At 72.2% G+C, this 57,671-nt stretch carries 41 protein-coding genes, 3 tRNA genes and 2 pseudogenes (1 of these 46 running past the window's edge); 28 read left to right on the forward strand and 18 right to left on the reverse strand.

The genetic code is table 11. The features are described from left to right. Positions 1-455 precede the first annotated feature (455 nt). Complete coding sequence (locus ABH937_RS29785; protein ID WP_370220054.1) at positions 456-1,145, reverse strand: nucleoside/nucleotide kinase family protein; 690 nt, start codon at positions 1,143-1,145, stop codon at positions 456-458. A 63-nt stretch (positions 1,146-1,208) separates the two neighbouring features. Then, positions 1,209-2,195 carry an LD-carboxypeptidase gene (locus tag ABH937_RS29790; protein ID WP_370220055.1) on the reverse strand — a complete coding sequence of 329 codons (987 nt, stop codon included), beginning with the start codon at positions 2,193-2,195 and terminating at the stop codon, positions 1,209-1,211. A gap of 319 nt (positions 2,196-2,514) precedes the next feature. Between ABH937_RS29790 and ABH937_RS29795 the strand changes: the two genes are divergently transcribed. After that, entirely contained in the window at positions 2,515-3,558 is a 1,044-nt protein-coding gene (locus tag ABH937_RS29795) for a hypothetical protein (protein ID WP_370220056.1), read from the forward strand. A 198-nt stretch (positions 3,559-3,756) separates the two neighbouring features. Then, the gene (locus tag ABH937_RS29800; protein ID WP_280692697.1) at positions 3,757-4,737 is read left to right on the forward strand and encodes an ATP-grasp domain-containing protein; all 981 of its coding nucleotides are present in this window, start codon (positions 3,757-3,759) and stop codon (positions 4,735-4,737) included. 51 nt (positions 4,738-4,788) lie between these two features. Here the strand turns inward: ABH937_RS29800 and ABH937_RS29805 are convergent, their stop codons facing one another. The 3 genes from ABH937_RS29805 to ABH937_RS29815 all read right to left on the reverse strand — a co-directional run bounded on the left by ABH937_RS29805 (position 4,789) and on the right by ABH937_RS29815 (position 11,477). Continuing rightward, entirely contained in the window at positions 4,789-6,294 is a 1,506-nt protein-coding gene (locus tag ABH937_RS29805; protein ID WP_370220057.1) for an MFS transporter, read from the reverse strand. A gap of 222 nt (positions 6,295-6,516) precedes the next feature. Beyond that, positions 6,517-10,485 carry an ABC transporter transmembrane domain-containing protein gene (locus ABH937_RS29810; RefSeq protein ID WP_370220058.1) on the reverse strand — a complete coding sequence of 1,323 codons (3,969 nt, stop codon included), beginning with the start codon at positions 10,483-10,485 and terminating at the stop codon, positions 6,517-6,519. Between the two features lie 329 nt (positions 10,486-10,814). Continuing rightward, complete coding sequence (locus ABH937_RS29815; RefSeq protein ID WP_280692691.1) at positions 10,815-11,477, reverse strand: TetR/AcrR family transcriptional regulator; 663 nt, start codon at positions 11,475-11,477, stop codon at positions 10,815-10,817. A 128-nt stretch (positions 11,478-11,605) separates the two neighbouring features. Between ABH937_RS29815 and ABH937_RS29820 the strand changes: the two genes are divergently transcribed. The 3 genes from ABH937_RS29820 (at position 11,606) to ABH937_RS29830 (ending at position 17,145) form a co-directional block, all read left to right on the forward strand. Beyond that, positions 11,606-13,405 carry a carboxyl transferase domain-containing protein gene (locus ABH937_RS29820; protein WP_370220059.1) on the forward strand — a complete coding sequence of 600 codons (1,800 nt, stop codon included), beginning with the start codon at positions 11,606-11,608 and terminating at the stop codon, positions 13,403-13,405. A gap of 192 nt (positions 13,406-13,597) precedes the next feature. Further along, positions 13,598-15,997 (forward strand): biotin carboxylase N-terminal domain-containing protein, encoded by a 2,400-nt coding sequence (locus ABH937_RS29825; RefSeq protein WP_370220060.1) that lies wholly within the window; start codon positions 13,598-13,600, stop codon positions 15,995-15,997. Further along, positions 15,994-17,145 carry a hydroxymethylglutaryl-CoA lyase gene (locus ABH937_RS29830; RefSeq protein WP_370220061.1) on the forward strand — a complete coding sequence of 384 codons (1,152 nt, stop codon included), beginning with the start codon at positions 15,994-15,996 and terminating at the stop codon, positions 17,143-17,145. Before ABH937_RS29825 ends, ABH937_RS29830 begins: the two co-directional genes overlap by 4 nt. Positions 17,146-17,160: 15 nt before the next feature. On the opposite strand, the gene ABH937_RS29835 is transcribed toward ABH937_RS29830, so the two are convergent. Next, the gene (locus ABH937_RS29835) at positions 17,161-17,361 is read right to left on the reverse strand and encodes a hypothetical protein (protein ID WP_370220062.1); all 201 of its coding nucleotides are present in this window, start codon (positions 17,359-17,361) and stop codon (positions 17,161-17,163) included. Here ABH937_RS29835 and ABH937_RS29840 point away from each other — a divergent pair. After that, positions 17,350-18,540 carry an acyl-CoA dehydrogenase family protein gene (locus ABH937_RS29840; protein ID WP_370220063.1) on the forward strand — a complete coding sequence of 397 codons (1,191 nt, stop codon included), beginning with the start codon at positions 17,350-17,352 and terminating at the stop codon, positions 18,538-18,540. The two genes, ABH937_RS29835 and ABH937_RS29840, sit on opposite strands and share 12 nt — an antisense overlap. 1,581 nt (positions 18,541-20,121) lie before the next feature. Here ABH937_RS29840 and ABH937_RS29845 read toward each other — a convergent pair. Further along, positions 20,122-20,562, reverse strand: a pseudogene (locus ABH937_RS29845) (universal stress protein); the annotation flags it as partial. An 852-nt stretch (positions 20,563-21,414) separates the two neighbouring features. Here ABH937_RS29845 and ABH937_RS29850 point away from each other — a divergent pair. From ABH937_RS29850 to ABH937_RS29875, 6 genes and pseudogenes are all read left to right on the forward strand, one after another. Further along, on the forward strand, positions 21,415-22,215 hold the full coding sequence (locus ABH937_RS29850; RefSeq protein WP_370220064.1) for an HAD family hydrolase: 801 nt from the start codon (positions 21,415-21,417) through the stop codon (positions 22,213-22,215). A gap of 1,149 nt (positions 22,216-23,364) precedes the next feature. After that, positions 23,365-24,391: pseudogene (locus ABH937_RS29855) on the forward strand (helix-turn-helix domain-containing protein); the annotation flags it as partial. 1,028 nt (positions 24,392-25,419) lie between these two features. After that, positions 25,420-26,022, forward strand: a complete 603-nt coding sequence (gene orn, locus ABH937_RS29860; protein WP_280692682.1) for an oligoribonuclease — start codon at positions 25,420-25,422, stop codon at positions 26,020-26,022. 141 nt (positions 26,023-26,163) lie between these two features. Then, positions 26,164-26,239: transfer RNA gene (locus tag ABH937_RS29865), tRNA-His, on the forward strand. 155 nt (positions 26,240-26,394) lie between these two features. Then, entirely contained in the window at positions 26,395-26,841 is a 447-nt protein-coding gene (locus tag ABH937_RS29870; protein ID WP_370146591.1) for a DUF4442 domain-containing protein, read from the forward strand. 568 nt (positions 26,842-27,409) lie between these two features. Then, positions 27,410-28,108, forward strand: coding sequence for a hypothetical protein (locus ABH937_RS29875; protein WP_370220065.1), 699 nt, complete (start codon positions 27,410-27,412; stop codon positions 28,106-28,108). A gap of 88 nt (positions 28,109-28,196) precedes the next feature. Here the strand turns inward: ABH937_RS29875 and ABH937_RS29880 are convergent, their stop codons facing one another. Together ABH937_RS29880 and ABH937_RS29885 are read right to left on the reverse strand one after the other, a co-directional pair. Next, positions 28,197-29,099: a spermidine synthase gene (locus ABH937_RS29880; RefSeq protein WP_370220066.1), complete on the reverse strand. Its 903-nt coding sequence runs from the start codon at positions 29,097-29,099 to the stop codon at positions 28,197-28,199. 70 nt (positions 29,100-29,169) lie between these two features. Then, on the reverse strand, positions 29,170-29,631 hold the full coding sequence (locus ABH937_RS29885; protein WP_370220067.1) for a hypothetical protein: 462 nt from the start codon (positions 29,629-29,631) through the stop codon (positions 29,170-29,172). A gap of 478 nt (positions 29,632-30,109) precedes the next feature. On the opposite strand from ABH937_RS29885, the gene ABH937_RS29890 reads away from it, so the two are divergent. Continuing rightward, positions 30,110-31,459, forward strand: a complete 1,350-nt coding sequence (locus tag ABH937_RS29890) for a tetratricopeptide repeat protein (RefSeq protein ID WP_370220068.1) — start codon at positions 30,110-30,112, stop codon at positions 31,457-31,459. A 36-nt stretch (positions 31,460-31,495) separates the two neighbouring features. Here ABH937_RS29890 and ABH937_RS29895 read toward each other — a convergent pair whose 3' ends face one another. Together ABH937_RS29895 and ABH937_RS29900 are read right to left on the reverse strand one after the other, a co-directional pair. Further along, entirely contained in the window at positions 31,496-32,149 is a 654-nt protein-coding gene (locus ABH937_RS29895) for a histidine phosphatase family protein (protein WP_280692671.1), read from the reverse strand. A 200-nt stretch (positions 32,150-32,349) separates the two neighbouring features. Continuing rightward, entirely contained in the window at positions 32,350-33,015 is a 666-nt protein-coding gene (locus tag ABH937_RS29900; protein ID WP_280692669.1) for a maleylpyruvate isomerase family mycothiol-dependent enzyme, read from the reverse strand. A 142-nt stretch (positions 33,016-33,157) separates the two neighbouring features. On the opposite strand from ABH937_RS29900, the gene ABH937_RS29905 reads away from it, so the two are divergent. The 7 genes from ABH937_RS29905 to ABH937_RS29935 all read left to right on the forward strand — a co-directional run bounded on the left by ABH937_RS29905 (position 33,158) and on the right by ABH937_RS29935 (position 42,629). Then, the gene (locus ABH937_RS29905; protein ID WP_280692667.1) at positions 33,158-34,399 is read left to right on the forward strand and encodes a hypothetical protein; all 1,242 of its coding nucleotides are present in this window, start codon (positions 33,158-33,160) and stop codon (positions 34,397-34,399) included. Continuing rightward, the gene (locus ABH937_RS29910; protein ID WP_280692665.1) at positions 34,396-35,967 is read left to right on the forward strand and encodes a hypothetical protein; all 1,572 of its coding nucleotides are present in this window, start codon (positions 34,396-34,398) and stop codon (positions 35,965-35,967) included. Before ABH937_RS29905 ends, ABH937_RS29910 begins: the two co-directional genes overlap by 4 nt. A 16-nt stretch (positions 35,968-35,983) precedes the next feature. Next, positions 35,984-37,411, forward strand: coding sequence for an AAA family ATPase (locus ABH937_RS29915; protein ID WP_280692706.1), 1,428 nt, complete (start codon positions 35,984-35,986; stop codon positions 37,409-37,411). A gap of 175 nt (positions 37,412-37,586) precedes the next feature. After that, complete coding sequence (locus tag ABH937_RS29920; RefSeq protein ID WP_280692664.1) at positions 37,587-37,934, forward strand: hypothetical protein; 348 nt, start codon at positions 37,587-37,589, stop codon at positions 37,932-37,934. A 141-nt stretch (positions 37,935-38,075) separates the two neighbouring features. Continuing rightward, positions 38,076-38,645 (forward strand): bifunctional DNA primase/polymerase, encoded by a 570-nt coding sequence (locus tag ABH937_RS29925; protein WP_280692662.1) that lies wholly within the window; start codon positions 38,076-38,078, stop codon positions 38,643-38,645. A 30-nt stretch (positions 38,646-38,675) separates the two neighbouring features. Then, positions 38,676-38,749: transfer RNA gene (locus ABH937_RS29930), tRNA-Lys, on the forward strand. 199 nt (positions 38,750-38,948) lie between these two features. Next, a complete protein-coding gene (locus ABH937_RS29935) occupies positions 38,949-42,629 on the forward strand; it encodes a sugar-binding domain-containing protein (RefSeq protein ID WP_370220069.1) in 3,681 nt (1,226 codons plus the stop codon). 71 nt (positions 42,630-42,700) lie between these two features. Here ABH937_RS29935 and pgi read toward each other — a convergent pair whose 3' ends face one another. Further along, positions 42,701-44,356, reverse strand: coding sequence for a glucose-6-phosphate isomerase (pgi, locus tag ABH937_RS29940; RefSeq protein WP_280692660.1), 1,656 nt, complete (start codon positions 44,354-44,356; stop codon positions 42,701-42,703). Positions 44,357-44,495: 139 nt separating this feature from the next. Then, positions 44,496-46,076 (reverse strand): Na+/H+ antiporter, encoded by a 1,581-nt coding sequence (locus ABH937_RS29945; protein WP_370220070.1) that lies wholly within the window; start codon positions 46,074-46,076, stop codon positions 44,496-44,498. A 128-nt stretch (positions 46,077-46,204) separates the two neighbouring features. On the opposite strand from ABH937_RS29945, the gene ABH937_RS29950 reads away from it, so the two are divergent. From ABH937_RS29950 to ABH937_RS29975, 6 genes are all read left to right on the forward strand, one after another. Then, a tRNA-Lys gene (locus ABH937_RS29950) sits at positions 46,205-46,278 on the forward strand. Positions 46,279-46,504: 226 nt separating this feature from the next. Beyond that, entirely contained in the window at positions 46,505-48,001 is a 1,497-nt protein-coding gene (locus ABH937_RS29955) for a DHA2 family efflux MFS transporter permease subunit (RefSeq protein WP_370220071.1), read from the forward strand. 123 nt (positions 48,002-48,124) lie between these two features. Next, a complete protein-coding gene (locus ABH937_RS29960) occupies positions 48,125-48,487 on the forward strand; it encodes a DoxX family protein (protein WP_280692654.1) in 363 nt (120 codons plus the stop codon). A gap of 193 nt (positions 48,488-48,680) precedes the next feature. Next, positions 48,681-49,226 (forward strand): hypothetical protein, encoded by a 546-nt coding sequence (locus ABH937_RS29965; RefSeq protein WP_280692653.1) that lies wholly within the window; start codon positions 48,681-48,683, stop codon positions 49,224-49,226. Positions 49,227-49,327: 101 nt separating this feature from the next. Further along, the gene (locus ABH937_RS29970) at positions 49,328-50,164 is read left to right on the forward strand and encodes a DUF4097 family beta strand repeat-containing protein (RefSeq protein ID WP_280692651.1); all 837 of its coding nucleotides are present in this window, start codon (positions 49,328-49,330) and stop codon (positions 50,162-50,164) included. 349 nt (positions 50,165-50,513) lie between these two features. Then, on the forward strand, positions 50,514-52,736 hold the full coding sequence (locus ABH937_RS29975; RefSeq protein ID WP_370146611.1) for an MMPL family transporter: 2,223 nt from the start codon (positions 50,514-50,516) through the stop codon (positions 52,734-52,736). 141 nt (positions 52,737-52,877) lie between these two features. Here ABH937_RS29975 and ABH937_RS29980 read toward each other — a convergent pair whose 3' ends face one another. Further along, on the reverse strand, positions 52,878-53,741 hold the full coding sequence (locus ABH937_RS29980; RefSeq protein WP_280692647.1) for a MerR family transcriptional regulator: 864 nt from the start codon (positions 53,739-53,741) through the stop codon (positions 52,878-52,880). Positions 53,742-53,915: 174 nt separating this feature from the next. Here ABH937_RS29980 and ABH937_RS29985 point away from each other — a divergent pair, with 174 nt between their 5' ends. After that, on the forward strand, positions 53,916-54,320 hold the full coding sequence (locus ABH937_RS29985) for a nuclear transport factor 2 family protein (RefSeq protein ID WP_280692645.1): 405 nt from the start codon (positions 53,916-53,918) through the stop codon (positions 54,318-54,320). Positions 54,321-54,383: 63 nt separating this feature from the next. Here ABH937_RS29985 and ABH937_RS29990 read toward each other — a convergent pair whose 3' ends face one another. Genes ABH937_RS29990 through ABH937_RS30000 form a run of 3 tightly spaced genes read right to left on the reverse strand, consistent with a single transcriptional unit; the run spans position 54,384 to position 56,628 of the window. After that, a complete protein-coding gene (locus tag ABH937_RS29990; RefSeq protein WP_280692643.1) occupies positions 54,384-54,593 on the reverse strand; it encodes an acyl-CoA carboxylase epsilon subunit in 210 nt (69 codons plus the stop codon). Positions 54,594-54,601: 8 nt separating this feature from the next. Further along, positions 54,602-56,170, reverse strand: coding sequence for an acyl-CoA carboxylase subunit beta (locus ABH937_RS29995; RefSeq protein ID WP_370220093.1), 1,569 nt, complete (start codon positions 56,168-56,170; stop codon positions 54,602-54,604). A gap of 5 nt (positions 56,171-56,175) precedes the next feature. Continuing rightward, on the reverse strand, positions 56,176-56,628 hold the full coding sequence (locus ABH937_RS30000; protein ID WP_370220072.1) for a nuclear transport factor 2 family protein: 453 nt from the start codon (positions 56,626-56,628) through the stop codon (positions 56,176-56,178). Between the two features lie 146 nt (positions 56,629-56,774). Between ABH937_RS30000 and ABH937_RS30005 the strand changes: the two genes are divergently transcribed. Then, entirely contained in the window at positions 56,775-57,563 is a 789-nt protein-coding gene (locus tag ABH937_RS30005) for a cyclase family protein (protein WP_370220073.1), read from the forward strand. Between the two features lie 73 nt (positions 57,564-57,636). On the opposite strand, the gene ABH937_RS30010 is transcribed toward ABH937_RS30005, so the two are convergent. After that, positions 57,637-57,671: the end of an AMP-binding protein gene (locus ABH937_RS30010; protein WP_370220074.1), read on the reverse strand. Its footprint extends 1,954 nt past the window's final position; only the last 35 of its 1,989 coding nucleotides appear in the window; its start codon lies off the right edge, out of view; the stop codon is at positions 57,637-57,639.

Raw genomic sequence — 57,671 nt, forward strand, 5'->3', positions numbered from 1 at the left:
TCTGGCGTTGACTTTTGGCACGCTGTTGAGTTCTCAAGGAACGGACACTTCCTTCGCAGCCACTTCCGTGACCCCTCCGGGCGCTTCGTTCTTTCTTCTCTTCGAGCTTATCAGACCCGCCTTCCGGCGTTTCCCGACTCGCTCTCGGTGTTTCCAACCTTACCAGGTCTTCCGCACCGCTTCGGCCTCAGGAGGCCTTCGCCGTACTGGACCTGACGGCCCGTCCGACGTGTTGAACTTTAGCCCAGCCCCGCTCCGAAAAGCGAATCCGGCCGCACTCACCGAATTACCGGCACGGCAAAACAAGCCCATCGCTGTAAGGCGCAAAAAGCGACACGTCAGCGATCGACGATCTTGCCGAGGGTGGTGTTTCAAGGAGTGGCCGCTCCGGGACCGTCCGCGCAGACGCGTGTCCGGTGCTCCCAGCCGAGCGACTAGAAAACCTTACTCCCGGCTCAGAGCTGCGGCAAATCGGCGAGCCGGACGGTCCGAGTGCAGCGAGCGCGGCTCAGCTTCACGTACTCACCATTGGGCTGGTCGTTGGCGGCGACCCGCGCCTCGGCAGCGCGGCGGGCCTGGCCGCCGTCCTCGTGCCGGCTGATCAGCCGGTCGGCGCGGACCTCGTCCTCGGCGTCCAGGAACCAGAGCTCGCCGAGCAGCGAGCGGGCTTGGGACCAGTCGGGTGCGTCGGCGGCGAGGTAGTTGCCCTCGGTGACGACAAGGCGGGTGCCGGGAGTGACCAGGTGGCGAGCGGCGACGGGCTCGTCAAGGGTGCGGTCGAAGTCGGGCACATAGATGTCGTGGAAGCGATCGGTGGCGAGCCGCTCCAGCAGGGCCAGGTAGCCGCGCACGTCGAAGGTCGGCGGCGCTCCCTTGCGGTGGCGCAGGCCTAGGCGGTCGAGCTGGGCATTGGAGAGGTGGAAGCCGTCCATCGGGACGTAGGCGGCGGTACCCGGGCCCTGGGCGCGGTTCACCTCGGTGACCAGGTGGCGCGCCAAGGTCGACTTGCCGGCGGCGGGGGCACCGGTGACGCCGAGGAGCATCCGCCCGCCGAAGCGGGCGGTGCGCAGGGTGGCGAGCAGTTGGGCGACCAGGTCGGCGGGCTGGTCGATCGGGCTGAGGCCGGGCTGGTGCACGTTCGTCATTCGTTGCTCGACTTCTTGCTTCATCTGTCTGTTCTTCGTTGCTTCGATGTCCTGCGTCGCTCGTCATTCGGTTCGGTCGGCCAGCGCCGGAACTTCCAGGGTGAGCGTGCCGGCATCGGCGTCCAGGACGGCGGGCACGCCGAGCGGGACGGTCAGGGTGGACGGGCTGTGGCCGAAACCCAGCTCCCAGAGGATCGGAACGCCGAGCGGGCCCAGGCGCTCCAGGATGACATCGCGGATCCGGTCCGCGGGACCGCACGCCTCCCAGGAGCCGAGCGCCACCCCGCTCACGCCGTCCAGAGCACCGGAGCGCAACAGCTGGCTCAGGATGCGGTCGATCCGGTAGGGCTGCTCGCTGACGTCCTCCAGCAGCAGGATCGTGCCGGCGAAGGAGGGGCGGGCAGCCGGAGTGCCGCATTCGGTGGCCAGAACGGAGGCACAGCCGCCGGCCGTGATCCCGTGCGCGCGGCCGGGAACCAGCGGACCGGCCTGCGGGCCGGTCAGCGTGGTGACGCCGGCCGGGTCGAAGAGGGTGCGGCGCAGGTGCTCGCTGGTGGCGGGGTCACCCACGAAGGAACTGCCCGCACCCATCGGTCCGTAGAGCGAGGCCAGGCCGAGGCGGATGGCCAGCTGTTCGTGCAGCGCCGTCACATCGCTGAATCCGATCAGCAGCTTGGGCGGGGCGGCACGCAGCTCATCCCAGTCGAGCAGGTCACAGAGGAGTTGGGCGCCGTAGCCGCCGCGGGCGCAGATGACGGCCGCGATCGTGGGGTCGAGCCAGGCCTGCCGGAAGTCGCCGGCGCGGTCCTCGTCGGAACCCGCGAGGTAGCCCAGGCGGGGGTGGACGTCCAGCACGTGCGGCGCGACCACCGGTTCCAGGCCCCAGGAGCGCAGGATGGCACAGCCTGCCTCGAGTCGGGTCGCGTCGATCGGGCCGCTGGGGGCGATCACGGCCACCCGATCGCCGGGGGCGAGCCTTCGGGGGCGGGTCAGGGTCTGCGGGGCGGATGGCACGGTCGCGGCGGGCGCCGGCGGGGTGGGCGTGGTCATCTGTCCGTCCTCCAGGTGAGCAGGGGCCGGCCACGTGGGCCGGGCGCCGGGCGGTCGCGCCTTCTGATCACATTGTCGTCCTACCGACACTCTTCACTGGTCAAAGAGTCACGCACAGATGAGAGTTCTATGAGCCATATCATCAACTGATTGTCAGTTTTCGTCATTGGAAAGGTACTTGGCGAACATCTGCCTGTCTGCAGCGGGTTCCACCCGCTGGAGGTCCGCAGGACACCTGTGGTTCGTTGCGCGATCCCATGGACGTTCCCCCTCCGGTACGGCAGGATTCGGGCGGACTGTACACCGGAGGACCTCACCGATGAGCTCGTCGTTCATACCGATGGACACACCGAACCAACGCCCGGCCGGTGAGACGACGGCCGAGTTGCCGCAGGTCTGCCCGCCGAGGGCCGGCGAGCCGGCGAACGCGGCGGATCCGGTGCCCCGTGACCCTGGCGCCGCGACGACCGCCAACCTCCGCGCAGGGTTGGCCTCGCGGCTGCGGACCGCCTACGAGCAGGGCGCCGAGCTCCTGGACTTGGCGACGGCCAGCCACCAGTCGGTGGCCGAGGTCGAGCAACTGCTGGCGCTGGCCGGGGCCGACCCGACGGCCGAGCGGCCGGCCCGGTCGACCACCATCGGACCCGCGGGGGACGTGCCGGCGCCGCGGGACGGCCTGGTGGAGGCACTGACTGACGGTCAGCCGGCACCGGAGTACGGCGACCGGACAAGTCCGGACTCGGGCGAGGGCGCGACCGGGATCGATGACACCTGGCGGCCGTCGCCGGCCCGCCCACGCCCGAGGATCCGCCGGCCGGCACCGGCACGGCGGACAGTGCTCCGGCCCGGGTCAGCGGACACCGTCGAGTCCCGTGCGGCGAGCCCGGAGGCCGTCGCGGCGGCAGGCCCCGCCGCAGCGGTCGGCAGTGCGGCGGTCGACAGTGGAGCGGTCGGCAGTGCGGCGGTCGACAGTGGAGCGGTCGGCAACGAGACAGCCGGCAGCGAGGCGGTCGGGGTGTCCACGGCACCCGAGCCACCGCTGGGCATCCTGATCGGCGGTCGCCGGGCGGTGCCGGGATCGGTCGGGCGGGCGGCAGAGCAGCGCTTTCGCCGGGTCACCGCGCAGCTGATCCGGGTCGGCCGGGGCACCACGCTGGCCGTGCTGCCATCCTGGCGTCCGTCGATCGCGATCTCGGTGCCGACCGAGTTACTTCTTGCCGCCACCGGGTTGAGCTATGAGGAGCTCGGCCGAGCCGAGTTGACCGTGCTGATCAACTTCGATGCGCTGCACGACCGCGAACTGCGCCCCCGGGAGTGGCAGGTGACCCCTGATCACGGGGGCGGTCGGCGCCGGCGCGGCTGAGCCGTCGGCGGGCCCGGGCACTGCTAGGGCTCGGGGCGCGGAACAGCGCGAGCGGCGCAGTCACCGCCGCTCGCTCGCGCTGCCGCGCCCTTCCGTGCTCCCGACGCACTCCTCAGCGCGCCGGTGACCGCGCGCGCCCGACGCGCGGAGCGGTCAAAGCCACGGACCGGAGCGTGGTCCGCCGCTACCCTGTGGCCCATGCCAGCCCCGACCATCCTGTTGCCGCAGGATCCGCTGAATCCCCGGCGCGTCGACCCGCACTACTCCTACGAGGCCCAGCTGGTCCGCGGGCTGGGCGGCGAGACCGCGTTGGTCGACCACGACGCGCTGCTCGCCGGGGACCCCGCCGAGGCCGTTCGCCGGGTCCCCGCCAGGATCGGTCCGGCCTGGTATCGCGGTTGGATGCTGCCGGTCGCGGCGTACGCGGCCTTCGTGGACGCCCTCGCGGATCGCGGCTGCAACCTGCTGACCAGCGCGGCTGCCTACGCCGTCGCCCATGAACTGCCCGGCTGGTACAGCACCTTCGAGGGCGCCACGCCGGACAGCGTCTGGCTGGCCGCCGAACACGGCCCGGCCGAACTGGCCGAGGCGGTGGCCCGGTTGGGCGGGCACGGACCTGCCATCGTCAAGGACTATGTGAAGTCCCGCAAGGACGAGTGGCACGAGGCCTGCTTCGTCCCCGACCTCGCCGACCTGCCGGCGGTGGCCCGGGTGGTGGACCGCTTCGTCGAGTTGCAGGGCGAGTTCCTGGCCGGCGGTGTGGTGCTGCGGCGGTTCCACGCCTTCGCCGCGCCGGCGGCGACCGGTGGAGGGCGGGTCCGGGACGCGGTCGGCAGCAGAACCGGCGTCGGCGCCCGCGCCAGAGGCGGGGCCGGGGCCAAGATGACGACGGCCGCCGCCATCCCCGGGCGGGCGGCCGAGGCGCGGGTCTGGTGGGTGGACGGCGAGCCCGTGCTGACCGGGCCGCACCCCGACACCCCCGAGGTGTTCCCGGCCCCCGACCTGACCCAGGTGCGTTCGCTGGTCCGCGCTCTGGGCTGCCGGTTCGTCACCACCGACCTCGCGCTGCTCGCCGATGGCAGCGGGTGGATGGTGGTCGAGGTCGGGGACGGGCAGGTGAGCGACCTGCCGCGCGGCACGGAGGTGTCCGGGCTGCTCTCCTCGTTGATCTCCACCTGAGCCGCCCGCCGGCGGACCGGCGACGCTCGCGCCACCTTGGCCGACCGTCCGTCACGCGGCACTGGCCGCCACCGGATCGGGCGGGCGCGGCTCGGGAGTGCTCGGATCCGTCGTGCACGGGTCCGGCGTGCACGGATCGGGGCTGCGCGGGGTGGGAAGCGGGACCGCCGCGGCCGGTGGGCCCGGCGGCGTCCCGAAGGCGCGAGCCAGCAGCACCAGCGGCCCGGCGGTGAGCAGCAGCGTGCCACCGAGCACCGCCGCCAGCCGTGGGCAGCCGAGGTCGACGAGCAGCGTCGCACCGGTCAGCGGCCCGCACGCGACGCCGAAGGCGGAGGCCGAGCCGACCAGGACGGTCCACCGCCCGGCCGGGTCCAGCTCGGCCGCCAGCCCGATCAGGTACGTCAACACGAGCGGGTACAGCGCGTTCCAGAGCACCTCGCCGCCGGCGAATCCCGTCGCCGAGCGGGCGGCGGCGCTCACCGCGACGCAGCCCGCGATCGCCGCGGTGCCGAGGCCGAGCGGCAGCGCCCGGCCGATCCGGTTGCCGAGCGCCGCAGAGGCCAGGACACCGAACAACCCACCGGCCAGGGCCACCGCGAAGACCAGACCGAGCTCGCGCTCCGAGAAACCGACCTGGTGCAACCCGATCTGCCCGCTGACGCCCCAGAGCGCGTTCTGCGCGACCGCCCAGAACACCGTGGTCGCGGCCAGCAGCAGACCGGCGGCGCGGTGCGGCAGCCCGCAGGCGGCAGTGGGTGGGGGTGCGGGTACCGATGCGGGTGCGGAGGTCGGTCCGGGTTGGAGCGCGGGGCCGGTCGTCGTGCTGCCGGGCAGCGAGGCCAGCAGTGGTCGGGCCAGCGGCCCGAGCGCCGCGAGCGCCAGGAACGGCATGGCGTGCGAATCGCCCAGCCGGGGCAGCAGCAGGTAGAGGCCGGCCGCGACGGCCGAGGTGACCAGCAGGGCGAGCACCGAGGCGCGGTGCGGATCGGCTGCGGCCGCCACGCCCGTTCCCGCCACGGCGGAAGCCGTTCCGGCGCCGAGGCCGCCGAGCAGGCAGCCGGCCACCAGCAGCGGCACCGCCCCGTCGGGCGCGACGGCGGCGAGGGTGAATCCACAGGTGAGCAAGGTCAGTCCGGCGCGGGCCAGGCGGGCCGGGCCGATCGCGGCGACGCGGCCGGCCAGGGCGATACCGGCGGCGGCCGAGGCGAGCAGCAACGCGCTGCCGACCGAGCCGGCCTGAGTGGCCGTCAGGCCGAAGTCGCCGATCAGGCGGGTGGCGATGGTGGGGACCAGGCAGGCCGGCAGGTAGCCGACCGTGAACAGGGCGGCCAGCGGCACCAGTGGCACGTGCGGCGTCATGGCGAGGGTGCGGCCAGCACCGATGGCGGCAGCGGCGGTGACCGTGGCGACGGTGCTGACCGTGGCGGTGGCGACTTGCTCGGCAGGACCGGGGGCATCGGGGGTGCTGGCCGGGCCAGGAGTACCGGCGGGGCCGGTGAAGGAGGGTGGAGTGTGGTGCGCAGTGCTGCGCCCCGCCTCGCGGGCGCGCGAAGACATGGGCAGGGCCTCTCGACCTGAGGGTGGTACGGGGGGAGGTCGCGTTACCGCGGTCCGCGCGGTCGCCCCGCTTGTCTACCAGCTCGGGGCGCCACCCCTGTACCAGGTGGCGCCCCGATGGCCCTGAGTCAACCTAGTTGGCTCACGCTCGAAATCGGTCCGTCCTCGAACGACCCTTTACGCGAGAGCTGCACAGGAAGTCGATTAGGCCGATCGGTCGATTCAGCCCGTCACTTCCGCCGGGACCGGCTCGCGACGGTGGCCCTCGGCGACAAACGCGCGCCAGAGCCGGGCGTACGCCCCGTCAGCCTTGAGCAGCTCGGCGTGGGTACCGTCCTCCACCACCTTGCCGTGGTCCAGCACGACCACCCGGTCCGCGCGCTCCGCGGTGGTCAGCCGGTGCGCGATGACCAGGGTGGTGCGGCCACCCGGGCGGTCGGGGCGGCCGTCGCGCAGCCGGTCGGAGGCGTGGTTGACGGCCAGCTCGGTGGCCAGGTCGAGGGCCGCGGTGGCTTCGTCGAGCAGCAGGATGTCCGGGTCCACCAGTTCGGCCCGGGCGAGCGCGATCAGCTGCCGCTGACCCGCCGACAGATTGCGGCCGCGGCCGGCCACCTCGTGCTGGTAGCCACCGGACAGCGTGGTGATCATCTGGTGTGCGCCGACCGCCCGGGCGGCTGCCTCGACCTGCTCGTCACTCGCCTCGGGCCGGCCGTAGGCGATCGCGTCCCGGACCGTGCCGGCGAACAGGTAGGCCTCCTGCGGCACCACACCGAGCCGGTGACGGTAGTCCGCCAGGCGGTAGCGGGTCACGTCGGTGCCGTCGATACGCACCGTGCCGGCGGTCGCGTCGTAGAACCGGGCGACCAGCTTGACCAGGGTGGACTTGCCGGCGCCGGTCTCACCGACCAGCGCCACCGTCTGGCCGGCCGGGATCCGCAGGTCGATGCCGCTGAGCACCTCGGGGCTGTCCTCGCCGCCGCCGTTGTAGGCGAAGCCGACGCCGTCGAAGTGGATCTCGCCGCGCAGCCGCTCGGCCGGCACCGGGTCGGCGGCCTCGGGAGTGCTGGTCGGGGTCCGCAGCAGCTGACGGATCCGGCCCAGGCCCACGGCCGCCTGCTGGTAACCGTCGAAGATCTGTGACAGCTGGTTCACCGGAGCGAAGAACAGGTCGATGTACAGCAGGTAGGCGACCAGCGCACCGACCGTGAGCGTGCCGGCGTTCACCCGGGAGGCGCCGGAGATCAGCACCAGGGCAGCGGCGACGCTGGAGAGGAACTGGACGAACGGGAAGTAGAGCGATATGTACAGCTGCGCCCGGGCGCGAGCGTCGCGGTAGGCACGGCCCCGCTGGACGAAGCGCGCCCTGGTGTCGTCCTCGCGACGGAACGCCTGGACGATCCGCATCCCCGCGACGTTCTCCTGCAGGTCCGCGTTGACCGTGCTGATCAGCTCGCGCGAGGCCTCGTACTGCCGTACCGACTTCCGGCGGAACACCACGGTGGCCACGGCCAGCAGCGGGAGCACGGTGAAGACCGTCAGCCCCAGGCCGACATCGATGATCAGCAGTGCCGCGAAGATGCCGAAGAAGGTCAGCAGGCTGACCACCGAAGTGACCACGCCGGTCTGCAGGAAGCTGGACAGCGCGTCGACGTCGGTGGTCATCCGGGTCATGATCCGGCCGGACAGCTCGCGCTCGTAGTAGTCCAGGCCGAGCCGGTTGAGGTGGGCGAAGATCTTCAGCCGCAGCGTGTAGAGCACCCGCTCGCCGGTGCGGCCGCTGACCTTGGTCTCGGCACTCTGCACCAGCCAGTCGAGCAGGACCACCAGCAGCGCGAGCAGCGAGGCCACGGTGATGCCGGCCATCACGCCCTTGGAGACACCGTCGTCGATGCCGTGCCGGATCAGGATCGGGACCACCAGGCCGGCCGCCGCGTCCAGTGCGAGCAGCAGGAAGGCCAGCGCCAGGAAGCCGCGGAAGGGCTTGAGCAGGCGCCCGAGCGAGAAGTCCGGGTCGCCGGCCGCCGCTGCGGCGAGCGGGACGTCCGGAATGTCGGTGGCCGGGCCGAGCGCCGCGACCTGGGCGAGCAGCGCGGGGTCCGCGGCGCGGCCGGTGGCGGGGCGGGCGGCGGTTCGGCGGGTGGGCGCGGGGGAGGCGGCCGGGGTCGGGCTCTGCTGGGTGGTGGGGATGGCTGAGGTGGTTGGGATGGTCGGACCGCCCGGCTCGGCGGCCGCTGTGTGGCCGGCCAGCGCCTCCGGGTCGGTGATCAGCGCGCGGTACTGGCGACAGCGGGCCACCAACTCGTCGTGGGTACCGAGGTCGAGCAGCCGGCCGTGATCGAGCACGGCGATCCGGTCCGCGAGTTGCAGGGTGGAGCGGCGGTGGGCGATCAGCACGGTGGTCCGGCCGACCATCACGGTGCGCAGCGCCTCGTGGATCTCGGCCTCGATCTGCGGGTCGACCGCCGAGGTCGCGTCGTCGAGCAGCAGCACCTGCGGGTCGGCGAGGATGGCGCGGGCCAGCGCGATCCGCTGGCGCTGGCCGCCCGAGAGGGTCAGGCCCTGCTCCCCCACCTTGGTCTCGTAGCCGTGCGGCAGGTCGCGGATGAACCCGTCGGCCTGGGCCGCGCGGGCGGCCGCCTCGACCTCCTGCTCGGTGGCGGCCGGGCGCCCGTAGGCGATGTTGGAGCGCACCGTGTCGGAGAAGAGGAAGCTGTCCTCGGGCACGATGCCGACCAGGGCGCGGATCGAGTCGACGGTGACCTCGCGCAGGTCCTGGCCGTAGAGCCGGATGGTGCCGGCGGTCGGGTCGTAGAACCTGGGGATCAGCTGCGCGAGCGTGGACTTGCCCGAGCCGGACGTACCGACCAGCGCCAACGTCTCGCCCGGGGCGACCTGGAGGTCGAGGCCGTGCAGTACGGGGGCGGGGGCTTGAGCGGGATGGGCGCTGGTCCCGGCGGTGGGGGCCTCGGCGTTCGTCGAGGTCTGGGCCCGGTCCCGGTCCTGATCCGGGTAGTGGAACTCGACCTGCTCGAACTCCAGGGCCGGGGCGCCCGCGACCGGCCGCAGCGGGCCGGCGCCGGGCACCTCGGTCACCTCCGGTCGCTCGTCGATCAGCTCGAAGACCCGCTCGACACCGGCGCGGGCCTGCTGGCCGACCGTCAGCACCATGGTCAGCATGCGGACCGGGCCGGTCATCTGGGCCACGTAGGTGGAGAAGGCGACGAAGGTGCCGAGGGTGACCTGGCCGTCCACGGCCAGCCAGCCGCCGAGCGCCAGCACCGCGACCTGCCCGAGCGCGGGGATCGCCTGCAGGGCCGGGGTGAAGCGGCTGTTGAGCCGGATCGCGCGCAGCCGCGCGCCGTACAGGGTCCGCGAGGCCTCCTCCAGCTTGTCGAGCTCCTGGGCCTCCTGGCCGAAGCCCTTGACCACCCGCACGCCGCCGATCGCCGCGTCGACCACGCCGGCCACCGCCGCGGCCTCCTGCTGGGCGACCCAGGTCGCGGGGAAGAGCCGCTTGCGGCTCAGCGTCGCGATCCACCACAGCACCGGGCCCATCACCAGTGCGATCACGGTCAGCGGCAGCGAGAGCCAGAGCATCACGGCGATCGACATCGCGAAGAGCAGCAGGTTGCCGGTCATCATCGGCAGCATCGAGAGCAGGCCGTGCACCAGCTGGAGGTCGGAGGTGGCGCGGCTGACCACCTGGCCGGTGTCGAGGCGGTCCAGCTTCGCCCCGTCGAGGCGGGTGAGCGAATGGAACAGGTCGGCGCGCAGATCCTGCTGGACGTCGAGGGCGAGCTGGCCGGCGGTGTATCGGCGGATCTGGGTGAAGCCGAAGACCAGGACGGCGCCGAGGATGAGCGTGACCGCCCACGGCATGAGGGCGCGGGTGTGGGTGGTGATCACGTCGTCGATGATCAGCTTGGTGACCAGCGGAACGAGCGCGGTGACCGCCATGCCACCGAGTGAGGCGCCGAAGGAGAGCAGGAAGTTGCGCCGGTAGCGCCAGCAGTAACCGGACAGCCGGCGCAGCCAGCCGGTCTCGGCCACGGTGGCGGCAGCGTCGGCGCTGTCCGAGGTGCCCGACGCTGGGGGATTGGGTGCGGTGAGGGTCGCGGTGGACCCGGGCCTCGCGGGGGTGGCGACGTTCGCCGCGGGTATCTCCCTGGTGGAGCCGTGAGTCTCAGGCATATTTAGGGATACTAACCATTTCGTGAGGCGGTCGTCCACGACGTACCGGCACTGCCAACTGACTGACCTGGCACGAATCAACAGCCTGCGGTCGTTTTTCCTTCCCCTTCAGGCTGCAACATCGGAGGCCGGGGGCGCACCGGTCGTACGGCGGATGAGACGGGGGCGCTCGTCCTACGTCTCATCGGGTAGGCCGCGCTCGCGCACACGCCGGCACCGGGCGAGGGGCGCAGGCGATGGCGGGGAGGGAGGCGTAGGACCAGCGGCTGGGCACGGGCCGGGCCGCCGCTTCCGCCAAGGCCTGTCCGGCGGATCTTGCCGGGCAGGCCCTAGGCCTGCGCCGGCGCCCAGCCGTCCGCGGCCGCCGTGAAGGCGCCGTGGGCCAGCCGGTGCAGCAGGGCCGCCATCTCCGGGCGCGGCAGCAGGACCGCCCGGTCGCCGGTCGACTTCCCCGGGCCGGTCGAGCGCAGGCCGATGCTGTGCGGAGTGGAGTTGAGCAGCCCGAACACCGCGTGCACGGCCGCCCGCGCAGCCGACTCGGCCTCGGTCTCGGCCAGCTCGGGAAACGCGGCCCGGACGACTTCCACCCAGAGCTCGACGTAACCGCGCTGCAGCCGGCGGACCCGGCGGCGGTCCTCCTCCTTGAGGTGGAGCAGCTCGCGATCGTGCAGCGTGATCAGGTCGGGGTCGTCCAGCGCGAAGTCGACATGCCCGCTGATCAACGCGTCGAGCGCGGCCTGCGGTCCGCCCGCCGTCCCGGCCCGGCGGCGACCCTCGTCCAGCAGCCGCTCGCTGATCCCGACCAGCAGGTCGGCGAGCATGGCGTCCTTGCCGGAGAAGTGCCGGTAGAGCCCGGGGCCGCTGATGCCCACCGCCTTGCCGATCTCGTCCACTCCGACGCCCAGGAATCCGCGCGCGGCGAAGAGCCGAGCCGCTTCCCGGCGGATCTGGTCGCGGCGGGGGGTCGCGGGGGCGGCAGGAACGTTCGACATGAATCCCATCGTAGACAGGGCGGTTATCGGTGGTTAACCTGACCGCAGGAGTTAACCACCATTAACCTGCGGGCGTCGGGCCTACCGGCCGCCGCGACCGCTGGTTCCTGGAGCAAGGAGCTCTTGGAATGGCCCTGTCGACCCCCGGCTTCACCCCCCAGCACCCATGGGAGGCCGCCGGCACCACGGGAGCAGCCGCGACCGGCGCAGGTGCGGCCGGTTCCGCACCGTTCGGTCCGCCGGCCGGCTCGTGGCCCGGCCCGCTGTCGGGCGCCGCTGGCGGTCGACCCGTGTCGGCCGCCGCCACGGCGGCCCCGGCGCCCCGGCTGCGCTCTGCGGTCGACTCCGGTTCCGCCGTCTTCCGGTCGAACACCGAGGCGCACCAGGCCCTGGTCGCGGAGCTGCGCGCCAAGCTGAACACCGCCGCGCTCGGCGGTGGCGCCAAGGCCCGCGAGCGGCACACCGCGCGCGGCAAGCTGCTCCCCCGCGATCGGGTGGACACCCTGCTCGACCCGGGCTCGCCGTTCCTGGAGCTCTGCCCGCTGGCCGCCGACGGTCTCTACGACGGCGCGGCCCCGGCGGCCGGAGTGATCGCCGGGATCGGCCGGGTGGCCGGCCGCGAGGTGGTGGTGGTCGCCAACGACGCCACCGTCAAGGGCGGCACCTACTACCCGATGACGGTGAAGAAGCACCTGCGGGCGCAGGAGGTGGCCCTGGAGAACCGGCTGCCCTGCGTGTACCTGGTGGACTCGGGCGGTGCGTTCCTGCCGATGCAGGACGAGGTGTTCCCCGACCGCGACCACTTCGGCCGGATCTTCTACAACCAGGCCCGGCTCTCCGGCGCCGGGATCCCGCAGATCGCCGCCGTGCTCGGCTCGTGCACGGCGGGCGGCGCCTACGTCCCGGCGATGAGCGACCAGGCGGTGATCGTCCGCAACCAGGGCACCATCTTCCTGGGCGGTCCGCCGCTGGTGAAGGCGGCGACCGGTGAGGTGGTCACCGCCGAGGAGCTCGGTGGCGGCGAACTGCACTCCCGCACCTCCGGGGTGACGGACCATCTGGCCGAGGACGATGCGCACGCCCTCGACATCGTGCGCACCATCGTGGCCGGCCTCGGCCCGCGCTCGGCCCAGCCGTGGCCGCTCGCCCCCGTCGAGCCGCCCGCGGTCGACCCGGCCGAGCTGTACGGGGCGGTCCCGGTGGACCCGCGCACCCCGTACGACGTCCGCGAGGTGATCGCCCGGCTGGTCGACGGCAGCCGCTTCGCCGAGTTCAAGGCCGAGTACGGCGCCACGCTGGTCACCGGGTTCGCCCGGATCCACGGGCACCCGGTCGGCATCGTCGCCAACAACGGCGTGCTCTTCGCCGAGTCCGCGCTCAAGGGCGCGCACTTCATCGAGCTGTGCGACCAGCGCGGTATCCCGTTGCTCTTCCTGCAGAACATCACCGGCTTCATGGTCGGCCGGCAGTACGAGGCGGGCGGCATCGCCAAGCACGGCGCGAAGATGGTGACGGCGGTCGCCTGCACCCGGGTGCCGAAGCTGACCGTGGTGATCGGCGGCTCGTACGGAGCCGGCAACTACTCGATGTGCGGCCGGGCCTACTCACCTCGCTTCCTGTGGATGTGGCCGGGCGCCAAGATCTCGGTGATGGGCGGCGAGCAGGCCGCCTCCGTCCTCGCCACCGTCCGCCGCGACCAGTTCGAGGCGCGCGGCGAGGAGTGGGCCACCGCGGCGGAGGAGGAGTTCAAGCGCCCCGTCCGCGAGCAGTACGAGCGTCAGGGCAACGCGTACTACGCCACCGCTCGGCTCTGGGACGACGGCGTGATCGACCCCATGGACACCCGGACAGTGGTCGGCCTCGCGCTGACCGCGTGTGCCAACGCCCCGCTCGCGCCGCCGGCACCGTACGGCGTGTTCCGGATGTAGGCCGGAGGTGAGCCCGTTGTCCGCCAGTTGTGGGCCTGCGTTGTGAGCCCCCGTTGTGGGCCCGGCCGTGAGCCGGTTCGCGCGTGACACGGTCGAGGGCCGCCGGCCCTCGACCGACACCGCCTCCTGGTCCTCTTGATCCTTCAGATCGTCTCTGTCGCACCACTCCCTCGTCACGGAGGAACGCCTCCCATGTTCGACACCGTCCTGGTCGCCAACCGCGGCGAGATCGCCGTGCGGGTGATCCGCACACTGCGGCGGCTCAGCATCCGGTCGGTCGCCGTCTACAGTGACGCCGACGCCGATGCCAGGCACGTCCGCGAGGCCGACACCGCCGTACGGCTCGGACCGGCCGACCGCAGCGACAGCAGCGCCACCGAGACCTACCTCAGAGGCGATCAGATCATCGCCGCAGCGCTGCGCACCGGCGCCCAGGCCATCCACCCCGGCTACGGCTTCCTTGCCGAGAACCCCGGCTTCGCGCGTGCCTGCGCCGAAGCCGGCCTGGTCTTCATCGGCCCGCCCGCCGAGGCGGTCGAGCTGATGGGCGACAAGATCAACGCCAAGGAAGCCGTCCGCGTGGTCGGCGTCCCCGTGGTGCCCGGCAGCCGCGCCGGGGCGACGAGCGACGAGGATCTGATCCACGCGGCCGAGGAGATCGGCTACCCAGTGCTGATCAAGCCGTCGGCCGGTGGTGGCGGCAAGGGGATGCGGCTGGTCCGCGACCCCGCCGAGCTGCCCACCGAGCTGGCCGCGGCCCGCCGGGTGGCCCGCACCGCCTTCGGTGACGACACCCTGTTGCTGGAGCGCTGGGTGGACCGCCCCCGGCACATCGAGGTGCAGGTGCTCGCGGACGCCCACGGGACCACGGTGCACCTCGGCGAGCGGGAGTGCAGTCTGCAACGCCGTCATCAGAAGCTGATCGAAGAGGCTCCCTCCGTTCTGTTGGACGAGCGGACCAGGGCGGCGATGGGGGCCGCCGCCGTCCGGGCCGCCGAGGCCTGCGGCTACACCGGCGCCGGCACGGTGGAGTTCATCGTGCCCGGCGACGACCCGGACCAGGTGTCTGCAGGCACCGGGCAGGCTGCGGGCACCGGCCAGGCCGCAGGGTCCGGCGAACCTGCTGGGTTCGGTCAGGGCGCGGCCGGCGTACGCGAGTTCTTCTTCATGGAGATGAACACCCGTCTCCAGGTGGAGCACCCGGTAACCGAGTTGGCGGTCGCGGTCACCCGCTCGACCGCGGACGGGCCGTCCGCCGGCTGGGCACCGGCCGCCGAGCGGCTCGACCTGGTCGAGTGGCAACTGCGGGTCGCCGCAGGTGAGTCGTTGTCGTTCGCCCAGACGGACATCTCCTTTCTCGGTCACGCCATCGAGGCCCGGATCTGCGCGGAAGACCCCGCACGGGACTTCCTGCCGACCGGCGGTCGGATCCTGGTACTGAACGAGCCGTACGGCGAGGGCATCCGGGTGGACTCCGGCCTCACTGCGGGCACCGAGGTCACCAGCGCCTACGACCCGATGCTCGGCAAGGTCATCGCCTATGGCCCGGACCGCGAGACGGCGCTGCTGCGACTGCGCAACGCGCTCGCGGACACCAAGCTGCTGGGTGTGACCACCAACGCCGGCTTCCTGCGCCGGCTGCTCGCTCACCCTGATGTGGTGGCCGGTCGACTCGACACCGGTCTGGTCGAGCGGGCCGTCCAGCAGCACCCCGAACTGCTGGCCGACCAGGGCCGCCACAACTCCGTGCAGGACTCTGGACTCGGGAGCCCGAAGCAGTCGGTGGACTCAGCGGACTCGGTGGCTTCCGCCTCTGATGCCGCCGCCTCCGGCCACGGGCTCACGCCCGCGCCTGCGGCACCGGATGCGGTGCTGATCGCCGCGGCACTCGTGCGGCACCACTGGCTCGTTCCCGCCGCCGCCTCCGACGGCTGGACCGATCCCTTCGCGCTCCCTTCTGGTTGGCGGCTGTCCGGCGAACCGGCTTGGACGACTCACCGGCTCCGGGTCGCCGGGCAGGACCCGGTGTCGGTTCTGGTACGACCGGTCAGTGCTGACACCGTAATTGAGGCGACTGACAATCCGTCAACGGTCTCCTCTGATCTGCTGGTCCGTCTGGGTGAAGGTCCGATCCGTCGGGCCCGCGCCGCGGTCGGCGCCACCGATCTCGCCCTCACACTCGACGGCCTGCGCATCACGTTCGCACACGCCACTGACAACTCACCGGCGGCTCCCGGCGGCGGACCGGTGCTCTGGCTCGGGATCGACGGTGACAGCTGGGCGGTGCACCCCTACGACCCGGTGACCGACCGCAGTTCGGTCGGCGGTGCCCACCACGGCGCGCTCACCGCGCCGATGCCGGGCACGGTCACCGTGGTCAAGGCCGCAGTCGGCGACCTGGTCCGGCGCGGCCAGCCGCTCCTGGTGCTGGAGGCCATGAAGATGGAACACGTGATCTCCGCGCCGCATGACGGCGTGGTCAGCGAGCTGCATGCCAGCGCGGGCAGCACCGTCGCGATGGAGCAGCTCCTCGCGGTCGTCCTTCCGGAGGAAACGGCCGCCGCCGACGACACTGCGGAGGTGCCTTCATGACGACCGATCAGAGCTCGAGCAAGGTCCACGACATGCGCGACGCGAGCGGCAGCGACCGTGCGAGCGGTGCGACTACCGCGAGCGGTTCGAGCGGTTCGAGCGGTGCGACTGCCGCGAGCGCTGCGGCCGCACCGCTGACGGACAGCGGCCGGGCCCCGGCCCACGAGCCCGGGGTCCTGGAGCTGGGTCTGCCCGACGTGGTCAGGGATCCGACGTTGCCGGCGCGGGTGCGGATCCACGAGGTAGGTGCCCGCGACGGGCTGCAGAACGAGAGCGCGCTGGTCCCGGTCGAGGTGAAGGCCGAGTTCATCGCGCGGCTCGCCGCCGCCGGGTTGCGGACCGTCGAGGCGACCAGCTTCGTGCACCCCAAGTGGGTCCCCCAGTTGGCCGACGCCGAGCAGTTGATGCCCCAACTGGCCGAGCTTCGCGGGCAGTACCCCGGGCTCCGGCTCCCGGTGCTGGTCCCCAACGAGCGCGGCCTGGACCGCGCGCTCGCGCACGGCGCCGACGAGATCGCCGTCTTCGCCAGCGCCACCGAGACGTTCGCCCAGCGCAACCTCAACCGCTCGGTGGCCGAGGTGCTGGAGATGTTCCGTCCGGTGGTCGGGCGGGCGACCGAGCAGGGCCTGACCGTGCGCGGCTACCTCTCGATGTGCTTCGGCGACCCGTGGGAGGGCCCGGTCGCGCCCGAGCAGGTCGTCGAGGCCGGACTGCGGCTGATCGAGTTGGGCTGCGCGGAGTTGAGCCTCGGGGACACCATCGGCGTCGCGACGCCGGGCCAGGTGGCCGGACTGCTCGCCGCGTTCGAGCGGGCCGGGGTGCCAGTGGGACAGCTCGCCGTCCACTTCCACGACACCTACGGACAGGCACTGTCCAACACGCTCACCGCGCTGCGCCACGGGGTGACCGTCGTCGACTCCTCCGCCGGCGGACTCGGCGGCTGCCCCTACGCGAAGAGTGCCACCGGCAACCTCGCCACCGAGGACCTGGTCTGGATGCTGCACGGCCTGGGCATCGAGACCGGCGTGGATCTCGCCGCGCTGGCGGCGACCAGTGCCTGGCTGGCCGGGAAGCTCGGCCGTCCCAGCCCGTCCCGCGCGGTGCAGGCGCTGGTAGGCCCGACCGGGAGTACCGCCGCTACCCGGTGACCGGACCGATTGGCATCACTGGAATGACGATGCCACGTCGAACTGATCGATCGTCATCACAGGAGAGCGCTGACAGCACACGGTCGGCGCGCCCTGCAACCGCGAACCGGTGCGCGCCACCCGCATGCGCCGGTCGCCTCCGTACTGCCATCCGCACCACTCTGCGCCCGGATCACTCGCCCGGGCGAACCACTGGAGGATCAGATGCTCGACCACCGCCTGGATTCCGAGTACGAGGAACTGCGCCGCACGGTCGCCGAGTTCGCCAACGACGTGGTCGCCCCGACGATCGGCGAGTTCTACGAGCGGGAGGAGTTCCCGTACGAGATCGTCAAGGAGATGGGACGGATGGGCCTGTTCGGCCTGCCGTTCCCGGAGGAGTACGGCGGCATGGGCGGCGACTACTTCGCGCTCTGCCTCGCGCTGGAGGAACTCGCCCGGGTGGACTCCTCGGTGGCCATCACCCTGGAGGCCGGCGTGTCGCTCGGCGCGATGCCGATCTTCCGCTTCGGCACCGAGGAGCAGAAGCGGGAGTGGCTGCCCCGGCTCGCCTCCGGTGAGATGCTCGGGGCTTTCGGCCTGACCGAGCCCGAGGGCGGCTCGGACGCCGGTGCCACCCGGACCACCGCCCGGTTCGACGAGACCACCCGCGAGTGGGTGATCAACGGCACGAAGTGCTTCATCACCAACTCCGGCACCGACATCACCGGTCTGGTCACCGTCACCGCACTGACCGAACCGATCGCTCGTTCGAGTGAAGACGGGGGAGAAGGCTCGTCGAAGCGGGAGATCTCGTCCATCATCGTGCCTGTCGGCACCCCCGGGTTCCAGGTGTCGAAGAAGTACTCCAAGGTCGGGTGGAACGCCTCCGACACCCGCGAACTGTCCTTCACCGACTGCCGAGTTCCCGAAGCCAACCTGCTCGGCCAGCGCGGCCGCGGCTTCGCCCAGTTCCTGCGGATCCTCGACGAGGGCCGCATCGCCATCGCGGCCCTGTCCACCGGTCTGGCCCAGGGCTGCGTTGACCAGTCACTCCAGTACGCAGCCACCCGGCGCGCCTTCGGGCGCCCGATCGGGGCCAACCAGGCCATCCAGTTCAAGATCTCCGACATGGAGATGCGCGCGCACCTCTCACGCCTCGCCTGGCGGGACGCGGCCTCCCGGCTGCTGCTCGCCGAACCCTTCAAGAAGGAGGCCGCCATCGCGAAGCTCTACTCCTCCGAAGCCGCGGTCGACAACGCCCGCGAGGCCACCCAGATCCACGGCGGCTACGGCTTCATGAACGAGTACCCCGTCGCCCGTTTCTGGCGCGACAGCAAGATCCTGGAGATCGGGGAGGGCACCTCCGAGGTCCAGCGGATGCTGATCGCGCGGGAGTTGGGCATGACTTCCTGACTGTCGTCACTCAACTGCTGGCGAAGACACGAGAGATGGTGGACGGTCGCCGCCCCGAGCTGTTCTCTGCCAGAGCGCCCTGGCAGAGGGCAATTTGGGCGAGGCCTCTCCACCAGCCGCACGCTCTCCATCCGGTCAAGGCCGATCAAGGTCGGTCAAGGCCAGGGCGGACGCCGCTGGGCGGGAGCTGAGGCCGGCCAGCGCGGGTATTGATGTCACCAACGTGTGGAAGCCCGGGCGTGAGCCCACCATGCCCCGGGAGTGAGCCCAACGTGCCACGGGAGTCGGTGCGTTGCTCCTGGCGACCAGAGCCACGGATAGCGCTTCGGGTAGGGCGGCTGAGCAGCGTGCGGCGCGAGGCCCCGGGCGTACAGCTGGGCGGTGCGATGTGTGAAGAGAGACCGAGGATCGCTGCAGGGGCGAGCGCTTGCGCCGGTGGATTGGGCGCCCCCTCGTATGAGTGGGTGTATGCGAGGAGCGGGCCAGACTCCAGGGGCGTGCTGGCATCGATCGCCGGCGCATGATGCCTCCGTGCCCGTGTCCACGCTGGTGAGGCGTGACAGGGAGCCGCGTGGGCCCGCCGCAGCGGCTGCCGGGTCACCACTGACACCGCGCCGGGATCAGCGGCCGGCTTGGCACCGGTAGTGGGTTCTGCGTCTCCAGTGGCCGAGCTGCCGTTGTCCTCCGCCCGCGCTGGTCGGCGGCTGGGGCATGGGCTGGCGCGGCGTTGTCCTGACGATCCGCTGGCGAGGTGCCGTTGGTTGTGGGCTCGACTGGGCGCCAGGGGTGCAGTGACTGACTGTCCGTCAGCGTCGGGTAGTGCGGCCGAGGCCCGGTGGAGTCCTCAGGCAGGCGACTCGGAACCGGCGACTACACCCGGGAACTGACCAGGGCGAGCACCGACTCTGGCGCCTCGCGTCGTGGAACGATGCCGCGCGCAAGCGCGAGGACCGCGAGCGGGCGGAGAAGGCGATGAAGTAGGTGGCGGAAATGGGAAAGATAGAAGACGGATGCAGATTGGCTGAATATCGGCTGGTCTTTTGAGAAGTTGACTCAATGTCAGAGTCGACTTGGAGACATCGGCCCGCCGGAGAACCGAGGGGCCCGGGATGTCCCGTTGCTGGCGGGGCCCCTGAGGCTGACAGGACGGCGGGGCCGGCGGGGGCTTGGCTTGGGCTTGGGCCGGAGCCGTCGTGGTCTGCTCTCCTGCGATGGCGTACTGCGCTGGCGAGTGGGCGGAGGAACCATTGGCCGGTCCGCCGTAGTCCGGTGCGGCACCCAGGAGTTAAGGGGTCGGCCACCGTGCCCGTCGTCGGCGGATCGAGGATGCCGAGGGCGCCAGGGTGACGGCTGCGCCCAGAGAGAGCGGCGTAGCCGGAACGGCCAGGGTCGAGGACCAACAGCGCCTGGCGGCACACCCGGTGTAACGGCGGCGCCGAGGCCGCCGCATCCCATGTGCTTCGAATGACCGCCGTTCGAATGTTCTGCCCGCCGCATTCGCCCACGGCCGCGCCTACCTCGAACCTGGTCTCCACCCCAGTCGACCGTGCTCCAGTTGACCCTGCTTCAGTTGACCCTGCTTCAGGGGATCACGATCACCGGGCGGTTGGCCCGGCGGGCGAGCCGGCCGGCCACCGAGCCGAAGAGGCGCCCGAGCAGGCCGCGTGTGGTGCCGACCACGATCGCGTCGGCGGCGTACTCCTTGCCGACCTCCTCGATCTCGTGGCAGATGTCGCCCCCGCGCTCGATCAGGATCCACGGGACCCCGGCGAGGAAGTCCGCGCAGGCCAGTTCCAGGCCCATGATCTCGCTGCGGTGGTCGGGCATGTCGACGAAGACGGGGGGTTCACAGCCCGCCCAGACCGTCGCGGGCAGACGGTTGGCCACGTGCACGATGACCAGGCCGCACCGGGAGCGGCGGGCCATGCCCACCGCGTAGGCGAGCGCCCGTTCACTGGACAGCGAACCGTCGAAGCCGACCACCACGCCATGCTGGAACGCCGGGTCACACGACCGGACCGCATCGGGCTGGACGCCGGGAGCCTGGTCGCCGAGCGAGGCAGGCTGCTTGGAGTGCCGGGACTTCACGTCGCCTCCACCATCCTTGCCGGCACCTGCTGCGGTGCCGGCACCATCCGAATCGCCCGCCGCAGCGGCTGCCGACTCCTCGCGACGCTGCCGTGGCTTGGGCCAACCCCGGCGCACCTTTGCGCCGCCGGTAACTGACTGCGGTGATCGCGGCGACCGCGATTCATGCCCTGCTTGCTGGGACCGCTCGGAATCGGGCTGCGAATCCGTGGCGGAGAAATCCGCGGCGCCGGGAATGCGGAACGGGTCCGTGGATCGGGGAGACTCAAAACCGGCCATGAATCGCGACTCTTCGAGTGAGATGGGCCGACAGGAAGGACAGCGCTGCCCAGGCGGCAGGCCATTCATTGGCACGTAGTCGGTTGAGGCCGAGCAGCACCGTAAGTGACCTGTTCCTTTCAGAGTACGACGGGCGGACGCAGCCGCCCAGCCTTTGCGGCTAAGTACGACAACGATCCCGCTAATGGCGGCGGCGCGAGGTTATCGGTGCGCGCCCCGTAACGGCGAGATCACGCCCCGCCTGCTCGCGGTTCCCTGGAGCTTGCCTGACGGAGTCTGTCGATGCAACAGGTCGGCCACACACCGGACTCGCGAAGTTCAGATACCCGTGGGGCTCCATAGGACTCCTGTGACACCAGAGGCAGCCGTGGGACGACAGCTGGAGCAGAACGGCGCCGCAGACAGGAAGGCGACCGCAACGCGGCAGGACCGTACCCGGACCGCAGCCGGACGATCGCGAGGCAGGCACGCTTCCTCCACCCCGTCGGCACTGGCAGCATGCACCGCATGCCGCTACTCCTGCTCGACCTCGACAACACCCTGCTCCCACGCGATGCCGCCTTCCGCGCCTGGGCTGCCGGGCTGCTCAGCGAGTACGGACTGCCACCAGGCGACCTCGACTGGCTCTGCCTGCTCGACGGAGGCGGCTACGTCCCGCGGGACACGGTGCTGAGTGCGACACGGCGGCGGTACGGCCTGCAGCTGTCCATGGACGGGCTGGTCGCGCACTACCGGCGGGGGATCAATTCTCATATCAGCTGTCCGAATTCCCACGTGCAGGCGCTCCGGGCGGCACGGACGGCGGGCTGGACCATCGCCATCGTCAGCAACGGCGGGACCGGCCCGCAGCTGGAGAAGATCCGGCGCACCGGGCTCGGCGCGCTGGTGGACGCCTGGGTGGTGTCGGAGGAGGCCGGCTGCGCCAAGCCGGACCCGCTGATCTTCGAGATCGCCGCGCAGCGCTGCGGGGTCGGCCTCGCCGACGCCTGGGCCGCCGAGGCCTGGGTGATCGGCGACCACGGACCGGCCGACATCGCGGGAGCCGACCTTGCGGGCATCCGGAGCGTCTGGCTGCGGCACGGACGTCGCTGGTCGGAGCGGAGTTACCGGCCGACGCTCTGCGCACCAGGTCTGCCCGAGGCCATCGCGCTGGTCCTGGCGGAACAGGAGTTGAGCGGCCCGGCGGCGGTGCGGACAGTCGGGACCCCGCACCCGGGGAGCCGGTACCTCACGACCCCGCGCCTCGAAACCCCGCAGCTGGGGACCGCGCGGGAGGTTTCGAACGAGCGGGCCGCCGTGGTCGGTTGAGGCCGTTCAAGTGTGGATGGAAAATCACGTCCGCGAGGGGTGGGAAGGTCGTTCAAGTGTGGAGGCGGGCAACGGTCACGGCCGGCCGGAGCCGCCACACCGATGGCGTGGCCGAATGGGCAGTCGGGGCGGCTGCTCCGACTGTGACCAATGCGCGGCGAGGCACAACCCGAGACGCGAGACAGAAAAGGGCAATCCTGCTTCTTCGGTCACGATTTCTGTGATCATAAGTTTGAATACAGAGATTGTTGGCCGCGCGATCAGTCGTCGCGAAAGTCAGCGCCGGGACCGGTAGGGCCGAGGCGGCATGGCCTGTTCGAGCCGGCTCCAACCTCACCCGCGCCGCCTCCGGCGGGTCACCCACCCAGCCGCGGGGACGGCCGTCGGCCGGCACCGGGCGGTCGGGGCGCTCAGGCCCGGTGCGCCAGGCGCACGCGGGCGGCGCACGCCCGGCTCCGCAACACCTGTTTTCAGTCAGTTTCGGCCGACCACGCGACAGCTCGTGATACCTCCAGGCCACCGGCCTCCGAGAGCCCGACGATCCGTCAGCACAGCGGATCCGCCGTACAGCAACCAGCCATCGACCCACCTGCCCCCTTCCCAGAGGGGTCGACGGGTGCCACGCTTCGTGATCGAATGCATCACGCCAAATTGCCATGTCGACATAGCGTCGGATGGTGAACTTGTCACAACGGCAACGGTCCACCCAGTAGATTCGATCTTGTTGCGCAGGGCCGCATCACCACACCACACCACCGAGGGGGCTTGGGCGCCTTGAACAGGGTGAGCAGGAGCGAGACAGGTCCTGACAGCGGCCAGTCCCCGGCCGGCCGGGTAGGTCGTATCCCGAGAACCGCGTCCCCGCTCACCCCGCCGACCCCCACCGCCGGTTCGAGTCCTGCTCCTTCGAAGCCCACCGCCCGCCCCTTCGGCCCCTCGGCCGGCACCCCGTCCCCCTTCTTCACCCAGCCGAGCGGGCCGAGTGGACTGAGCGGATTGAGCGGGCAAGGCGGACCCGTCGACCAGAGTGGACCGGCCGGCAGCACGAGCGGACACCCCATCAGCTCGGCCGGACAGGCCGTCAACGTGGGTGGCCACAGCAGTGGTTCGGGTCCGGGCAATCCCGGTGTTTCCGCGGGAAACAGCGGGATGGGTGGCGTGGGCGGCCCGGCGGTGAGCACGGCACCGCGCAAGCTCGCGGGACGGCGTCGGCGCGAGACGGTGGCCGTGCTGATCTTCAGTGGCGCGCCGATCTTCGAGAGCTCGATCCCGCTCTCGGTCTTCGGCGTGGACCGCCAGGACGCGGGAGTGCCGCGCTACCGCCTGCTGGTCTGCGCGGGCGAGGACGGCCCGCTGTCCACCACTGGTGGCGTGACGCTGACCGCCCCGTTCGGCCTGGAGGCGCTCGCCCGGGCGGGCACCATCGTGGTCCCGGCCTGGCGCTCGATCTCCCAGCCGCCGCCGGTCGAGGCGATCGCCGCGCTGCGCAAGGCCCACCATGAGGGCGCGCGGATCATCGGCCTGTGCACCGGCGCCTTCGTGCTCGCCGCCGCGGGGTTGCTGGACGGGCGCCCGGCGACCACCCACTGGATGTACGCCCCGACCCTCGCCAAGCGCTACCCGCGGGTGCACGTCGACCCGCGCGAGCTCTTCGTGGACGACGGCGACGTGCTCACCTCCGCCGGGACGGCCGCCGGGATCGACCTGTGCCTGCACGTGGTCCGCAGCGACCACGGCGCCGAGGCCGCCAACGCGTTGGCCCGCCGCCTGGTGGTGCCCAACCGCCGCAGCGGCGGCGGTCAGGCGCAGTACATCGACCAGTCATTACCGGAGGAGATCGGCAACGATCCGCTCGCCGAGGTGGTGACGTGGGCGCTGGAGAACCTCAACCAGCAGTTCGACGTCGAGGTGCTGGCGGCCCGTGCGTACATGAGCCGGCGCACCTTCGACCGGCGGTTCCGCACCCTCACCGGCAGCGCGCCGCTGCAGTGGCTGATCACCCAGCGGGTGCTGCAGGCGCAGCGGCTGCTGGAGACCTCCGAGCTGTCGGTGGACGACGTCGCACGGCGCTGCGGCTTCCGTTCGCCGGTCGCGCTGCGCGGGCACTTCCGGCGCCAGCTCGGGGTCTCCCCCGCCGCCTACCGGACCACCTACCGGGCTCGCCGCCCGGGACCGGGTCCGGCGGTCGGCGTGCCCAGCCAGGGCGGGTCGGCTGAGCGGGCCGTCGGGCTGGCGGGCGGGGCGGCGAACCCGGCGACGGTCGGCTTCGGCGGCGGGCTGAACCCGGCCGGGGTCGCGACCGGACCGGCGTCCGCCGCAGCGGCGGGTGCGGTCGGGGTCGGCGGGCCCACGGGCCAGTCCGGAGTCGGCGGCTTCGGCGGGTTCGGGGGCCACGGCGGCGCGGCGGTCGGCGGCGGTGCCGCCGGGATCCCCGGACCGACGAACGGGTCGGGTGGGTCCGGCGGCGGCGCCGGCCAGCCCGCGCCGCTGCCCGCGCCGGGCAAGAACCGGATCCGGCCGCTGGTACCGCCGCAGCCCGGCCCGGCCACCCGTCGCGGTCCGGCCGGCCCGCCCCGGCCGGTCGAGCACGCGGTGGCGGAGGACGGTCACTCCCAACCGAGCGCACGGGGCACCGGCTCCGGGCACCGGGCCGAGCGGCCGTCCCCGGAGCGCTCCGGTCGGGCCGAGGCATCCAGTCGGGCCGAGGCATCCGGGCGGTCCGACCCGTCCGGCCGACCCGCCGGAGCGGCCGGGTTGCGCGGCCTGGCGGGCCGCGCCGGTCTGACGGGTGGTCAGCCCAACGGCCAGCCGGCCGGCGGGCGAGGTGTCGCAACACCGGGCGTGCCGCCGCGCACCCCGGCGGCGGGCCAGGTGCCGCCCCGGGACCGCCTGCTGAGCCAGGAGGCGACGCGCGACACGGCAGCACGCGACACCGCAGCAACGCGCGAGTCGACGGCGCGCGACGCAGCGGAGGAGACCGCCCAGGGTCAGCGCGGCGCACGGCCACCCGAGGCGCCGTCAGCGGCCGACACCCCGGCCGGGGCGTAGCCGTCCCCGGCCCGCGCCGGCCGGGACGAGCGAGCGGCGCGGGCCGGGGACGGAGCCCCCCGGCCCGCGCCGCTCCGGCAGTCCGCGACACCGACGGCCACCGCGGGCGGCCCCGGTACTGCCCAGCCCGCGGGGATGCCCCGTAGGGTGGCTCATGTGAACGACCGTTTGGTATGGATCGACTGTGAAATGACCGGCCTGGACCTCGAGCGCGATGCGCTGATCGAGGTCGCCGCGCTGGTCACCGACTCCGAGCTCAACATCCTCGGCGAGGGCGTGGACGTCGTGATCCGCCCTCCCCAGGAGGCACTCGCGACCATGCCGGAGGTGGTCCGCGAGATGCACACCTCCTCCGGCCTGCTCGACGAGCTGGCCGACGGGATGACGCTGGCCGAGGCCGAGCGGCTGGTGCTCGACTACATCCGCGAGCACGCCCCGGAGGCCGGGAAGACCCCGCTCTGCGGGAACTCGGTGGCCACCGACCGCGGGTTCCTGGCCCGGGACATGCCGGCGCTGGAGGGGCACCTGCACTACCGGATCGTGGACGTCTCCTCGATCAAGGAGCTGGCCCGCCGCTGGTACCCGAAGGCGTACTACAACAGCCCGCAGAAGGGCGGCAGTCACCGGGCGCTGGCGGACATTCGGGAGAGCATCGCCGAACTGCGGTACTACCGCGAGGCCGTGTTCGTCCCGCTGCCCGGTCCGGACGGCGATGCCGCCCGGGAGATCGCGGCGAAGTACCAGCTGCCGACCGACTGATTCCAGCAGCCGTGTGGCGCCGGCTGTGACCGGCGCCACACAACCACGGTCCGCCCTGGTCGTGCTGGAAACCCTGGCGCGAGCACCGGCTCGGATCCTGTAGAGTTCTTCCTGTCAGCGCGGGAACGCGCGAGACGGATGGTGGGTGTAGCTCAGTTGGTAGAGCACCTGGTTGTGGTCCAGGTGGCCGCGGGTTCAAGTCCCGTCACTCACCCCATCAAACCGAGGGTCTGATCTCCGCAGTGGAGATCAGGCCCTCGGTCGTTTCGTGCTTCTGCGGGCGACAGTGTGCGCGACAGCGGCGAGCAGCGAGCCGACTCGTCCGCCGAACCCCTTGCCCGACCGAGGCTACCGGCAAGTAACATGGCCGCCATGACCACACCCACGATCGGCCAGATGCTGGCCGCCACCGTCCCGATGGCCCGCACCCTGAACCTGGAGTACCTGGAGACGACCCCCGAGCGGGCCGTGCTGCGCCTGCCGGACCAGCCGGACTTCCACAACCACGTGGGCGGTCCGCACGCGGGTGCGATGTTCACGCTGGGCGAGTCGGCCAGCGGGTGCATCGTGCTGGCGGCCTTCGGCGAGCAGCTCTCGCGGGCCGTGCCGCTCGCGGTCAGCGCGGAGATCGCCTACAAGAAGCTGGCGATGGGCCCGGTCACGGCCACCGCCACACTGGGCCGCCCGATCGCGGACATCGTCGCGGAGCTGGACGCGGGGCAGCGCCCCGAGTTTCCGGTCGCGGTGGCGATCACCCGCGAGGACGGCGCGGTGACGGGTGAGATGAGCGTGCTCTGGACGCTGCGCCCGAACTCCTGAGTCGTGACTGGCCTGTCGTCAGATCGGCCGGAAATCGACGCTGACCGGTCGTTCGGTTGACGGTGCGTCAGCAGCCGGCGTGACCTCGCGGCGGCACGGCTCGTTCTCCTCTCACGTGCGAGCCAAACACGCGTCCTCGGCGCCCGAGTCATCGCCCGCTCCCCCACCCCTCGCCTCGGCGAGCCCGGCGAGCCCGGCGGGGCCACGGGTACCGGAGCGGCGTCGGGGACGCGGGGGACGACGGCCAGGACCACTGGCGCTGGCGGCCGGTGGGGCGGTACTGGCGCAAGTCTGGGGGTTCGGCCTGGGGGTGGCCGCCGCACACGCTGCCCCCCATGCGCCGGCGGAGACCGCGGTCCGGATGGTCGGTGCGCACGGCTCTGGTACGCACGGCTCTGGTGCGCGCAGCTCTGGTGCACACGGTCCTGCTGAGCCGGCTGGTCCCGGCAAGCCGGCCGGGCCGAGCGGCGCCCTTGGACGTGGCGCCGGGCGGCACATGCCCGAGAGTGGGGCGGGCGGCGCCGGGGCAACATCGACTGCCGCCGGTGCCGGTGCGGGCCCGGCCGGCGTGTCGGGGGTACTGGGGACGACCGGGCTCGATGCCGATGCCAGCGGGGTCGACCAGCTGCTGCACAGCCGGATCCGGGCCGGCGGATTACCACTGCCGGGGCAGACCACCCCGCTGCCGGACGCGTTCGCGCTGGCCGGCTCGCTGCTGCCGGCGGTGCCGGCGCAGGAGCGGCAGCCGCAGGATCCGCAGGCGGCCGGCGGCAGCGGGCACGGCGCGTCGGCGGCCACCGGCGGGCGAGCCGGCCGAGGCCCGGCGGGCGGCGCGGGTCCGCCGGGCGCTCGGGGCAGCACCGTCGCCGGGAGCGGGGCGCGGGGGGAACGGGGCGCGGCGCCGGGCGACGGCGCGGGTTCGCGAGCGGACGGGGCATCCCAGGGCGGTCTGCCGGGTGACGGTTCGTCAGGCGCCACGACGAGCACGCGCAGCGTGGAACTCGCCGCCTCCAGGGACGGCGGACGCATCACGGTGGGCAGCGCGGCACGGTCGGCCGGCGGCGCCGAGCGCCCGGTGCCGGGGACGGATCCGCTGCGCGCCGGCGTTCCGAGCCTGAGCGGGGACCCCGCCGTCCACGCGAGTGTCGCGGCGGCGCCGCTCGCCGCGACGGGCACCGCGGGTGCGGTGCTGATCCCGATCGCCGCCGGGCTGCTGCTCACGGGAGCGGCGATGTACAAGCACCGCGGGCTGCCGCGCGGGCACTGAGCGGACACCGGCACAACGGGGGCACTGACAACGGCGAGGGCACCGACGCCGCCGGCACCGCGACCCTGCCCCGTCCGATCGCCGACCGTCAGCGGCCGGCGTGCTTGAAGGTGTCCGGCGGCGGTGCCGGGGAGGGCGCGGCCAGCGCGTCGGTCGCCACGGGGGCGCCGGCCGGGAAGGCGGCCAGCTCCCTTCCGTGCTCGACCCGACCGAGGCTCGCGTCGGTCGCGGTACGGCGGGTGAGCTCGGCGATCGGCAGTGGAGTGTGGGCGGCGACCAGGATCAGGTTGCCGAAGCGCTTTCCGCGCAGCACCGCCGGGTCGGCGATCAGCGCGACCTCGGGGAAGACCGCGAGCAGCGTGGCGACCTGGCAGCGGGCGAAGGCCAGGGAGGCGCCGTCGGCGATGTTGACCGCGTAGCGACCGCCGGGGGCCAGGGCGCGGGCCGCGAGAGTGGCGAACTCGACGGTGGTGCAGTGCGCGGGGACCCGTGCGCCGGAGAAGACGTCGGCGATCACCAGCTCGGCACCGCCTTCGGGGGCGCGCTCCAGCACCGCACGGGCGTCGCCGCCGCGGACCTTGATCTGCCAGCCGGTCGGCACCGGCAGTTCGGTGCGGACCCACTCGGTGAGCGCGGTGTCGAGTTCGGCGACCTGCTGGCGCGAGCGCGGGCGGGTGGCAGCGGTGTAGCGGGCCAGGGTCAGGGCGCCACCGCCCAGGTGCAGGACCCGGATCGGCTTGCCTGGTTCGGCCGCCAGGTCGATCAGGTGGCCGAGGCGGCGCTGGTACTCGAAGGCGAGGTGGGTGGGGTCGGCCAGGTCGACGTGTGACTGCGGGGCACCGTCGAGCAGCAGGGACCAGGCCTGGGGATGGTCCCGGTCAGGGACCAGCTCGGCGAGGCCGAACTCGGTGCGGTGCGAGCGCGGCCCGGTGGCGGCTGGTACATCGGGGGTGGTCGGCCGCCTGCGCGGGGCTCGCTGCTCTCGTCCCATGGGGCGAAGTATCTCTCGTGGGACCGGGAGAACGCGCAGCTGGGAGGGGAGGAGCGGGCCGCCCGGTGGCTCAGAACGGGCCGATGCCGCTCGCGATCAGGGTGCGGGCGGCCTCGCACAGGGCGGAGCGCAGCACCCAGGGGTCGGTGGGAACCGCGACGGCCTCGGACCCGGCCGGCGGGACCAGCCAGCGCGGATCGGTGGCCGCCAGCGGCGCGGCGCCCGGCGAGCCGGAGGTGCCCGGCAGGTGCCAGCGCTCGGCCGTGCCGCCCGGGACCAGGAAGAAGAGCGTGGCGGCGGCGGCCCCTTGCACCACGGAACCGCAGGCTCGGCGCAGCCGCAGGATGTCGACCGCCTCCAGCCCGAGGCGCAGCGGGACGACCACGACGTCGTACCGGCGGGCAGCGGGCGCGGAGACCGCCCGGCCGCCCGGCGCCGGCCCCAGCAACGGGCCGGCGGCGACCGGGGCGAGGAAGCGTGGTGCGTCGCCCGGGCGCAGACTGCGGAACTGCGGCATCCCGATGACCATCATGTGGGCCCTCCTGGTTCGGTTCGCTCCGCGCGCCTCTCATGTCCGCTTTCCCCGGTGTTCGGCTGATCGTCACCGGGTTCCCCTCAGGCCGAGGGAAACTGATGATCAGTCAGTGGGACAAGTGAACAGCGGGACAAGTGAACCGATGCTATGAACGCGACGGGAGCTGGACGATGGACGGGTGATACGTCGAGCGACGACCCCTGACCGCCCGATATCAACACAACGGGCCTGGCTGCCGATTGGCCACGGGGCGCCTTACAGCAAGCCATGGCATTTCATGGCAGAACTCCCGAGAAATGTCTGCTTTGACACCAATTAGGGCCTATTCTCCGGCAAACCCATCGTGATGACCTGGTGACAGCCGGTACTGTCTAGCCGTCGCCTCCCCGGGCCGCACGGGTCCGCCGAGACACAGCCGTCCGCCCGGCCCCGGACCGGTCGGCGCCACCCGCACCGCCTCAGCCCGGAGCGCACCATGGCCCCCGCAACCGCCGTGCCCACCCCCAACACCGCGATGCGCGAGCTGCGCGGCGACCTGTCCCCCGCGGAGTTCGCCACCGTGATCCGGCGAGCGGCACGGGCGATCGGCGAACACGTCTCCTGCGACGCCCGGTACATCGGACGCGTCGAGGCCGGCGCGATCCGCTGTCCCAACTACGCCTACGAGCGGGTGTTCCGGCACATCTGGCCGGACCGGTCGCTGGCGGACCTCGGCTTCGCCCCCCGGACGGCCGTGCGCGGCCGCCCCGCGCAACACCCCCCGCACCATTTCGACGAGGAGAACGACGACGTGCGTCGCCGTACGTTCCTGAGCGGCGGACCGACCGCCCTGGCCACCGTGCTCGGCCTGGACGGGCCGGCCCAGGCCGACACCGCGCACACCGCGCTCCCCCTCCCGCCGCCCGCACCGCGCGCGCCGCGCCGGGTCGGCCGCGCCGACGTCCGGCTCGTCGAACAGGCGGTCCGGGACATCCGGTCGGCCGACGACGCGCATGGCGCCGACACCCTCTTCGAGCGCGCCGGCCAGTCCCTGCGCAGTGCGTACCTGCTGCTCAACGAAGGCGACTACACGCTGGAGACCGAACGGCGACTGCAGGCCACGGCCGGCGAACTGGCCATCTCGGTGGGCTGGTTGGCCCATGACTCGCAACGACTGGCCGACGCGCGCTCGTTCTACGCCGAGGCGCTGGCCACCGCCCGGATGGCCGACGACTCGGCGCTGGAGGCCCATGTCTTCTGCAACAGCGCCTTCCTGGCCCGGGACGCCGGGCGGCCGCGGGAGGCGCTGCGGGCCGCGCAGGCCGGGCAGAGCGCGGCCCGCCGGCTGGACTCCGACCGGCTGCGCTCGCTGCTGGCCATGCGCGAGGCGGGCGGCTGGGCGGCGCTGGGCGACCGCGGGTCCTGCGAACGGTCACTGGGCCGGGCGTACACGCTCTTCGAGCGCGGCGAGAGCGAGTCCGACCCGGAGTGGATGTCCTTCTACGGCGAGGCCGAGATCGCGGGTCTCGAGGCGCAGTGCTGGTCGACGCTGGGCGAGTGGGACCGGGCCAGCGAGCGCGCCGGACTGGCCATGGCGCTGCAGCAGCCGCAGTTCGTCCGCAACCGCGCGCTGTACACCGCCGAGTTGGCCCACGACCGGCTCGGCCGCGGCGACCTGGCCGGGTCGGCCGCGCACGGCAGCGCGGCGGTGGCGCTGCTCGGCCAGGTCCGCTCCGCCCGGATCCGCGGCATGCTCGCGGATACCGCACAGCGGCTGCGCGCCTTCCAGGCGGTGCGTGAGGTCGGGGAGTTCCTGGCCGGGTACGACAACGCGGTGGCGGCCTGACGACCGGGCCCGTCTGACCGGCCAGGTCAAACCCGGTCAGGCGGTGGGCAGCGAGTCCAGGTGGCTGTGGTCGTTCCAGATCTCGATCGCGGGCAGCCCGTACTCCCAGGAGAGTACCGAGAGCGCCGCGGTGCCGAGCTTGAGCCGCTGGCCGAACTCCGGTGCCAGGCCCAGCCAGCGGGCCCCCAGGACGCGCAGCAGGTGGCCGTGGGCGAAGACCAGCACGTCGCGGTCGGCGGCGTGCATGGTGGTGGTCTCGGGGTGCGGGCTGCCGTGCTCCTCGTCGATCCCGGCGAGGAAGGCGTCCGCGCGGGCGCCGACCTCGGAGAGCTTCTCGCCCTCGCGCACGCCGTCGCGCCAGATCAGCCAGCCGGGGTGCTCGTGCTCGCGGATCTCGGCGCCGGTACGACCCTCGTACGCGCCGTAGTCCCACTCCATCAGCTCGGGCCGGTCCACCGCACGGTCGCCGAAGCCGGCCAGCTCGCAGGTCTCCCGGGCCCGGGAGAGCGGGCTGGTGTAGACCATGGCGTCCGGCAGGCCGTTCCACGGCGCGCGGCGCAGCCGGGCGCCGACCGCGCGGGCCATCTGCCGGCCTTCCTCGGTCAGCGGGATGTCGGTCCGGCCGGTGTGCTGGCCGCTCGCCGACCAGGCGGTCTCACCGTGGCGGACAAGGATCAGACGAGCGGGCATCACGGGCTCCTGAGGGCTGGGCGCCGGCACGCGAGCCGGCGCCAGGGCGGTGGGGTGCACTGCCATGATTCCCTACCCGCCGGTTACCGAGAGGTACACCCCCGCGAGCCGGACGCCGGGGACTGCGCGAGGTCGCGGTCGTGACCGCGTGACCGGTCGAGGTGGTTGTCACCACGATCGGGCGTCGGCCGTGCCGCCGGTCAGGCCAGCGCCTGGCGCTCGCGCAGGGTGGCGACCCCTGCGCCGTCGAGCTGGTCGCAGTAGGGTGCGCGGCCGGCCATCGCCATGACCAGGGCCAGCGTGGTGCCGGACACCGGCATGCCGTCACCGGCGACGAAGGGGCCGTCTGTCGCCGTCAGTCGCAGGCCGGCTGCGCGCTTCTTCGAGAGGACGGGCAGGTCGGAGCCCTGGTAGTAGGCGGCCAGGGCGCTCAGGGCGTCGACCGAATAGTCGCGCTCGATGCCAAGCGGTCGGCGGATGTCCTCCGCGTGCACGACCGTCTCCCCGAGCATCGCCACTTTCGGCAGGGGCGGCTTGGTCGTGCTGGTGATCACCTGCCGGAACCCTGCGAGCGTCTCGGCCGGAGCGGCGCCCAGGTGCTCGGCCAGCCGCAGTGCGACCTGCCGGTCGAAGTCGAAGCGGCAGCGGATGACACCCGCCATCCACCGCACGGGGGTGAGGCTCGCCCCCGCGGTCAGGTGCGCGAGCACCTCGCGGACGGTGAACCGGTCGCAGAGGGACCGGGTGGCCCACTGCTCCTCGTCCAGCCCCACCAGGTCGGCGGCCAGGGCGGCCCGCTCGGCGTGGATCTGCGCCCAGAGGCCGGTCGCAGGTCGGGGGTTGTCGGTCGGTGTCGACGGTGGCATGCGGGCACTGCTCCTGTGCGCTGGTCGGGCTGGCGGCGATCGGGCACCGGCGGAGCGAAGCGTCGCACGCGTGAAGCCACCACCGCCAGGAACCCGGCTACGAGTACCAGTGTCGGTGGCGGATGCGAGACTGGCGAGCACCATGAACGTCTCGCTCACCGATCAGGCCCGGCGATTGGCCGCGCTGCGTGGCGGGGCCGAGCAGCGCGGGCTCGACGCCCGGGCGCTGGCCGCCCTTGCCGCCAACCCCGGCTGCCGCCGCCGGGCCGTGCTGGATGCCGCCGGGGTGGACAAGGGTGCCGTGGCGGGGCGGCTGGGCCGCCCCGCGCCGTTCGGCCGCTCGCCGTTCGCGATCGCTCGCGGCACGGCCTTCGAGGCCCGGCTGAAGGCCGACGACTGCGCCGCGCTGCTCGAGCCGCTGCGCCGCCACCTCGGCCTGCCGCCGGGCGACGGCGACCGGCTCGACACCCCCGACCTGCTGCCGCGTTCGGGCCCGGCGGTGCGAGCCGCGCGTACCAGCGAGGCGCTGGCCGAGGCGGTCGCCGCCTCGCTGGCCGACCCCGCGCTGTGGACGCTGCTCGACCACCCGATGCTGCGGCTCACCGTGGCCGGCGCGCCCGCCTACCTGGAGCCGGACGCGGTGCTGGTGCACGGCGGCCGGTGCACCGTGGTGGAGATCAAGTCCTTCCCGGTGCTGGACGGTTCGGCCGACCCGGCGAAGGTGGGCGCGGCCGCTCGGCAGGCCGCCGTGTACGTCCTGGCGTTGCAGGAGGCGGCCGGTCTGGACGGGCCGTCCGGGTCCCCGCAGGATCCGGGGCCGCCCGGCAGCCCGGAGCTGACGGTGCTGCTGGTCTGCCCGCAGGACTTCGGGCAGCGGCCGGTGGCCGCCGCGATCGACGTCCGGCGCGAGCTGGCGACCACCCGGCGCGCGCTGGCCCGGCTGACCCGGATCGAGGAGTTGCTGGACGCGCTGCCGCCCGGCACCAGCTTCGACCTGGCGCCGGATCCGGCCGGACAGCCGACCCGGCCGGTGGCGGAGCTGACCGCCGCGGTGGACGAGGTGCCGGCGGTCTACGGGCCCGAATGCCTGTCGGCCTGCGAACTGGGTTTCCACTGCCGGGCGCAGGCGCGCGCGGCGGGGTCGGTCGAGCAGATCGGGCGCGGCGTCAGGGCGGACCTGGGCGACCTGCGCACCGTGGCGGCGGTCCTCACGGCCTGCGCCGGTGGCGGGATCCCGGCGGCACCCCGGGACCCCGCAGCCGCCGAGGATCCGGCCACTGAGGACCCGGCCGTCGAGGACCCGGCCACCGCACGGCTGCGGTACGCGGCCGCGCTGCGCGCCGAAGCCCTGTCCGGGGTAGCGCTGTCCGGAGCGTCGGGATGAGCCTGCTGACCACGCTGGCCCGGCTGGAGGCGATCCGCAGCGGCCGCGCCGAGCCGCTGGCCACCGTGCTCCACCGCCACCTCGCGGACCGGCCGATGGTGCTGGTCCCGCTCGCCACGGCGGCCGAGGACGGCGCGCCGCTGGCCGTGCTGCTCGGCACCGACCGGGCCGAGCCCCGGCTGCACATCGTGCCGCAGCCGCTCAACCGGGAGCGGCGGGCCGAGTTCCTGGCCGCGCTGGCCGACGACCTGCTGCCCTACCTGGACTCCTTCGCCGCGGCGGTCGAGCTGATCGAGGGCTCCGAGAAGGAGCCGGCGACCGGCGAGAAGACCGTGACCACCCGTGAGTTGTGCCTGGACGCACCGCAGTTGATCGTGCCGAACGTCGGTTCGGTGCGGCACCTGGCGCTGCTCGGGCGGGCCACCCGGTTCCGTCGTACCGCGGAGGATCCGGACCCCGGACCGTACCCGGCACCGACCCGGGTCCCGCTGCTGGGGCGCTGGCTGACCCATCTCACCGAGCGGGCCCAGGTCCCGGGCAGCAGCCTGCTGCTGCCGATGACCGGCCTGCTGGCCCGGCACTGGGCGACCGGGCAGAGCCTGCTGGAGGACCAGCACCTGGCCGCCCAGCTCGCCTGGCACCACCCGCCGGCCGGCCTGACCGGCGCCGAGGCCGCCGAACTGGCCGAGACGGCGCGCGGCACGGACGGCCGGCTGCTGCACCCGCCGGCCGGCCCGGCCACCGATCCGCGGTTCGACGAGAAGCTGCTGGCCCCGGCGATCGCGCGGTTCGACGCGGCCCAGGCGGCCGCCCGGCAGGGACGTCCGGACGCCGCGGTGGACCTCGCGGCCGCTGTCGGCGAGCTGCGGCACCTGCTGCTGGAGGTGCTGCTGCCGACCTGGACGGACGTCTGGCGCGGGCTCGACCTGCTGCGCGCGCTGCCGCCGGGCGGGCATCTCGCCGAGCGCTGGGAGAGCGACCGCTGGTCCTACACCGGCCACCGGGACCGGCTGGCGGCCGGCGAGCCGCCGCAGCCCCGGGTGGACGACGCGGTGACGGCGGCGCGCAAGCTCGCCCAGCGCGAACGCGAGCAGGTGCGGGTCGGCGTGCAGGAGGCGCTGGACGATCCGCTGGCGATGGCCGAGCGGCGGCTGGCCGGTGAGGCGTTCAGCGGGGTGGTGACGGAACTGGAGCCGGCGTACGACACCAGCGGGCGGACTCCGAAGCCCCGGCCGCTGCTCACCGTGCACACCACCGACCGGCCGCACGCCGACCTCGGCCGCGAGGTGCACCGGGCGTCCGGGCCCGCTGCCCAGAAGGCCGAGGTGGTTGCTTTCGACGCGGCGGCGGGCCTGATCACCGTGCGGGTGGTGAACGGGATGGGTCGCAAGAAGGAGCCCGAGGCCGGCAGTCTGCCGCAGCCCGGTGAGCCGGTGACCTTCACCCTGTTCGAGCTCGCGCCGCGCCAGTCGGCGCCGCTGCCGGAGCCGGACGACACCCCGTGGACGCACGGCGGTCCCCCGTCGGCCGCCCCGCGTTCGGCTTCCGTCTCCGAAGAGTGGGCATGAGCAGCCTGTGAGCCTCCTGACCCCGCCCACCCCGCCATCCCCCGCGGCCGCCGCCGACGCGGCGGTGGCAGCGATCCTGGCCGCCACCGTCCACCCGGCGCCCGGCGCACCACGCGGCGTGGTGGTCGACTCACCGCCCGGCGCGGGGAAGTCGACGCTGGTGGTGAAGGCCGCCCGGGAGCTGGTCGCGGCAGGCGAACGCCTGATGATCGTGGCCCAGACGAACAGTCAGGTGGACGACCTGGTCGACCGGTTGGCCGCCAAGGGCACCGAGCTGACCGTCGGGCGGCTGCACAGCGGCGAGGCCCGTCCGGCCGCCGAGGCGCTGCGGCATCCGAACGTGACGGCGAGCAGCAAGCCCGCCGACCTGCTGGAGCTGGACGTGGTGGTCTCCACGGCCGCCAAGTGGCAGTGGGTCAAGGACGTCGAGCCGTGGCGGCACGCGATCGTGGACGAGGCGTACCAGATGCGCTCGGACGCGCTGCTGGCCGTCGCCCGGCTCTTCGAGCGGGCGCTGTTCGTCGGGGATCCGGGCCAGCTGGACCCGTTCACGGTGGTCGGCACCGAGCAGTGGAGCGGGTTGTCCTACGATCCGTCGAGCAGTGCGGTGGTGACCCTGCTGGCGCACAACCCGGCGATCGAGCCGCACCGGCTGCCGGTCTCCTGGCGGCTGCCCGCCTCGGCGGCGCCGCTGATCTCGGAGGCCTTCTACCCGTTCACCCCGTTCCGCGCCGGGACCGGTCCCGGCGACCGGCTGCTGCTGCCGGGCACCCGGTCGGACGGCAGCGCGGTGGACGCGACGATCGACGAGGCCGCCGAGTACGGCTGGGCGCTGCTGGAGCTGCCGGCCCGGCACACCGTGCGGACCGATCCGCAGGCGGTGGCCGCGGTCGCGGCGCTGGTGCGCCGGCTGCTGGACCGTGGGCTGGTGGCCAGCTCCGAGCAGGGCCGGGTGCCGCTGACCGCGGGGCGGATCGCGGTCGGCACCGCGCACCGCGACCAGGCGGCGGCGGTCCGCGCGGCGCTCGGCGCGCTCGGCGTCCCGGTGGACCCGGTGGCCGGCCCGGCCGTCAGCGTGGACACCGCGAACCGGCTGCAGGGCCGCGAGTACGACATGACGGTGGTGCTGCACCCGCTCTCCGGGCGCCCGGACGCCACCGCCTTCCACCTGGAGACCGGGCGGCTGTGCGTGCTGGCCTCGCGGCACCGGCACGCCTGCATCGTGGTGGCGCGGGCCGGGATCCCCGAACTGCTCGACGAGCACCCGGCCGGTGATCCGGTGCAGTTGGGCAGCGCGATGCGGATTCCGGCCGGCTGGGAGGAGAAGATCGGCGGGCAGGTGATCGGACTGCTGGAGCGGGTCGGGGCGCAGTTCCCGGACGGTTGGGAGGCCAACTACCGGGTGCTGCAGCACCTGGCGGAGCACCGGGTGCGCGGGTCGTAGCCGCGGGTACGCGGGCAGTGAGCCCGGTTCACGGCCGGTGCGCGCGCCCCGGCGCACGGGTGTGAGGAGCGCCTGCCCGGGCACCGTTCCGCGATGGGTGGGGCGCGAGCGACAATGGACGACGGCCGCAACCGACCGTCACGCAGTCGGTCCCCGCTACCGAAGGTGTTCTCGCATGCCCGATCGCCAAGATCCGCCGCGCCGCCTGCGTCCGGCACCGCTGCTCTTCGAGCCCGATGCCCTGGTCGCCGAGCCGGAGCGGTTCTTCCAGTTGGAGAGCATCGATGACCCGGCCGAACTGCTGAAGCGGTCGACCGAGTTGGCGCTGGCCTTCCGGGCGGCGGCCGAGCGGGCCACCGACTTCCAGGCGATCGCGGCGGCCCAACTGGCCGATCCGCGTCGGTTCGACGCGCTCTCGGCCGCCGAGGTCGCGGCCCGCGCGGACTGGACGGCGGACTATGCGACCCGGATGGTCGAGTACGGCCGCGACCTGCTGCGCCAGCGGCGGTCGGGCGAGAGCTGAGTCCTGCGGTGGGGTCCCGGTGGGGGCTGCGACTGGCCACTGGCATATGCGGCGCGGCAGCCTACGCCGCCCACAGCGGCGCTGTCCGGCGAATACCGTTTTCGCTGCGCCCTGATCGCCGGCCGGAGCAACCTGCTGGGCGTGGATATCTGGACACAGCACTCCGTTGAATACCTGACCGTCGCGGGCGAGGCCTGGCTGGCCTCGGCCAGTGAGTATCCGCGCAGCCTGCGGGCGCTCTGGGAGGCCCGGCCCTGGGCGCCGACCGTGCTGCCGTGCGGCAAGGCCTTCGACGTGATCAGCCTGCCGGTGCTCTTCGGGCGCCGGGTGCTGGACGAGTTGTGGTCCTCGGGGCCCGGCTGTGGACCGGTGGCCGAGCACCGGGGGCGCCTGCTGCTCTTCGTCCAGCCGGCCGCGGGGCCCCGGCTGCGGCGGCTGCTGGCCTGGGAGGAGTGGGCGCGGGACGTGCCGCCGCTGCTCTGCCACGGGCTGGGCGACGCGGTGACCGTGCCGCCCGTGCGGCAGTTGTTCGACCAGCCCGCCGCGCCCGGCCTCGGCGCCGGCCGCTGGATCGTCGCCCCGGACACCCGGGAGCCCTGGCTGCCCGGCGCCGATGTGCTGCTCTGGGCCTGCGTGCGGGCCGCGCGCGGGGGGGGTGACGAACAGGTCCAGGAGACAGGGCAGCCGGTATTCGATTTTGGCTCCGCCTGAGCCCGCTGCTAGAGTTTTCTCTGTCAGCAGGCGCCGCTAGCTCAGTTGGTTAGAGCAGCTGACTCTTAATCAGCGGGTCCGGGGTTCGAGTCCCTGGCGGCGCACCGACAGCCGGAAGGCCTCTCGTTCAGAGTTCTGAGCGAGAGGCCTTCCGGCGTTTTCGGCAGCCGCCCCGGTGCGCACCCACCGGCATGCACCCACCGGCATGGACCCGTTGGCGCACACCCGTTGACCCCCGCCGGGCGGGGCCAGTAGCTTGCCAGTGCTCGTAAGTAAAGTTTCCTAACTTTATAGGAGCCCCCCATGGCACCTCCGAGACGCGCGCTGGCGACCGCGGTCGCCGCACTGGGGCTACTCGCCCTGACCGTACGCCCGACCAGCGCCGCCCCCACCTCCCCCGCCACGCCGGCCGCCGTCACCCCCGTGGCGACCGCGAGCACGTTCAAGGATCCGGCCACCGGTTCCACCGCACTGGCCGACCTCGGTGCGACCACCGGCTGGAAGGTCCTCACCAGCGCCACCGCCACCCAGTCCGGCAGCCAGATCTCCGCCCCCGGCTTCAACACCTCCGGCTGGCTGAGCGTCGCCGACGACGGCGGCGGCGCCCCCGGCACCGAGATCAACGCGATGCTGCAGAACGGGAGTTGCCCGAACGTCTTCAGCTCGACGAACATGAAGACCTGCTTCGGGCAGATGACCAAGGTCGGCGCCGACACGCTCGCCCCGTTCAACGTCCCGTGGTGGTACCGGACGGACTTCACCGCCCCGCCCGCCGGACAGGACGCCACCCTGGTGCTGAACGGCGTGATCGGCTCGGCCGACGTGTGGGTGAACGGCACCCAGGTGGCCACCTCGGCCAATGTCACCGGCGGCTACACGCGCAACACCTTCGACGTCACCAAGTTGCTGAGCGCCGGCACCAACTCGCTGGCGATCGAGGTGCATCCGAACAACCCGAACACCATGCTCACCGTCGACAACGTGGACTGGACCCAGATCCCGCCGGACAACAACACCGGCATCCAGTTCCCGGTCCAGCTGCGGACCGGCGGCCCGCTGCTCGACGGCAACGCGCACGTGGTCCAGAACACCGCGGCCGACCTGAGTAGTGCGGCGCTGACCGTGAAGACGGACGTCACCAACACCGCGTCCACCGCGCAGAGCGGCACGGTGACCGCGACCGTCACCCCGCCCGGCGGCGGCACGCCGATCACGGTGACCCAGAGCGTGACGGTGGCGGCGAACTCCACCCAGACGGTCGGCTTCGCGGCCATCAACCTGACCAACCCGCAGATCTGGTGGCCCTACCAGCTGGGCGCCCAGCCGCTCTACACGCTGGCCACCTCGGTGGCGCAGAACGGCAGCACGCTGAACTCCACCAGCGACACCTTCGGCATCCGCAACGCCACCTCCTCGCTGGTCGGCGGCGGAGCGGCCATGCCCAGCGGGGTGCGCCAGTTCCAGATCAACAACGTGCCGCTGGTGATCCGCGGCGGCGGGTGGTCGCCGGACCTGTTCCTGCGCTACGACCCGGCCGACACGGCGAAGCAGATCGGCCTGATGAAGGCCATGGGCGTCAACACCGTGCGCCTCGAAGGCCACTTCATGCCGGCCGACTGGTACCAGCAGATGGACGCGGCGGGCATCCTGGTCAACGCCGGCTTCCAGTGCTGCGACTTCTGGGAGAACACCAGCTACACCAGCGCCCAGCAGTCGCTGTACCAGCTGACCGCGCAGACGCTCGGCCAGACGCTGCGCGACCACCCGAGCGTCTTCAGCTTCCAGTGGAGCGACAACGCCCCGACCGCGACCCAGGAGACGCTCGCCCTGAACGGCTTCAAGGCGGCCGACTTCAACGTCCCGTTCGTCTCCTCCGCCGAGTACAACTCCAGCCCCCAGCTGGGTGATTCCGGGGAGAAGGAGGGCCCGTACGACTGGGTGGCGCCGAACTACTGGTACGACACCTCGCACTACAGCACCAGTGACTCGACGCAGACCAACGTGGGCGGGTCCTGGGGCTACGACAGCGAGGAGAGCGGCGGCAACACCATCCCGACGATGGACTCGATCAACCGCTTCCTCTCCCCCGCCGACCAGGCCGCGCTGTGGCAGTCGCCGGGTGCCAACCAGTACCACGACAACTACGAGGGCACCTCGCACACCAACTACCACTTCGGCACGAACTACAACCTCGACACCGCGATCACCGACCGGTACGGCGCCCCGTCCGGCCTCGCGCAGTACGTCGAGGAGGCCCAGGTCCAGAACTACGAGGACACCCGGGCCCAGTTCGAGGCCTTCATCGACCACTCCACCAACGCGGTCGAACCGTCCACCGGCACCGTGTACTGGCAGCTGAACAAGGGCTGGCCGACCCTGCTCTGGTCGCTCTACAACAACGACGGCGACCAGGCCGGCTCGTACTTCGGCGCGCAGAAGGCCAACCGGTCGCTGCACGCGCTCTACGCGCTGGACAACGACACGGTGACCCTGGACAACCTGGGCGGCACCAGCCGGTCCGGGGTGACGGTGGAGGCCAAGGTCTACAACACCGCGGGCACGGTGCTGGACGACCAGACCTCCGGGAGCCGGACGCTGGCCTCCCAGCAGGTGGCCAACGCGGTGCTGAAGCCGAAGCTGCCGACCGCCGCGGGGACCGTCTACTTCGTCGAACTGCTGGTGAAGCAGAACGGCACCCTGGTGGACCGCAACGTCTACTGGAACTCCACCACCACGGACCAGACCAACTGGTCGTCGAGCGTCGGTCAGCCGCAGCCGACCACCTCGACCTACGCCAACCTCAAGTCCCTGCAGAACCTGCCGACGGCTGCCGTCACGGCCACCGCCACCACCAGCGACCAGGCCGGGCCCGGCAGTTCGGACAAGCTGGTCACGGTGACCGTCACCAACACCTCGTCCACGCCCACCGTCGGCTTCTTCCTGCGGGCGGACATCCGCCGGGGCACGGCGAGCGGCAGTGAGCTGTCCGGCGACAACGAGTTGCAGTCCTCGATCTGGAACAACAACGACGTCACCCTGTGGCCGGGCGAGTCCGAGACGCTGACCGCCAGTTACAACTCCGCCGACCTGCAAGGTGCCACCCCGGTGGTCAGCCTCTCGGGCTGGAACGCGCCGAAGATCGACGTGGTGGCCGGCACCGCGACCGGCAGCCCGAGCGACTTCTCGCTCGCCGCCACCCCGGCCGCCGGTTCGGTGACCGCCGGGGCCTCCACCACCGCGACCGTCGCCACCGCCGTCACCTCCGGCAGCGCCGAGCCGGTCGCCCTGACGGCCACCGGCGCCCCCACCGGCGCCACCGTCACGCTGAACCCCACCTCGGTGACCTCGGGCGGCAGTTCGTCGCTGACCGTGGCGACCTCGGCGAGCACGCCGGCCGGCAGCTACCCGATCGCGGTGACCGGGACGGCCGCCTCCGGCAGTCACAGCGCCACCTTCACGCTCACCGTCACCGCGGCCACGGGCGGCTGCACCCCGGCCCAACTGCTCGGCAACCCGGGCTTCGAGAACGGGAGCAAACCCGCGCCGTGGACTCAGAGCTCCACGCTCGGCCAGTCACCGGTCAACAACGACACGGCCGACGAACCCGCGCACAGCGGCAGTTGGGACGCCTGGCTGAACGGTGACGGCAAGGCGGACACCGACACCGTGGCGCAGACCGTCACCGTCCCGACGGGCTGCTCGGCGGCCTTCTCCTACTGGCTGCACATCGACAGCACGGAGGGCACCAGCAGCAACGCCGACGACACCCTGCGGGTGCAGGTACTCGGCAGCGGCGGCACCGTGCTGGCCACCGTGGGCAGCTTCTCGAACCTGAACGCCAACTCCGGCTACACGCAGCAGTCGGCGGACCTGTCGGCCTACGCCGGGCAGACGGTGACCTTGAAGTTCACCGGCACCGAGACCGATGCCGACGGCGGCACCACCAGCTTCGTGGTGGACGACACGGCGCTGCAAAGCTCCTGACGTAGCGTCAGCACACCAGGGCGGGCCCCGGACGCGTGCGGCGTCCGGGGCCCGCCCTGTGCTACCGAGGGTCAGCGGCCGCGCAGCGCGCGGTACTTGGCGACCAGGGTGGCACTGGAGCTGTCCAGCTGATCGCCACCCTCGCCGGTCAGCAGCACCGGCTCCATCTTCTTGGCGAGCACCTTGCCGAGCTCGACGCCCCACTGGTCGAAGGAGTCGATGTTCCAGATCGCGCCCTGCACGAAGACCTTGTGCTCGTAGAGCGCGATCAGCTGGCCGAGCACCGCGGGGGTCAGCTGGTCGGCGAGCAGGATCGAGGTCGGGTGGTTCCCGCGGAAGGTGCGGTGCGGGACCTGGAACTCGGCCACGCCCTCGGCGCGGACCTCCTCGGCGGTCTTGCCGAAGGCGAAGGCCTGGGCCTGGGCGAAGAAGTTGGCCATCAGCAGGTCGTGCTGGGCGACCAGGGTCGGGGCCAGGTCGCCGACCGGCTGGGCGAAGCCGATCAGGTCGGCCGGGATCACCTTGGTGCCCTGGTGCAGCAGCTGGTAGTAGGCGTGCTGGCCGTTGGTGCCGGGGGTGCCCCAGACCACAGGGCCGGTGGTCCAGCCGACCGGGCTGCCGTCGCGCTGCACCGACTTGCCGTTGGACTCCATGTCCAACTGCTGCAGATAGGCGGTGAACTTGGACAGGTAGTGCGAGTAGGGCAGCACCGCGTGCGACTGGGCGTCGAAGAACTGGCCGTACCAGACGCCCAGCAGGCCGAGCAGCAGCGGGACGTTCTCGGTCGCGGGGGCGGTGCGGAAGTGCTCGTCGACCAGGTGGAAGCCGTCCAGCATCTGCCGGAACTGCTCCGGGCCGATGGCGATCATCAGCGAGAGGCCGATCGCCGAGTCGTAGGAGTAGCGGCCACCGACCCAGTCCCAGAACTCGAACATGTTCGCGACGTCGATGCCGAAGTCGGCCACGCCCTGGGCGTTGGTGGAGAGCGCCACGAAGTGCTTGGCCACCGCCTCCTGGCCGGCGCCGAGTTGGCCGAGCAGCCAGTCACGCGCCGAGGTGGCGTTGGTGATGGTCTCGATGGTGGTGAAGGTCTTGGAGGCGACGATGAAGAGGGTCTCGGCCGCGTCCAGGTCGCGCACCGCCTCGTGCAGGTCGGCGGGGTCCACGTTGGAGACGAAGTGGAAGGTCAGGTCCCGGTGGCTGTACGAGCGCAGCGCCTCGTAGGCCATCGCCGGACCGAGGTCGGAGCCACCGATGCCGATGTTGACGACGTTGCGGATCCGCTTGCCGGTGTGACCGGTCCACTCGCCGCCGCGCACCCGGTTCGAGAAGGCGGCCATCTTGTCCAGGACGGCGTGCACCTCGGGCACCACGTTGACGCCGTCCACCTCGACCACCGCACCGCGCGGGGCGCGCAGCGCGGTGTGCAGGACGGCGCGGTCCTCGGTGACGTTGATCTTCTCGCCACGGAACATCGCGTCGCGCAGGCCGAACACGTCGGTGGCCTCGGCGAGCTCGCGCAGCAGGTCCAGGGTCTCGTCGGTGACCAGGTGCTTCGAGTAGTCCAGGTACAGGTCGCCGACCTGGAGGGTGTAGCGGCTGCCGCGCTCGGGGTCGGCGGCGAACAGCTCACGCAGGTGCCGGTCGCCGAACTCCTCCCGGTGCTTCCCGAGGGCGGCCCACTGCGGGGTGCGGTCCAGGGGGGTACGGCCGTCGGCCTGGGGCATCGGTATCTCCTCGAATCGGTCTGGAAGCGGTACGCGGGCCCGGAGAGACAGGCACCGGTGCGGCAGTGTCATCGTCGCTCGGCTTCAGCCTACGTAACTGTCAGGGTGGCTGGCGCCACCAGCACCTGACGCAGTGCCGTCAATTCCGGTCCGAGCGCAGGTCCAGCCCGCGCAGCACTTGATCCACCAGTTCCGGGTCGGCGCCCGGCTCACCGCGCGCCAGGACCATCTCGCGCCGCGAGGCGGCGAGCAACTCCTGTTCCACCGAGCGCAGTTTGCGCAGGCCGGAGACCCGTTGCCGGGCCTCGGCGGCTTCCTCCTCCTCGTACTGCTCGGGGCAGAGCCGGGCGAGCCGGTCATGCTGGCGTACCCGCAGCTTCTCGACGAGTTCAACCGGCAGCCGGTCCTCCTCCTCCAGCTCGGCGAGTCGCCCCAGCGCCGCCCGGGCGGCCCGCCCCCACAGCTGGCGCTGCTGCTGCTCGCGCCGGTCCAGGCGCGGGTCGATGCCCAGGCGCTTGACCAGCCAGGGCAGCGAGAGCCCCTGGACGAGCAGGGTGAAGAGCACCACGCTGAACGCCGTGAAGACGATCCGCCCGCGCCCGGGAAAGTCGGCGCCGGCGTGCGTGGTGAGCGGGATGGCCAGCGCGAGCGCCACCGTCGCCACCCCGCGCATGCCCGACCACCAGAGCACCACGGTCTCCCGCCAGCTGATCGGGACGTCGTCCTCACCGCGGCTGAGCCTCTTGGAGATCCAGCCGGCCGGCAGCAGCCAGACCAGCCGGACCAGCACCACCACGGCGATCACCACCGCCGCCTCGCCGATCATCGAATGCCAGCCGGACCCGGCGTCCTTCAGCACGGTCGCCAACTCCAGGCCGATCAGGCCGAAGGCGACGCCGGTGATCAGGATCTCCACCACGTCCCAGAAGGCGCCGCCGACCAGCCGGTAGGAGACGTCGTCGGCGTCGGCCGCCCGGTCGGCCAGGTACAGGCCGACCACCACCACGGCCAGCACGCCCGAGCCTTCGGCCGCCTCGGCCAGCGTGTAGGCGGCGAACGGCACCAGCAGGTTGAGCGCCACCTGCTGGGTCGGATCGTCGAGCACCCCGGCGACCTTGGTGGCCAGCCAGCCGAGTGCCACGCCCACCACCACCGCCAGCACCGCGGAGAGGACGAAGCGCAGCAGCGCGTGCGGCACCGAGAAGTCGCCGTCCACCACCGCCTCGACGGCCAGCGAGTAGACCACGATCGCGGTGACGTCGTTGAAGAGCCCCTCGCTCTCCAGTATCGCCACCAGCCGCCGGGGCAACCCGACGCTGCCGGCCACCGCCACCGCGGCCACCGGGTCGGGCGGTGAGACCAGCGCGCCGAGCGCCACCGCGGCGGCCACCGGCAGGGCGGGCGCCAACTGGTGGAAGGCGACGGCGACCACGGTGGTGGTGACCACCACGAGGGCGACGGCCAGCAGCAGGATCGAGCGCAGGTTGGCCCGGAAATAGGCCAGCGAGGCGCGCCGGGCCACCGCGAAGATCAGCGGCGGCAGCACCAGCGGGAGGATCAGCCCGGGGTCGACCGCGATGTTCGGGATCTGCGGGATGATCGCCATCACCAGACCGAGCACGGTCATCAGCACGGGCTGCGGAATCCCGGTGCGGCGGGCCAGCGGCATGGTGACCACGGAGGCGAGCAGGACCAGGAAGAGCAGGGACAACTGGCCCACGGGCGAATCCTCTCCGATACGGACAGAGTGAGTGTAGATATGACAAACGGGCACGGGCCAGGTCGGCGCGCCGGGCGGCCGATTCGGAGAATCGGCTGCTGACCAGGTAATGTTCTCGGTGTCAGCAGGCGCCGCTAGCTCAGTTGGTTAGAGCAGCTGACTCTTAATCAGCGGGTCCGGGGTTCGAGTCCCTGGCGGCGCACCGACAGCCGGAAGGCCCTTCGCTCAGAGTTCTGAGCGAAGGGCCTTCCGGCGTTTCGGCGTTCACCGCTCCCGCTCTCGGCGTTCAGGCACTGCTGCCGCCCGCCGCGCTCCGCCCCTCTTCAACGCCCGCTCAAGTCGGCCCGGGCAGGCTGAATCCGGGTTCATCGGGTCCACGCGCACCACACGCACCGCCACGCGCACCCATTGGAGACTGAGGAGCAATCGTGAGTATCGTCGAGAAGAAGCCGACGGTCGAGGGGCCACTGACGACGGTCGAGGCCACTGGCACTCCCGCCGACAGTCGGCGCTGGTGGGTGCTGATCGTCGTATCGTTCGCGGAGTTCATGGTCGGGCTCGACGCGACGGTCGTCAACGTCATGACCCCCAAGCTGCAGACGGCCTTCCACATGTCGCCGACCGGGCTGCAGTGGGTGATGAGCGTCTACGTGCTGCTCTTCGGCGGCCTGATGCTGCTCGGTGGCCGGCTGACCGACGTGCTGAGCCGGCGCACCGTCCTGATGACCGGGCTGGCCCTGTTCACCGTGGGCTCGTTCCTGGCCGGCGTCGCACACAGCGAGAGCCAGTTGCTGTGGGCCCGTGCCCTGCAGGGCATCGCCGCCGCCGGGGTCTCGCCCGCGGCGCTGTCCATCCTGGTCACCAGCTTCCCCAACCCGAAGGAGCGCACCAAGGCCTTCGGCATCTGGGGCACCGTGGTCGGCGTCAGCGCGGCGCTGGGCACCCTGCTCGGCGGTGCGATCATCACCATCGGCTGGCGCTGGGCCTTCTACCTGAACATCCCGATCGGAGTGGCGCTGCTGATCGCCGCGCCGTTCCTGATCTCGGGCGCCCGCCCGAGCGGCGCCCGCCCGCAGTCCGACATCCTGGGCGCCATCACCTCGACCCTCGGCCTGCTGTCGCTGGTCTTCGGCATCACCTGCACCACCACCCGGGGTTGGGGCGACGGGCTGACGCTCGGCTCCTTCGCCGCCGCCGTGGTGCTGCTCGGCCTGTTCGTCATGATCGAGCTGCGCAGCGTCGCGCCGCTGCTCCCGATGCACCTGTTCCGCCGTCGGACCCTGGTCTCCGCCGGGCTCGGCCAGTTGCTGACGGCCGGCGTCATGCTCCCGACCTTCTTCATGCTGCCGCTCTTCATGCAGAGCGTGCAGCACTACACCCCGATGCGCACCGGCCTCGCCTACATCCCGACCAGCCTGGCGATGATCATCTTCGCCGGCGTGGTCTCCAAGCTGATCCCCAAGACCGGCCCGATGGTGCTCTACGTCTTCGGCACCGTGCTGCTGATCGTCATGATCGTGCTGATGCTGGGCGCGAAGCCGGACAGCAACTACTGGACGCTGATGATGCCGGTGACCGCGCTGCTCGGCGTCGGGCTGCTGTTCTGCCTGATCCCGACCCCGGTGGTCGGCACCTTCGAGGCCACACCCGCCGACGCCGGCACCACCTCGGCACTGCTCAACTCCGCCACCCAGGTCGGCGGCGCCTTCGGCCTGGCGGTCGCGGCGACCACCGTGCAGTCCCGGGCCGCGCAGCTGATGGCGCACGGCGTCCAGCCGGGCGAGGCGCTGACCCAGGCGCTGCACCGCGGCTTCGCGGTCCTGCTGATCTGGGCCGGGCTGAGCCTGGTCACCGGTCTGATCGGGTTCCGCGGCCTGAAGCCGAGCGAGGAGGCGGTGGCCAAGGCGATGGCGCCAGCCGCCTGATCACCGTCCGCGCCGCTGGACGGCACCGCGCACCGCTGCGCATCTCGTCCCTCGCGCCGCATCGTTCGTCCCTCGTCCCGCATCGTTCGTTCCTCGTCCCTCGTCCCGGCAGGAGTCCAGATCATGCGTATCCTCGGCGGCGTGGCCTCAGGGGTTCTCATCCTCGAGTTCGGCCTCTCCGCGATCGCCGGCATCCCCGCCATGCAGGTGGCGGTCAACCGCTTCACCTCACTGACCCGCACCCCGCCACGCCGCGACGTCATCGTGCTGATCGGCCTGCTGGACCTGCTCGGCGTGGTCGGCGTGATCCAGGGCTTCTGGCAGACCGCCCCGGCGGTGGCGGCCGGTTCGTTCTTCGCACTGCTGAGCGGCTTCGTCGTCTACCGCCAGGTGACGCACGGGGACACGGGCAAGGAACTGGTGCCGTACACCCTCTTCCTGGCCTGCGCGCTGATCATGATCATCTCGCGGGTGCAGAGCTCCTGACCTGATCCGTCGAAGGCGTGTGGCGCACGGCAGTTGCCGTGCGCCACACGCCTTCGGTGCTCCCAGGAGGTCCGGGCGCCGGGGTGGCACAACGCCCCCGAGATGTTGGACCGGCGAAGCAATGGAGCCAATATGGCACCCATTTGGCGGCATGATGTTTGCAGTGGCGCCATCGATGCGCCACGATGGCGTCATGGACCTCACGCCGTACATCGACAACCTCCGCCATGAACTCGCGGTCGCCGCGGACGCGGGCGGAGATGAGACCCGCGCCCTGGCCGAGCGGCTCACCGCACCGCTGGAGTCAGCCGCTCGCCTCGTCCTGCTGAGCGCGCTCTCGGCCGCCATGGGCGAGGTGACACTGGAGTTGGCACCCGGCTCGGTGGATCTGCGGCTGCGCGGGCTCGATCCGGAATTCGTGGTGACACCGCCGAGCCGGCCGGCCTACGAGCACCCGGGCGGGCCCGACAGCGGGCCGGCGGCGCCACCCGCGCCGAGCGTGGCGGCAGCCACGGCCGCAGTCGCTCCGGAGGGGGACGAGGGCGGGATGGCGCGGATCAACTTCCGCCTCCCCGCCCATCTCAAAGCCCGGCTCGAGGAGGCGGCGGCACAGGAAGGCCTCTCGGGCAACGCCTGGCTGGTGCGCGCCGTGGCCACCGCGCTGGATCCCGGCGACCGTGGCCGCCCGGGCGGCAGTCGGCACTGGCGCCAGCAGGGGTACACCGGCTGGGTGCGCTAGCCCGCTGGTCCATCGAGCCTTCGTCGCGCTTCGCCGCCACTTTCACCGTTCACCCCGCCACCGGCGGAAACGAATCACCGAGCCAAGAGGACGGGACAGCCATGCCTGAATTCGACACCCCCGAACCGATCTCCGTGAACCTCGAGTTCGACATCGGCTCGGTACGGATCACCGCGAGCAAGCGCGCCACCACCGTCGTGACGGTGCAGCCGAGCAGCCCCACCGAGGAGGCCGACGTGCGGGCCGCGCAGCAGACCAAGGTCGGCTACACGGACGGCACCCTGCTGATCAAGGGTCCCCGAAAGCGGTCGCTGTTCGGCCGAAGCGGTTCGCTGGACATCAGCATCGCGCTGCCGACCGGCTCGGCGATCCACGGCAACTCGCCGATGGCCGACTTCACCGGCGAAGGCCGGCTCGGGGACTGCACGTTGAAGACGTCGGCCGGCGACATCCAGTTGGACGAGGCCGCCGGCGTGCGGCTGAGGACCGCGCACGGCCGGGTCCAGGTGGACCGTGTGGCGGGCGACGCCGAAGTGACCGGTTCGGGCCGGGTCGCGATCGGCGAGGTCACCGGCACGGCCACGGTGAAGAACCTCAACGGCGAGACGGTGGTGGGCGAGGTCACCGGCGACCTGCGGGTGAACTCCTCCAACGGCCGGATCGTGGTCGGCATCGCGCGCTCGGGCGTCCAGGCCAAGTCCGCCCACGGCGACATCCGGGTCGACGACGTCGCACGCGGTCAGATCCTGCTGCAGACCGGCGCCGGTGACCTGGAGGTCGGAATCCGGGAGGCCACCGCCGCCTGGCTCGACGTCAACACCGGCCTGGGCCGGGTGCACAACACCCTCGGGGCCACCGACGGGCCCGAGGCCACCGACGAGACGGTCGAGGTGCGGGCCCGTACCGGCCTCGGCGACATCACGATCCGCCGCGCCTGAGGGGCCACCACGCGCAACGGCTGCGGGATGGTACCCGTGGGCTCTGGGGCCGGACTTGACGGCCGGTCGAGCCCGTGCGAACCAGAACGTTCACGTGACGATCAGTCAGCTGTGCGTAAGCCACTCGACCGGGGCTCAAGTTCACCCGCGCACCCTGGAGGATGCCGCGCTCCGCGCAAGCCCCCTTGCCCGGCGGGACCACCTGTCGGGCCGGCTCCCCGACCCGTCCCTCCAGGAGGGCATCGTGACCACAAGGCCGACCACAAGGCCGACCGGACGGCCGAGCGCCAGTCCGCCCGGCTCCAACGCACCCGACAAGCCGACCCGCAAGCCCGGACTCGCCGTCGCGATCGGCGACTGGAGCACCCGCCACCGCAAGACCGCCGTCTGGGGCTGGCTGCTCGCCGTCGTCCTCGCGACCATGATCGGAACCGCGGTCGGGACCGCCAAGTCGACGGATGTCGACAACGGCGTCGGCGAGTCCGGACGGGCCGTCAAGATCCTTGCCGACGCCGGGCTGCGCACACCCGCCGCCGAGACCGTCCTCATCCAGAGCAGCCAGTTCACCGCCGACGACCAGCGCTTCCACACCGCCGTCGACCAGGCCACGGCCGCCGTCCAGGGCACCGGCACGGTGACCGGTCTGCAGAGCCCGTACGACAGCGGCGCGATCTCCGCCGACCGGCACTCGGCGCTGATCACCTTCTCGATGAGCGGCGACCCGGACACCGCCGCGGACCGGGTGCAGCCGGTACTGACCGCCGTCACCAAGGTCCAGGCGGCCCAGCCCGGGCTGCTGGTCCAGGAGTTCGGCGACGCCGGGGCGAAGAAGGCCTTCAACGACATCTTCACCAACGACTTCAGCCAGGCCGAGTGGACCGCCGTGCCGCTGGCACTGGGCATCCTGCTGGTGGTCTTCGGCGCGCTGGTCGCCGCCGTGCTGCCGGTCGCGCTCGCGGTCACCGCGTTCACCGCCGCGTTCGGCCTGGTCGCGCTCAGCAGCCACCTGGTGCCCACCGACGACAACGCCAGCTCGGTGATGCTGCTGGTCGGCCTCGCGGTCGGCGTCGACTACTGCCTCTTCTACATCCGCCGCGAGCGCGAGGAACGGGCGGCCGGACGCGACGCCGGGACGGCGCTGCGGATCGCCGCCGCCACCTCGGGGCACTCGGTGCTGGTCTCCGGCCTGACCGTGGCGGTCGCGATGGCCGGCATGTTCCTCACCGGCATCGCCACCTTCCAGGCGATGGGTCTGGCCACCATTCTGGTCGTCATCGTCGCGGTGCTCGGCTCGGTGACCGTGCTGCCCGCGCTGCTCTCGATGCTCGGCGACCGGGTGGAGAAGGGCCGGGTGCCGCTGCTCTCCCGGATGCGCCGGAACAGCCCGGCCGGCGGCAGCCGCGTCTGGGCCGCCATCATCCGCGGCGTGCTCGGCAAGCCGCTGCTCTCCACCGTGCTCGCCGCCGGGGTGCTGCTGGCGCTGGCCGTGCCGGTCTTCGGGATGCACACCGCGCAGCTCAGCGCGGCCCAGGAACTGCCCAGCGGCAACGCCGTGGTGGCGACCGGCGACCGGATCCAGCAGGCCTTCCCGGGCAACCCGTTGCCGGCCCAGGTCGTGCTCAAGGCGCAGGACGTCTCGAGCCCGGCCGTCACCCAGGCGATCACCGATTTCCAGCGCGAGGCGCTGGCCACCGGTCAGGTGCACCAGCCGGTCTCGGTGGCGCTGCACCCGCAGCAGGGCGTCGCCGTCATCAACCTCTCGCTGGCCGGTACCGGTACCGACAACGCCAGCGTCAACGCGGTGAAGGCACTGCGTGACACCGTCATCCCGCACACGCTCGGTACGGTGGCGGGCACCGAGGTGGCCGTCGGCGGCTCGACCGCGACCTCGATCGACTTCAACCACCAGCTCAGCAGCAGCGTGCTGCCGGTCTTCGGGTTCGTGCTGGTGCTGGCCTTCGTGCTGATGCTGCTGTCGTTCCGCTCGCTGGTCATCGCCGTCACCGCGGTGGTGCTCAACCTGCTCTCGGTGGGCGCCGCCTACGGCGTGCTGACCCTGGTCTTCCAGCACGGTGTGGGAGCCTCGGTGCTCGGTTCGCACAAGGTGGGCGCGATCGAGTCCTGGCTGCCGCTCTTCCTCTTCGTCATCCTCTTCGGCCTCAGCATGGACTACCACGTCTTCGTGGTCTCCCGGATCAAGGAGGGCCGCGACAAGGGGCTCGCCACCCGGGACGCGATCGCCCACGGCATCGGCAGCACGGCCGGGGTGATCACCAGCGCGGCCGTGATCATGGTGGGCGTGTTCGCCATCTTCGGCACGCTCACGGTGGTCTCGATGAAGGAGATCGGCGTCGGCCTCGGCGTGGCGGTCTTCCTCGACGCCTCGATCATCCGCGGGGTGCTGCTGCCCGCTGTGATGGCGCTGCTGGGCGACCGCAACTGGTACCTGCCGAGTTGGCTGACCTGGCTGCCCGACCTGTCGCACAGCCGTGGCGAGGCGGCGGTGACGGCGGACCTGGAGGCGGCGGCTGCCGCAGCCGAGGCCGCCGAGCCGGAGGCGGTGCTGCTCTGACCTGAGTCCTCATCAGCGGTGGGCTGCCCCGGTCGGGGTGGCCCACCGCCGTCTCGGGTGCCGAGGAAGCTTCAGGCAGCTGGGGCGGGGCAACTGAACTGTCGGCTACCTGCCTTGCAGGTAGCCGACGCCGTTACGGCGCTACGCCGTTTCGGACGGCTCGGCTGCGCTGCCATGGGCAGCGACGCCGGTGCGGAAGACCGGCCAGCAGACCTCGGTGCGCCACAGCGCGCTGTCCGGGGTCTGCCGCCGGCCGACCAGGTAGTACTCACGGATCGGGCCATCGACGGCGAGCGCGTGGCGTGAGACGTAGCCGGCCAGCGCGCCGTAAGCACGGTCGACCTCGGACGGCGGGCCGCAGTGCTCGATCACGGCGAGCTCCACCGGCGGCACGAGCAGCGGTTCAACCCTGCCGACCGGCCGGACGGGACCGTCGCAGGGGACGAAGATGGTGACCTGCCCCTCGTGCAGGGTGAACACCTCATCCGCGTACACGCCGCCGGCGGGGCCGGTCTCCCGCAGCCCCTGGCTCGCCACGGTCGCGAACAGCTCGCCGAGGGCGCCCTGGAACCAGGCTCCGACGTCCTGGACCTGGACCGTCGCGGTGACCGCCGCGGCCTGGATCGCGCCGACGCTGCGCAGCTCGATCGCAGGTGCGTCCTCTGGCCCGGGCGGCGTCAGCAGGTCACGCAGCGCCGCGACCGCGCGCCGCGTGCGGCCCAACTCCTCCTCCAACCGGCTCAGATGCGCGCTGATGTGCCGGTTGCGGGCCGCCACGTCCGAGGCGGCCAGGACGGTCCTGACCTCCTCCAGCGGCATCCCGAGGTCCCGGAAGCGGCGCACCACCTGGGCCGTGGGGAGTTGCTCGACCGAGTAGCGCCGATACCCGGTCTGCGGGTCGACCTCGGCTGGTTCCAGCAGGCCGATCTCGTGGTAGTGGCGCAGGGTCTTGACCGTCAGGTGGGTCGCGCGCGCGAAATCGCCGATCGACAGGTAGCTCGTCACTCCGCGATTGTGCGCCCTCCCCCAGGGGGAGAGTCCGGCGCGATGATCCCCTTGACCCTCCCGCGACGACCGCCCGGACGCTGGTGACCACGGCCGGATCCCGGCCGAACACCTACCAAGACACGCACCGAGACACGCACCGAGACATGCACCGAGCAAGGGAGTTGACCGACCATGCCGCAGATCACCACCACGGACGTCGACCAGATCGTGGAACGCTACACCGCCGTCTGGAGCGAGCCGGACGCCGCCGTCCGCGAGCGCGCCGTCGCCGAGTTGTGGGCCTCGGACGGCGTCGAGTTCGTCGAGGGCGTCCAGTTCCGCGGCCACGCCGGGCTGGTGGACCGGGTCGCGGAGGCGTACGGGCTGCTCGTCGCCCCCGGTGAGTACCACGTCACGGACGATGACCACGTCACCGTTCACGGCGACGTGGTCATGTTCACCATCCAGCTGACCTATGCCAAGGGCCCTCAGGTCGGTGAAGTGGCCTGGGCCGCCCGGGTCTTCCTCGTGCTGGACGAGGACGGGCGGATCCGGCAGGACTACCACCTGACCGTCCAGCCGTTGCCCGAGGCATAGGGGTTGGACTCGCGAGGGTGAGCCTGGACGCGCTCCACCTGGTCCGGCTCACCCCACCGAAGCTCAGCTCACCGAAGCCCAGGCCGCCGGCGGCCGGTAGCTGGTGGCCATCCGCCACGAGGTGCGGCGGCGGTGCGGGGTGTGCGCGTGCGAGCGGGTGGTGGCCGCGATCGCGGGGTGGGCCGCCTGGGCCGCCCGGGCCAGCAGGACGGCGGTCAGCGCGGCGAGTTCGTCGGGCGTGGGATTGCCGTGCAGGACCTGAAGGGTCAGCATCTCGTTCCTCACATCGGGGGGTTGGCGTGCTTGCGGGCCGGCAGATCGGTGTGCTTGCCGCGCAGGACGGCGAGGGCGTGGGCGAGCACGGAGCGGGTCTCGGCGGGGTCGATGACGTCGTCCACCAGGCCGCGCTCGGCCGCGTAGTAGGGGTGCATCAGCTCCTCGCGGTACTCCTTCACCCGGCGCTCCCGGGTCGCGTCGGGGTCGTCCGAGGCGGCGATCTCGCGGCGGAAGACCACGTTGGCCGCGCCCTCGGCGCCCATCACGGCGATCTCGTTGGTCGGCCAGGCGTAGGAGAGGTCGGCGCCGACCGAGCGGGAGTCCATCACGATGTAGGCGCCGCCGTACGCCTTGCGCATGATCAGCTGGATCCGCGGCACGGTGGCGTTGCAGTAGGCGTAGAGCAGCTTGGCGCCGTGCCGGATGATGCCGCCGTGCTCCTGGTCGCGGCCCGGCAGGAAGCCTGGCACGTCCACCAGGGTGACCAGCGGGATGCTGAACGCGTCGCACATCTGCACGAAGCGGGCCGCCTTCTCCGAGGAGTGGATGTCCAGCACGCCGGCCAGGTTCTGCGGCTGGTTGGCGACGATGCCCACCACCCGCCCCTCGATCCGGGCCAGCACGATCAGCACACTGGTGGCCCAACTCTCGTGGATCTCCAGGTACTCGCCGTGGTCGACGATCTCCTCGACCACCCGGCGCATGTCGTACGGGCGGCAGCCGGAGGCGGGGACCATGTCGAGCAGGACCTCGGTGCGCCGGTCCACCGGGTCGTCGCAGAGCACCACGGGCGGCGTCTCACGGTTGTTCTGCGGCAGCAGCGAGAGCAGGTAGCGGACCTCTTCCAGGCAGGACTGCTCGTCGTCGTAGACGAAGTGGGCCACGCCCGAGACGCTGCCGTGCACGTCGGCGCCGCCCAGGCCGTTCTGGCTGATCTTCTCGCCGGTGACGGCCTGGACCACGTCCGGTCCGGTGATGAACATCTGCGAGGTCTCGCGGACCATGAAGACGAAGTCGGTCAGCGCGGGGCTGTAGGCCGCGCCGCCCGCGCAGGGCCCGAGCATCACGGAGATCTGCGGGATCACGCCGGAGGCCTTGACGTTGCGCTGGAAGATGCCGCCGTAGCCGGCCAGCGCGGTGACGCCCTCCTGGATCCGGGCGCCGGCACCGTCGTTGAGCGAGACCAGCGGGGCACCGGCCGCGATGGCCATGTCCATGATCTTGTGGATCTTCTGCGCGTGCGCCTCGCCCAGCGCGCCGCCGAAGATCCGGAAGTCGTGCGCGTAGACGAAGACGGTCCGCCCGCGGACCAGCCCCCACCCGGTGATCACGCCGTCGCTGTGCGGCTTCCGGTCCTCCAGGCCGAACCCGGTGGCACGGTGCCGGCGTAACCCCTCGACCTCGTGGAAGGAGTCCTCGTCCAGCAGCAGCTCGATCCGTTCATGGGCCGTCAGCTTGCCCTTGGCATGCTGCGCCTCGGTCGCCTGCCGGCTGGGGCCCTGCCGGACCCGCTCGCGCAGCGCCCGCAACTCGGCGGTACGGGCGCGCAGGGTGTCCTCGTCGGTGCTGATCATGGTGGTCATGGCTCACCTGTTCCTGAGGTACGGATGGACGGACGGTCGTCCCGCAGCACGGATCGACTGCGCACCTGCCAGTCGGCGGCGGCGGTCCGGCGGACCAGGACGTCCTCCAGCACGGTGCTGACGAACGGCCGCGGCGCGTCGGGCCCCCTGCTCTCCAGCACCAGGACGTAGGAGCGGGCGAAGACCTCGTCCGCGCCCCTGGGCCACACCACGAGCGCGCTGAGGAGATGACGGTGCGTCACTCGCTCGGCCCGGCGCGCGGCGACGTTCACCAGGGTGCCCGCCTCGATCGCGGCCCGGCCGCGCACCGGCTCGGGCAGGCCGTTGGAGGCGAAGACGCCGTCCTCGGTGAAGGTGGCCGCCCAGCCCACGGCGTCGCCCTCGTCGATGGTCTGCATCTGGCGGGCGTAGAAGTCCAGGATCCCCGAATACACGTGCTCAGCCTGCATGCGGTGCAGGGTGGCGCGGGGCGCTGGAGATGCGGTGGAGTCCTGTCATCGGGCTCTGTTCGGGTCACGTTCGAGCGAGTTCGAGTTCCGTTCGAGGGCGGCGGCCGATGCTGGACGGGCCGGCCGCACGCCCTGGGAGGGACCTCATGCCGCTGATCGACCTGTCCGCCACGGTGGACGCCCACCGCTGGGAACCCGACCCGATCACCCACACCATCCTGTCGGCCGCCGAGGGCGCCAAGCACATGACGGAGGGGATGCGGACCGCGTTCGGCGTCGACTTCTCCCCCGAGGAGCTGCCGGGCGGCGAGTTCCTGACCAACGACATGATGTCGCTGACCACGCACACCGGGACACACGTCGACGCGCCCGCGCACTACGGCACCCGGGCGGACGGCACCGAGGGGCGGACCATCGACCAGCTGCCGCTGGACTGGTTCCACCGGCCCGGCTTCGTGCTGGATCTGCGGGGGCACCGGGAGCAGGGGCGCGCGGTGGCCGACGCCGCCGACCTGCGCGCCGCGCTGGACCGGATCGGCTACCGGCCGCGGCCGCTGGACATCGCGCTGCTGCACACCGGCGCCGACCAATGGGGCGGCACCCAGCGCTATTTCACCGAGTTCACCGGCCTGGACGGCTCGGCCACCCGGTTCCTGCTCGACCTGGGCATCCGGGTGATCGGCACCGACGCGTTCAGCCTGGACGCGCCGTTCGGCGACATCATCACCCGCTACCGAGCCACCGGGGACCGCTCGGTGCTCTGGCCGGCCCACTTCGCCGGGCGGGAGCAGGAGTACTGCCAGATCGAGCGGCTGGCCGGACTGGCGGCCCTGCCGCGGCCGTACGGCTTCACGGTGAGCTGCTTCCCGGTCAAGATCGCCCGGGCGGGCGCGGGGTGGACCCGGGCGGTCGCGCATGTCGCGGACGGCGACTGACAGGGCGGCCGGTCGGACAGGGCGGCCCCGGCCTGAGCCGGGGCCGCCCTGGGCCTGGTGACGCCAGGGCTGGTCAGGACCGGTCGGAGGTGATCAGACGCTTCGTCA

This window comes from Kitasatospora sp. GAS1066B (assembly GCF_041262605.1).
Classification (GTDB): domain Bacteria; phylum Actinomycetota; class Actinomycetes; order Streptomycetales; family Streptomycetaceae; genus Kitasatospora.

What these genes read in the sequence shown, in the direction of transcription:
- ABH937_RS29785 (WP_370220054.1), bottom strand. Translation starts at nt 1,145, where the DNA reads ATGACGAACGTGCACCAGCCCGGCCTCAGCCCGATCGACCAGCCCGCC.
- ABH937_RS29790 (WP_370220055.1), bottom strand. Translation starts at nt 2,195, where the DNA reads ATGACCACGCCCACCCCGCCGGCGCCCGCCGCGACCGTGCCATCCGCC.
- ABH937_RS29795 (WP_370220056.1), top strand. Translation starts at nt 2,515, where the DNA reads ATGAGCTCGTCGTTCATACCGATGGACACACCGAACCAACGCCCGGCC.
- ABH937_RS29800 (WP_280692697.1), top strand. Translation starts at nt 3,757, where the DNA reads ATGCCAGCCCCGACCATCCTGTTGCCGCAGGATCCGCTGAATCCCCGG.
- ABH937_RS29805 (WP_370220057.1), bottom strand. Translation starts at nt 6,294, where the DNA reads ATGTCTTCGCGCGCCCGCGAGGCGGGGCGCAGCACTGCGCACCACACT.
- ABH937_RS29810 (WP_370220058.1), bottom strand. Translation starts at nt 10,485, where the DNA reads ATGCCTGAGACTCACGGCTCCACCAGGGAGATACCCGCGGCGAACGTC.
- ABH937_RS29815 (WP_280692691.1), bottom strand. Translation starts at nt 11,477, where the DNA reads ATGTCGAACGTTCCTGCCGCCCCCGCGACCCCCCGCCGCGACCAGATC.
- ABH937_RS29820 (WP_370220059.1), top strand. Translation starts at nt 11,606, where the DNA reads ATGGCCCTGTCGACCCCCGGCTTCACCCCCCAGCACCCATGGGAGGCC.
- ABH937_RS29825 (WP_370220060.1), top strand. Translation starts at nt 13,598, where the DNA reads ATGTTCGACACCGTCCTGGTCGCCAACCGCGGCGAGATCGCCGTGCGG.
- ABH937_RS29830 (WP_370220061.1), top strand. Translation starts at nt 15,994, where the DNA reads ATGACGACCGATCAGAGCTCGAGCAAGGTCCACGACATGCGCGACGCG.
- ABH937_RS29840 (WP_370220063.1), top strand. Translation starts at nt 17,350, where the DNA reads ATGCTCGACCACCGCCTGGATTCCGAGTACGAGGAACTGCGCCGCACG.
- ABH937_RS29850 (WP_370220064.1), top strand. Translation starts at nt 21,415, where the DNA reads ATGCCGCTACTCCTGCTCGACCTCGACAACACCCTGCTCCCACGCGAT.
- ABH937_RS29870 (WP_370146591.1), top strand. Translation starts at nt 26,395, where the DNA reads ATGACCACACCCACGATCGGCCAGATGCTGGCCGCCACCGTCCCGATG.
- ABH937_RS29880 (WP_370220066.1), bottom strand. Translation starts at nt 29,099, where the DNA reads ATGGGACGAGAGCAGCGAGCCCCGCGCAGGCGGCCGACCACCCCCGAT.
- ABH937_RS29885 (WP_370220067.1), bottom strand. Translation starts at nt 29,631, where the DNA reads ATGATGGTCATCGGGATGCCGCAGTTCCGCAGTCTGCGCCCGGGCGAC.
- ABH937_RS29890 (WP_370220068.1), top strand. Translation starts at nt 30,110, where the DNA reads ATGGCCCCCGCAACCGCCGTGCCCACCCCCAACACCGCGATGCGCGAG.
- ABH937_RS29895 (WP_280692671.1), bottom strand. Translation starts at nt 32,149, where the DNA reads ATGCCCGCTCGTCTGATCCTTGTCCGCCACGGTGAGACCGCCTGGTCG.
- ABH937_RS29900 (WP_280692669.1), bottom strand. Translation starts at nt 33,015, where the DNA reads ATGCCACCGTCGACACCGACCGACAACCCCCGACCTGCGACCGGCCTC.
- ABH937_RS29905 (WP_280692667.1), top strand. Translation starts at nt 33,158, where the DNA reads ATGAACGTCTCGCTCACCGATCAGGCCCGGCGATTGGCCGCGCTGCGT.
- ABH937_RS29910 (WP_280692665.1), top strand. Translation starts at nt 34,396, where the DNA reads ATGAGCCTGCTGACCACGCTGGCCCGGCTGGAGGCGATCCGCAGCGGC.
- ABH937_RS29920 (WP_280692664.1), top strand. Translation starts at nt 37,587, where the DNA reads ATGCCCGATCGCCAAGATCCGCCGCGCCGCCTGCGTCCGGCACCGCTG.
- ABH937_RS29935 (WP_370220069.1), top strand. Translation starts at nt 38,949, where the DNA reads ATGGCACCTCCGAGACGCGCGCTGGCGACCGCGGTCGCCGCACTGGGG.
- pgi (WP_280692660.1), bottom strand. Translation starts at nt 44,356, where the DNA reads ATGCCCCAGGCCGACGGCCGTACCCCCCTGGACCGCACCCCGCAGTGG.
- ABH937_RS29960 (WP_280692654.1), top strand. Translation starts at nt 48,125, where the DNA reads ATGCGTATCCTCGGCGGCGTGGCCTCAGGGGTTCTCATCCTCGAGTTC.
- ABH937_RS29965 (WP_280692653.1), top strand. Translation starts at nt 48,681, where the DNA reads ATGGACCTCACGCCGTACATCGACAACCTCCGCCATGAACTCGCGGTC.
- ABH937_RS29970 (WP_280692651.1), top strand. Translation starts at nt 49,328, where the DNA reads ATGCCTGAATTCGACACCCCCGAACCGATCTCCGTGAACCTCGAGTTC.
- ABH937_RS29985 (WP_280692645.1), top strand. Translation starts at nt 53,916, where the DNA reads ATGCCGCAGATCACCACCACGGACGTCGACCAGATCGTGGAACGCTAC.
- ABH937_RS29990 (WP_280692643.1), bottom strand. Translation starts at nt 54,593, where the DNA reads ATGCTGACCCTTCAGGTCCTGCACGGCAATCCCACGCCCGACGAACTC.
- ABH937_RS29995 (WP_370220093.1), bottom strand. Translation starts at nt 56,170, where the DNA reads ATGATCAGCACCGACGAGGACACCCTGCGCGCCCGTACCGCCGAGTTG.
- ABH937_RS30000 (WP_370220072.1), bottom strand. Translation starts at nt 56,628, where the DNA reads ATGCAGGCTGAGCACGTGTATTCGGGGATCCTGGACTTCTACGCCCGC.
- ABH937_RS30005 (WP_370220073.1), top strand. Translation starts at nt 56,775, where the DNA reads ATGCCGCTGATCGACCTGTCCGCCACGGTGGACGCCCACCGCTGGGAA.